This is a genomic window from Methylobacterium brachiatum, assembly GCF_900113845.1.
GTDB classification, from domain to species: Bacteria; Pseudomonadota; Alphaproteobacteria; order Rhizobiales; family Beijerinckiaceae; genus Methylobacterium; species Methylobacterium brachiatum.
Window position 1 is genome coordinate 386,925 of the sequence record NZ_FOQW01000003.1, and the last position, 53,691, is coordinate 440,615.

Here is a 53,691-nt window from a genome sequence, read left to right on the forward strand (position 1 = left end):
TACGTATTTCTCATGTACATCACGCCATCTTTGGTAATGTATGCCTCGCGGCCAGTTCGATATCCGAACCGCGTTGTAAAGTAGGCGCGGTCTTTCTCCCCAGATGCCACTTCATCAACGCGCTGGGCGTTGATTTCCAACGTTCGATTAACGAGGTCGTTAGCTGACTCTCGGGAGTCGAACGAGCCGTCGCGTTACAGTCCGCCATGAGCCAACAGGTTTCCCCATTGGCTCTTCCGCACGCGTTCCATCATCTCTTCGTCGGTCTTTCCGACGTGTGACTCAATTGTATGTCCCCCGAGTTTTTCCTCTTCTTCTAAAACTACGTTATATTGATATTTATCTTTGTTGCTGACATTATATATGTGCGCTGTGTTGTCGTTCTCAGACCGAACTGAACCGTCGTCACTCGTCCACTGTCCCCCGTCCGGATGTCCGGCGGGGACCCGCGGTTGGCCGGGATTGTAGGCGCGAAAGACGAGGCTGAGTCGAAGCAGCTTTACCTCAACACTGAGAGCTGCCAGCTGCCACCGGAACCGGGTGACGACGATCTCTTTCGTGACCATGAATCACCCCGCCTGCGACCGGGTCATTCATAGGCTAATAATCTTATTTGTCAAGCTTGTTCTTGTTTTGTTCGACAATTGACTTTGGAGTAGGCCACGGGCGATTCCACCTCACCTCTCACAGTCGAGGGCCGGGCGTCACGCCCGGCCCCCTCTCACATCACAGCGAGTAGTACTGCACGAACTCGATCGGGTGCGGGGTCATCTCGTAACGCAGCACCTCGGTCATCTTCAGCTCGATGAACGAGTCGATCTGGTCGTCCGTGAACACGCCGCCTTCCTTGAGGAAGGTCCGGTCCTTGTCGAGGCTGGTGAGCGCCTCGCGGAGCGAACCGCACACGGTCGGGATCTTCTTCAGCTCCCGGGGCGGCAGCTCGTAGAGGTCCTTGTCCATGGCCGGGCCCGGATCGATCTTGTTGCGGATGCCGTCGAGGCCGGCCATCAGCAGGGCCGAGAAGGCCAGGTAGGGGTTGGCCATCGGGTCGGGGAAGCGGACCTCGACGCGCTTGGCGTTCGGGCTCTTGGTCCACGGGATCCGGCAGGAGGCCGAGCGGTTGCGCGCCGAGTAGGCGAGCAGCACCGGCGCCTCGTAGCCCGGCACCAGCCGCTTGTAGGAATTGGTCGAGGGGTTGGTGAAGGCGTTGAGCGCCTTGGCGTGGCGGATGATGCCGCCGATGTACCAGAGGCATTCCTGGCTGAGGCCGGCATACTTGTCGCCGGCGAAGACCGGCTTGCCGTCCTTCCAGATCGACTGGTGGACGTGCATGCCCGAGCCGTTATCGCCGTAGACGGGCTTGGGCATGAAGGTCGCCGACTTGCCGTAGCTCTGGGCGACGTTGTGGATGCAGTACTTGTAGATCTGCATGTGGTCGGCGAGCTTGGTCAGCACGTCGAACTTCATGCCGAGCTCGTGCTGGGCCGAGGCCACCTCGTGGTGGTGCTTCTCGACCTTCACGCCCATGGACTGCATCGCGGCCAGCATCTCGCCGCGCATGTCCTGGGCCGAATCCTGCGGCGGGACCGGGAAGTAGCCGCCCTTGGTCTGGACCCGGTGGCCGAGATTGCCGCCCTCGTAATCGGTGAAGCCGTTGGTCGGCAGCTCGTTCGAGTCGAGCTCGAAGCCGGTCCGGTACGGGTCGGCCGCGAACTTCACGTCGTCGAACACGAAGAACTCGGCCTCGGGGCCGACATAGATCGTGTCGCCGATCCCGGTCTGCTGCAGATAGGCCTCGGCGCGCTTGGCGGTGCCGCGGGGATCGCGCGAATAGGGCTCGCCGGTGGCGGGCTCGAGCACGTCGCAGACGATCGACAGGGTCGAGGCCGAGAAGAACGGGTCCAGGCAGGCGGTGGACGGATCCGGCATCAGCAGCATGTCGGACTCGTTGATCGCCTTCCAGCCGGCGATCGAGGAGCCGTCGAACATCGTGCCTTCGGCGAAGATCTCGTCGTCGATGAGCGACACGTCGAACGTCACGTGCTGCCACTTGCCGCGGGGGTCTGTGAACCGGAAGTCCACGTAGCGTACGTCGTTGTCCCGGATGGTCTTCAGAACCTCGGCCGCAGTCGTCATCGTGGGCATCCTCCAGGAAAGGCGTCGGGGATTCTCGCGCGGGGCGTCCACCTTGGGTCGGGCCGCACCGGCCGCGCCGCTTGATATCCGTCGCGGGGCCGCCTTGCCACCCGGGCAGACGGGGAATCGCTCACGGAGCGAGAGGTTTGGCCCATGCGGGCCGCGCGCTCTCGATAGCGTGAACGCCGTTCGGAGGGAATTGGCCCCATCCGGGGTCCGGCGAGGCGGTTTCTGGCATGCTCCATGCAAAGGCGGCAGCGGCCGTCGAGGCGGCGGCAAGCCGTTCGCGTCGCCCGGGATTTGACCAGGTCGCGCATCGACAACGGACGAGAGAACCGGAATGACGAAATATAAGCTCGAGTATATATGGCTCGACGGGTACACGCCGGTCCCGAATCTGCGCGGCAAGACGCAGATCAAGGAATTCGACAGCTTCCCGACCCTCGACCAGCTCCCGATGTGGGGCTTCGACGGCTCGTCCACGAAGCAGGCCGAGGGCGGCAGCTCCGACTGCATGCTCAAGCCCGTTCGCCACTTCCCCGACCCGGCCCGCAAGAACGGCGTCCTGGTCCTGTGCGAAGTGATGATGCCGGACGGCAAGACCCCGCACGAGTCCAACAAGCGCGCCACCATCCTGGATGACGCCGGTGCCTGGTTCGGCTTCGAGCAGGAGTACTTCCTGTACAAGGACGGCCGCCCGCTCGGCTTTCCGGCCAGCGGCTTCCCGGCCCCGCAGGGCCCGTACTACACCGGCGTCGGCTATTCGAATGTCGGCGACGTCGCCCGCAAGATCGTCGAGGAGCATCTCGACCTCTGCCTCGACGCCGGCATCAACCACGAGGGCATCAACGCCGAGGTCGCCAAGGGCCAGTGGGAATTCCAGATCTTCGGCAAGGGCTCCAAGAAGGCCGCCGACGAGATGTGGATGGCCCGCTACCTCCTGCAGCGCCTGTGCGAGAAATACGGCATCGACGTCGAGTACCATTGCAAGCCGCTCGGCGACACCGACTGGAACGGCTCGGGCATGCACTGCAACTTCTCGACCGCGTTCATGCGCGAGCACGGCGGCAAGGCCTATTTCGAGAAGCTCATGGAGGCGTTCAAGAACGCCCGCGAGGACCACATCGCCGTCTACGGCCCGGACAACCACATGCGGCTGACCGGCAAGCACGAGACCGCCTCGATCCACGAATTCTCGTATGGCGTGGCCGACCGCGGCGCCTCGATCCGCGTGCCCCACTCCTTCGTGAACAACAACTACAAGGGCTATCTGGAGGATCGCCGCCCGAACTCGCAAGGCGACCCCTACCAGATCGCCTCGCAGGTGCTGAAGACGATCTCTTCGGTGCCGACCGAGGCCGCTGTCGCCGCCTGAGGCGGAACGGGAGCCTCGGGCTTCCGATGAAACGTTCCGGAGCCGGGCCCGCGCGCCCGGCTTCGCCGTCTTCAGGTCCGGCGCGGGCGCTCGTCGTCGCGGATCGCGGCCTCGTGGTACCAGGCGCCGCCGAAGCTCGGCATCGGCGCGGGCTTGGCCTTCTCCGCCGCCCGCGGTGCCGGTCGGGCGCGCCGGAACGCCGACAATTCATAGATCTTGGCGGTGTCACGCCCGTCGGTTCCGGCCATCACATGGTCCTCCTGAATGGATTCGAGGCGGCCGATCGGCCGTCCGTTCCAGAGGATGTGGGGTTGCCGGCGCAACACTCCATGCCCTGGCACGTCGATGCCGGACATTCGTGCAGCGTGAATTCTTAGGCAGGACGGTGGCGGAGCAAGAAAACGCCGGCGCGCGACGTTGGAATGCTGGTCGCTTCCGGGATCAGGGCACAAGATCCGCCGGCGCGAAGCCGCGCGGATCAGCCGTCAGATCGCGTCGGTGCCGGTCTCGCCGGTGCGGATGCGGATCGCTTCTTCGATCGTCGAGACGAAGATCTTGCCGTCGCCGATGCGGCCGGTCTGGGCCGACTTGCGGATCGCCTCGACGGCGCCCTCGACGAGCGCGTCCGACAGGACGATCTCGAGCTTCACCTTGGGCAGGAAGTCGACCACGTATTCGGCGCCGCGATAGAGCTCGGTATGGCCCTTCTGACGGCCAAAGCCCTTCGCCTCAATGACGGTGATGCCCTGGAGGCCGACCTCCTGGAGCGCCTCCTTCACCTCGTCGAGCTTGAAAGGCTTGATGATCGCTTCGATCTTCTTCATGCCGCTCGGGCCTGCGCTGCGCTGCCGGATATTTCTAACATCGTCGTGAAGCCTCCGCCACGCCGTTTTCGCGACGGGCGCCACGTTAGTGCCCATTCGGCGCGCAGGCTACGCACATCCTTCGGGCTTTCGATGAATTTGTGGCGCGTTTTTAATCACCGGTGTTCGGTGCACGGGCAGACGTGGAGATGAGCATGCGGGTGCTGACGGTCGCGGCGATGCGGCAGGTCGATGCGGCGGCGATCGCGGGGGGGGTACCGGGCATCCGGCTGTTGGAGGCGGCCGGGGCCGCGGTCGCCGAGCGCGCCGCCGCGCGGCTGCCGGCGGGCGGGCGGGTCGTGGTCCTGTGCGGACCCGGCAACAATGGCGGCGACGGGTTCGTGGCCGCGCGGCTGCTGGCCGAGCGCGGCTATGCGATCGACCTGTTCCTGCTCGGCGAGCGCGCGGCGCTGACGGGCGACGCCGCCCTCGCGGCCGAGGCCTGGACCGGTCCGGTGCACCCGGCCGCCGCCGACGCGCTGCCCCCATGTGACCTCGTGATCGATGCCCTGTTCGGCGCCGGACTGTCGCGCGATCTCGACGGCGCGGCCCGCGCCCTGGTGGAGGCCGTGAATGCCGGCGGCCGCCCGGTGCTCGCCGTCGATGTGCCGAGCGGCGTCGACGGCGATACCGGTGCCGTGCGCGGCGTCGCGATCCGGGCCGTGGAGACCGTGACCTTCGTGGCGTTCAAGCCGGGGCACCTGCTCCAGCCCGGCCGGGGCCTGTGCGGCCACCGCCATCTGGCCGATATCGGGACGGGCGCGGCGGCCTTGGAGGTCGGTCTCGGTGCCGCGACGCCACCGATCTACCGGAATGGGCCGGACCTGTGGGCGAAAACCTTTCCCCGGCTCACCGGGGAGAGCCACAAATATACACGGGGCCACGCCCTGGTCCTGTCCGGTCCGGCCACCAAGACCGGCGCGGCCCGGCTCGCCGCCCGGGGCGCCCTGCGGGTCGGGGCCGGCCTGGTCACCCTGGCCTCGCCCCAGGCGGCCCTGGCCGAGAACGCCGCCCAGCTCACCGCGATCATGCTGCGGCCCTGCGAGACGGCGGACGACCTCGACGATCTGCTCACCGACGAGCGGCTCAACGTCGTGCTGGCCGGCCCGGGCCTGGGCACCGGCGAGCCGACCCGTGAGCGCGTCGCGGTGGCTGCCGCCGCCGGCCGCAGCCTCGTGCTCGACGCCGACGCGCTGACGAGCTTTTCCGGACAGGCGCCGCTGCTCGCCGCCCATCTGGCGGATGGCGACGCGCAGGCGGTGCTCACGCCGCATGAGGGCGAGTTCGCACGGCTGTTCAAAGGGACGGAAGCCACCGCCGAGGGGGCCGACAAGGTCGCCCGCACCCGCGCCGCCGCCGCGCTCATCGGCGCCGTCGTGGTTCTGAAGGGATCCGACACCGTGATCGCGAGCCCCGACGGGCGCGCCGCGATCAACGATCACGGCAGCCCCTATCTCGGCACCGCAGGCTCGGGCGACGTTCTGGGCGGGCTGATCGCCGGGCTGCTGGCCCAGGGCATGCCGGCCTTCGAGGCTGCGGCGGCCGGCGTCTGGCTCCATGGCGATGCCGGGCTCCGCCATGGGCCGGGCCTGATCGCCGAGGACATCCCGGAGCTGATGCCCGCCGCGCTCGGGAGCCTCGTCGAAGCCGGGCTCAGGTAACCTCGAACATCGTCCACAGGCCGGTGTCGAACCGCTCCAGCACCGTGGCGCTGATCAGCCAGCGCCCCGGATTGTCGGCCAGGAAGCCGATGCGGGCGGTGCGGCCTTCCAGAAGCTGGAACGTGTCGAGCCAGTAGGGCTCCCAGCCGTCGTCCAGGGGATGGAGCAGGCGGAAGCAGTGGCCGTGCAGGTGCAGGGCCTGCGGGAAGGCGGTCTCGTTGCGCAGGGCCAGCACCACCACCTGCCCGCGCTTCACCGTGAAGATCGGCTGCAGGCCCGTACTCGCGCTGGTGCCGTTCACCGACCAGATTTTTTGGGGATCGCCCGTGTAGACCGGCTCCGGAGCCGGCTTGTCCTTCGGCGCGTCCTTGGCGGCCTCCTTGGCCGCCTTGGGCACGAAGGCGCCGCCGGTGATCATCACGTCGCGCCGCAACGCGTTCTGAAGCTTGATCTCGGCGGGCAGGCGCTTGTTCTCGCCGATCGGCCCGATGGGCGGCCGCTTCTCGGTGATCTTGGCGCCCTTGGTGGTGACGGTGGCCAGGGTCAGGCCCTGGCCGACCAGCGCGATGATCGAGCAGGTGGCGCCTTCCTGTTCGGGCAGGTCGACCATCAGGTCGTAGCGTGTGCCCGGGGGGAACGGCAGGGTCGCGCGCAGGGGCTCGAACGTGTCGGTGGGCTGCCCGTCCACGGCCGCGACATAGACCTTCACGCCCTCGAACCGGAGCCGCGTGCCGCGGGCGTTGCAGGCATTGCCGAGGCGCAGGCGCACCCGCGCGCCCGGGCGCGCCGCGAACGTGTCCGGCACCGGCTTGCCGTTGACCGTCACGAGATTGCCGAGGCGCCCGTTCGTGGCGGCGAAGAGCGGCTGGCCGAACGGCATCAGGCCGGCATCGTCTTCCAGCCGCCAATCCTGCATCACCAGCCCGACATCGGCGTCGACCAGCGGCGGGTTCGCCTCCTCGACGATCAGCATGCCGGCGAGCCCCCGACCGGACGGCTCGCTCGACCCGCCCACGACGAGGGGGCGGATCAGGTAGGTCCCGGCATCCGGGGGCGTGAACTGGTACAGGAAGTCGGCGCCCGGCTGGATCGGCGCCTGGGTCACGCCGCCCACCCCGTCCATCGCGTTGACGTTGCGGACCCCGTGCCAGTGCAGCGACAGCGGCTTGTCGGTGCGGTTCTCGATCTTGAGTCGGACCTGCTGGCCGAGCTTGATCCGCACCAGCGGCGGCACGGTTTTCCCGTCGAAGCACCAGATTGGCGTCTCGGCCGCGGGCTCGGGCCGCAGCCGGGCCTTGCCGGGGGCGGCCGGCAGGCTCGGGGGCGCAGCCTCGGCCGGTGCCGAACCCGGCGTCGTGGGTTTCTCGGGCGCGGTCGCCTGCGCCTGCACCGCCTCCGGCAGCAGCCCGAACGCGGCCGCCGTGGCGAGCAGGGTCCGGCGCGACGGCGTTCCGCCGCGCGGATCGGTCGGCGGCACGGGGCGGGATGAGGTCATGGGGTCTCGACGGCGGCTCGCAGCGGGCCTGGGTAGATAGCCGCGTGCCCGGGCGCGCGCCACCGCTGGCACGGGAGGTTAAGTTTTTTGCTGCGAGCCGTGCGGCCCATGCTATAGGGCGCGCTTCCGGCGGCCGGCGACGCGCCGGGTGTCGGCACGCGCGGGCGTGGCGGAACTGGTAGACGCGCTGGATTTAGGTTCCAGTGTCGCAAGACGTGGGGGTTCGAGCCCCTCCGCCCGCACCAGGACGCTTCGAGATGGCGCGGCCCCGCTCGGGGCCGTCTCATCCCCGTATCCGACACCGTCGTTTCCCGGACCGCGCGACCAAGCCGCACGACGCCGGCCCGGCCGGCGACCACAAGGTTTTTTGAAGAGCGACGACGACGATGCAGGTGACCGAGATCAACGCCCAGGGTCTGAAGCGCGAGTTTCAGGTACTGCTGGCCGCACAGGAACTCGAGGAGCGCCTGACGACCGAGCTCTCCGGCATGAAGGACAAGGTCCAGCTGAAGGGCTTCCGCCCCGGTAAGGTCCCGGTCGCGCATCTGCGCAAGGTCTATGGCCGCTCGGTCATGGCCGAGGTGGTGCAGAACGCGGTCAACGAGGCCAACCGCAAGATCGTGGCCGATAACGGCCTCAAGCTGGCGCTGGAGCCGCAGGTCGAGTTCCCGACCGACCAGGCCGAGGTCGAGAAGGCGCTCGACGCCAAGGCCGACCTGGCCTTTAAGGTCGCCCTCGAGGTGATGCCGAATTTCGAGCTGGCCGACCTCTCCGACGTCAGCCTCAAGAAGCTCGTGGCCAAGCCCGACGAGTCCGAGGTCGACGAGGCCCTGCAGCGCATGGCCGGCCAGAGCCGTCCGTTCACCGAGCGGGAGGAAGGCGCCGAGGCCCAGAACGGCGACCGCGTCACCATCGATTTCGTCGGCCGCATCGACGGCGAGGAATTCCAGGGCGGCAAGGGTGAGGGGATCGACCTGGAGCTCGGCTCCGGCTCGTTCATCCCGGGCTTCGAAGAGCAGCTGGTCGGCGCCAAGGTCGGCGACAAGCGCGTCGTGAAGGCGACCTTCCCGGAGGCCTACGGCGCCGAGCATCTCGCCGGCAAGGATGCCGAGTTCGACGTGACCGTCACCAAGATCCAGGCCCCGGGCGAGGCCAAGATCGACGACGAGTTCGCCAAGTCGCTCGGCATGGAATCCCTCGAGAAGCTGCGTGAGGCGATTGCCAAGGCGATCGGCGGCGATTTCGAGGCGGCGTCGCGCCGCAAGCTCAAGAAGGAGCTCCTGGACGCGCTGGACGGCAAATACGCCTTCGAGCTGCCGCCGACCCTCGTCGCGCAGGAATTCGCCAGCGTCTGGGCGCAGGTGGAGCAGGACCTCAAGGCCCGCGGCAAAACGTTCGAGGACGAGGACACCACCGAGGAGAAGGCCCAGGCCGACTACCGGAAGATCGCGGAGCGTCGCGTCCGTCTCGGTCTCGTGCTTGCGCAGGTCGGCGAGAGCGCCGATATCAAGGTTTCCGACGAGGAGGTGAACCAGGCCCTCATCGCCCGGGTCCGGCAGTTCCCGGGCCAGGAGCAGCAGGTGTGGGACTTCTACCGTAAGAACCCGCAGGCGCTCGCCGAGCTTCGGGCGCCGCTGTTCGAGGAGAAGGTGGTTGACCACGTCCTCGGTCAGGTCAAACTCGTTGAGGAGCCGGTCTCGAAAGAGACGCTTTTCGCCGATGAGGATGACGACGACACGACCGGCGAGAAGCCGGCAGATAAGGCCGAGGCCAAGACCGAGGCAAAGGCCGACTGAGCCCCGCACTGTCCCAGGACGGCGGGCATAGGGTTAGGCGATGGTTAAGCATCGCCGGTGTTCGCTGACATGCCCGGGCTGCCCTGATTCGCGGCAGCCCCGGGCCTCACTCTGGGCAGGACGAGATGAGAGATCCGATCGACGTCTATAACAACGCACTCGTGCCGATGGTCGTCGAGCAGTCGAGCCGCGGCGAGCGCGCCTTCGACATCTACTCCCGCCTCCTGCGCGAACGCATCATCTTCCTCACCGGTCCCGTTGAGGATTACGGTGCGTCGCTGATCGTGGCGCAGCTGCTGTTCCTCGAGGCCGAGAATCCGAAGAAGGAAATTTCCTTCTATATCAATTCCCCCGGCGGCGTCGTGACCTCGGGCCTGTCGATCTACGACACGATGCAGTTCATCCGCTGCCCGGTGACCACGCTCTGCGTCGGCCAGGCCGCCTCGATGGGCTCCCTGCTGCTCACCGCCGGTGAGCCCGGCCACCGGTTCGCCCTGCCGAACGCCCGGATCATGGTCCACCAGCCGTCCGGCGGCTTCCAGGGCCAGGCCACCGACATCCTCATCCATGCCCGCGAGATCGAGGCGCTGAAGCGGCGCCTGAACGAGATCTACGTGAAGCATACCGGCCGTGATTATGCGGCCATTGAGAATGCGCTGGAGCGCGACAATTTCATGACTGCGGATGCGGCCAAGGAGTTCGGCCTCATCGACGAGGTCATCCAGAAGCGTCCCGAGCCCGCAGCCGCCTGACGGTTGCGTCGCCTGACCGCCGCGGCGTGGCCTTGATCCCGCCGCGGCAGCGTGTTTGCATCCGATGACAGGGCCCATCGGTCAAAGGCGCGCAGCATACTGTTTCTTTAAACGGGCCCCCTTACGTTGAAGCGATGCGCGTGCGCCCTTAGCCGGCTGCGTACGCGACGAATCGGAGACCGATATGAGCAAGACTGGCGGCAACGACTCCAAGAGCACGCTGTATTGCTCGTTCTGCGGCAAGAGCCAGCACGAGGTCCGCAAGCTGATCGCCGGCCCGACCGTGTTCATCTGCGACGAGTGCGTCGAGCTGTGCATGGACATCATCCGCGAGGAGTCGAAATCCTCGCTGGTGAAGAGCCGTGACGGGGTCCCGACCCCGAAGGAGATCCGGCGCGTCCTCGACGATTACGTCATCGGCCAGGACTTCGCCAAGAAGGTCCTCTCGGTCGCGGTGCACAATCACTACAAGCGGCTCGCGCACGCGACGAAGCACAACGACGTCGAGTTGGCCAAGTCCAACATCATGCTGATCGGGCCGACCGGCTCGGGCAAGACGCTGCTCGCGCAGACGCTGGCCCGCATCCTAGACGTGCCGTTCACCATGGCCGACGCCACGACCCTGACCGAGGCGGGCTATGTCGGCGAGGATGTGGAAAACATCATCCTCAAGCTGCTCCAGGCCTCGGACTACAACGTCGAGCGGGCGCAGCGCGGCATCGTCTACATCGACGAGATCGACAAGATCTCGCGCAAGTCCGACAACCCGTCGATCACCCGCGACGTGTCAGGCGAGGGCGTGCAGCAGGCGCTCCTGAAGATCATGGAGGGCACGGTCGCCTCCGTGCCGCCGCAGGGCGGCCGCAAGCACCCGCAGCAGGAATTCCTGCAGGTCGACACCACCAACATCCTGTTCATCTGTGGCGGCGCCTTCGCGGGCCTGGAGCGGATCATCTCCCAGCGCGGCAAGGGAACCTCGATCGGCTTCGGCGCGAGCGTGCAGGCCCCGGACGACCGCCGCACCGGCGAGATCTTCCGCTCGGTGGAGCCCGAGGATCTGTTGAAGTTCGGCCTCATCCCCGAGTTCGTCGGCCGTCTGCCGGTCCTGGCGACCCTCGAGGACCTCGACGAGGCCGCGCTCAAGAAGATCCTCCAGGAGCCGAAGAACGCCCTGGTCAAGCAGTACCAGCGGCTGTTCGAGATGGAGAATGTCGACCTGACGTTCCAGGACGATGCGCTCTCGCTCGTCGCCCGCAAGGCGATCGAGCGCAAGACCGGCGCCCGCGGCCTGCGCTCTATCTTGGAGACGATCCTGCTCGACACGATGTACGATCTGCCGGGTCTCGAATCCGTGGAGCAGGTTGTGATCGGTCCCGAGGTGGTCGAGGGCAAGTCGCGCCCGCTCTACATCCACGGCGACCGCAACAAGGAAGCGCCCGCCAGCGTGAGCGCGTAAGCGCTTGGTAGGGTTGCGTTAAGCGCCCGGCTCCGGCCGGGCGCGCTGCGGGGAACATCTTGAAAACGCTGCCCCCCGCAGCCACCTCAGGCTCATCGCGGTGGCCGCTCGCTCCTTCGAGGAACGGTCCGCGTCGCCAGCCGCAAAGTTCACGACCATCCCGACCCTCGCGGCCCGGTCGGCCCCTGGCAGTCGGTTCGCCCCATCTCCGGGGGAACCGAAGCCGGGCGTCCCTGAGAGGAAGTCTCCCATGACACAGTCGAAATCGCGCCAGCCGGTCGTCCCGGGTTCGACGGGCTCCTATGCCGTTCTGCCCCTGCGCGACATCGTCGTCTTCCCGCACATGATCGTGCCCCTGTTCGTCGGCCGCGAGAAGTCGATCCGCGCCCTCGAAGAGGCCGTGCGCACCGATCGCCACATCCTGCTCGCCACCCAGATCAATGCGGGTGACGACGATCCGGCGACCGACGCCATCTACAAGATCGGGACGCTGGCCTCCGTGCTGCAGCTGCTGAAGCTGCCCGACGGCACCGTGAAGGTTCTGGTCGAGGGTATCGGCCGCGCCAAGGTGACGGGCTTCACCCGCTCCGACGAGTATTACGAGGCCACCGCCGAGGCCCTGCACGACGAACTCGGCGACCGCGTCGAGGCCGAGGCGCTCGCGCGCTCGGTGCTCTCGGAGTTCGAGAACTACGTCAAGCTGAACAAGAAGATCTCCCCGGAGGTCGTCTCGGCCGTGACCCAGATCGATGAGCCCTCGAAGCTCGCCGACACGATCGGCTCGCACCTCCTCGTCAAGATCTCCGACAAGCAGGGCATCCTCGAGACCCCCACGGTGGCGCAGCGCCTCGAGCGCGTGCTGTCGCTGATGGAGAGCGAGATCTCCGTGCTCCAGGTGGAGAAGCGCATCCGGACCCGCGTCAAGCGGCAGATGGAGAAGACCCAGCGCGAGTACTACCTCAACGAGCAGATGAAGGCGATCCAGAAGGAGCTGGGCGATTCCGAGGACGGCCGCGACGAGCTGGCCGAGCTCGAGGAGAAGATCGAGAAGACCAAGTTCACCAAGGAAGCCCGCGACAAGGCCACCGCCGAGCTGAAGAAGCTCCGGCAGATGTCGCCGATGTCCGCCGAGGCGACGGTGGTGCGCAACTATCTGGACTGGATGCTCGGCATCCCGTGGGGCAAGCGCTCGAAGATCAAGAAGGATCTGCTCGGCGCCCAGGTCCTGCTGGACAACGACCATTTCGGCCTGGACAAGGTCAAGGAGCGGATCGTCGAGTACCTCGCCGTGCAGCAGCGGGCGAACAAGCTCACCGGCCCGATCCTGTGCCTCGTCGGTCCCCCCGGCGTCGGCAAGACCTCGCTCGGCAAGTCCATTGCCAAGGCGACGGGTCGCGAGTTCGTGCGCATGTCCCTCGGCGGCGTGCGTGACGAGGCCGAGATCCGCGGTCACCGCCGGACCTATATCGGCTCGATGCCCGGCAAGATCGTGCAGTCGATGCGCAAGGCCAAGACCTCGAACCCGCTCATCCTGCTCGACGAGATCGACAAGATGGGCATGGATTTCCGTGGCGATCCGTCGGCGGCGCTCCTTGAGGTGCTCGACCCTGAGCAGAACAGCACCTTCAACGACCACTACCTGGAGGTGGATTACGACCTCTCGAACGTGATGTTCGTGACCACGGCCAACACCCTCAACATCCCCGGCCCGCTGATGGACCGGATGGAGGTGATCCGCATCGCCGGGTACACCGAGGAGGAGAAGGTCGAGATCGCGCGCAAGCACCTGATCCCGAATGCCCTGAAGAAGCACGGGCTTGGGACGCACGAGTGGTCGATCGACGACGATGGCTTGATGATGCTGGTCCGCCGCTACACGCGGGAAGCCGGCGTCCGCAACCTGGAGCGCGAGCTGTCCAACCTGATCCGCAAGGCGGTGAAGGAGATCCTGATCACCAAGACCAAGTCGGTCGCGGTGAACGTGGAGACCCTTCCGGTCTTCCTCGGCCCGCCGAAGTTCCGCTACGGCGAGATCGACGCGGACGATCAGGTCGGCGTGGTCACGGGTCTGGCCTGGACCGAGGTCGGCGGCGAGTTGCTGACGATCGAGGGTGTCATGATGCCCGGCAAGGGCAAGATGACCGTCACGGGCAACCTGAAGGACGTGATGAAGGAGTCGATCTCGGCGGCCGCATCCTACGTGCGCTCGCGGGCGATCGATTTCGGGATCGAGCCGCCGCTGTTCGAGCGTCGCGACATCCACGTCCACGTGCCTGAAGGGGCGACCCCGAAGGACGGCCCGTCCGCCGGCATCGCCATGGCGACCGCCATCGTCTCGACGCTGACCGGCATCGCGGTCCGCCGCGATATCGCGATGACCGGTGAGGTCACGCTCCGCGGTCGGGTCCTGCCGATCGGCGGCCTGAAGGAGAAGCTGCTGGCCGCGCTTCGCGGCGGCATCAAGATCGTGCTGATCCCCGAGGAGAACGCCAAGGACATCGCCGAGGTGCCTGACAGCGTGAAGAACGGGCTGGAGATCATCCCGGTTTCCCGGATGGATCAGGTGCTGGAGAAGGCCCTGGTGCGTGCGCCGGTCGCCATCGAGTGGGAGGAGCCGCTGCCCGTAGCCAAGCCCGCCCGGACGGAAGAGGACGGCGCGGCGTTCATCGCCCACTGACCCGCTCCGTGATCCGATGAGACAAGCCCCCGGAGCCCGCTCCGGGGGCTTTTTCGTGGGACGAGCCCGCCATGCGCATCCTGCTGATCAACCCCAACACCAGCCAAGCCGTGACCGACCTCGTCGCCGGTCATGTCCGCCGCCAGATCGGCGAGCGGGCGGCGTTGCGGGCGGTGACCGGCCGCTTCGGGGCCCGCTACATCGCGAGCCGCGCGGCTGCGGCCATCGCGGCCCACGCCGCTCTCGACGCCCTGGCCGAACACGGGGACGGGTGCGATGCGGTCTACCTGGCCTGCTTTGGGGATCCGGGCCTATTCGCCCTGCGGGAGCTATCCCCGGTCCCGGTGATCGGGATGGCCGAACCGGCCTGTCACGAGGCCGCCGCCACTGGGCGATTCGGGATCGTCACCGGCGGGGCGGCCTGGGGCCCCATGCTGAGCGAGTTCGTCGGCACGATCGGCCTGGCCGACAGGCTCGCAGCGATCACCACGATCGCCCCGAGCGGCGGCGAGATCGCCGCGGATCCGGATCGCGCCTTGGGCGCCCTGGCCCAGGCCTGCCGGGATAGCCACGCGGTGGGCGCAGAAACGGTGATCCTCGGCGGGGCCGGCCTGGCGGGCCTCGCCCCGCGCATCGCCGGGCAGGTCCCCTGTCCGCTGATCTGCTCGGTCGAGGCCGGCACAAGGGCCGTCCTGGCCGCCACGGGGGCGCCACCCATGCCGCGACCGCGCCCGGTTCCGGTCGAAAGCACCGGCCTTACGCCTGCACTGGCCCGCCGCCTCGCCGCCCCCGGAGGAGCCCCCTTGCATCGCACCGACCCCATGCCGTAACGGTCAGCCGCCGGGCGGTTAGCTCAGTTGGTAGAGCGTCTCCTTTACACGGAGAGGGTCGGGGGTTCGAGTCCCTCACCGCCCACCAGGGCGATACAGCTCGGTTCCGGGATCCTCGAAAGGGCGGCCCGATCTGCAGATCATCCGCTCTTTGCGGCACTGCCTTAGGCTTGATCCGGACTAAGGAGACCGGCGCGGCTCCGTCCCCGGCTTACGCCGAGCGGACACGCGCCAGCCGGCCGGGGCCCGGTCTCCCGCACGATTCACCAACCGCGGTCGATCCGCTTCGCGCCGGCACTATATCCGGGGCAAGAGTGATCACCGGAGATGTCGTGTGCCTGTGCGCCTGCTGAACAACGGCAATAACAAGATCCAGATCGCGCAGGATTTTTTGGACACTTCGGACGGGACGATCACCATCAACGGCGATGGCAGTCACGTCCTGATCGGGGATGGGGCCAACGCGTTCGAGCGGATGTCGCTCACCTGCGGCCCCAGCTCCACCGTGCATATCGGGCACGGCGTGCGTCTGGCCTCGGTGCAGATCTATGTGTGCCCGCATTCGAAGCTGCTGATCGGCCATCACAGCGCCTTCGCCAACGAGGGCCAGATCTTCGTGCACGAGACGAAGCCGATCACGATCGGGCACAATTGCCTGATCTCGGAGGGCGTCAATTTCTGGGTGAGCGACGCCCATTCGATCATCGACCTCGAATCCGGCCGCCGGATCAACCCGTCGCGACCGATCCATGTCGGCCACCGGGTCTGGCTCGGTCGCAATGTCAGCGTGTTCAAGGGCGCGCATATCGGCGACGGCTCGATCATCGGGGCCCAGTCGATCGTCAGCGGCGTGATCCCGGCCAATGCGTTGGCGTATGGGTCGCCGGCCCGGGTCGTTCGGGAGAATGTCAGCTGGGACATCAACCTGATGCCCGAGGATGCCTCCGATCCCGGCCTGCCGCGTGAGAGGGCCGTCCCAGCCGACCGCCCGTCCCAGGCCGACGTCACCCGGCTCGCGCTGGCGGAGGCGCATTACCGGACGGAGGCGGTCCAGACCGTGCTGGCGGCGGTGCTCGCGAGCCAGAGCTGGCGCGGCCTCGACCGCAAGAAGTTCCGGCGGCTGATCGCCGAGGCGGGCAGCGCGATCCCGAACGAGGGGCCGGCCGCCGTGCAGCACGCCGTCCTGCTCGCCGAGGCGCGCAAGGTCCTCTGGCTTGGGTGAGGGGCCGTCCGCACCGTCGGTCCATTACGTCGGCTTCCGGGACGACCGCTACTGGAACGCCTACCGGATCTTCGGCGGCCCGCGGGTGATCCACCGCCGCTGGGATTTCTACGCGACCCGCGATGTCGGGCCGGGCGACGTCGTGATCTTCGCCGAGGGCGACGAGACCCAACCGTTGGCCGACCGCAACGCCACCGATATCGACGAGCGCTGGCTGCTTGGCCCGCGCTCGGACACCTAATTCCTGAGCGACAGAGCCGCCCTTACGACGACCTCGGGATGCGAATGCGGGAACATGTGTCCGGCGCCCGGCACCATCTCGAGACTCGCGCCCGGGATCAACCGGGCGGCGACGACGCCGTGCAGGTAGGAATTCACCACGATGTCGGCGCCGCCGCACAGGATGCGGGTGGGCACCCGGAGGCTCGGATAGCGCAGCGCGCTGCGGGTCAGGGCCGGCCAGAGCCAGCCGGCGTCCTCGCCCTCGGCGGTGATCTGGGCGGCCCGGCCCGCGAGTTCGAACGGAAAGTTCTGGCGGAATGGCTGCGGCATCGCCTGGGGCAGGAACATCGCGTTCCAGAGCAGCGGCAGCAGGGCCGGATCGCTCGAGGCGTGCAGGATCCGGGTCAGAAGATCGCCGCCGAGCGGCAAAGCCCGCGGCCCGAACAGCAGGTGCTCGAGGCGGAGTTCCGGGAAGCAGACCGGTGCCAGGGAAACGATCCCGGCGATCTCGTCCGGGTAGAGCATCCCGTAGGCCAGGGCGATCGCCGCCCCGAAGGAGTGGCCGAGGATGACCGGCCGTTCCAGGCCGAGCTCCCGGACCGCTGCCCGGATCTGCGTGGCCTGATCCCAGATATCGGCTCCGCGCCCCCGCGGCCGCAGGCTGAACCCGTGGCCCGGGCGGTCGACGGCGACGACCCGGAAATGCTCGGCCAGAGCCGGCACCGGCCCGAGCCACTGATCCTCCAGGCACATCAGCGTGCCGTGGATCGCCACGAGGTCGGGGCCGGAACCCGTCTCCGCATAGGCGATTGTCCGCTCGTCCGGCAGCTGGACGAACCGGCGCGGGACGATGCGGGGATCGGCCTGCTCCCCGGAGGTCGGCCGGGCCGGCCCCGGGAGGGAATGCGCAGCGACCGGCAATTACAGACGCTTCCTGCGGCCGGGAGCGGTCCCGAGCAGCGCCAGGGCCGCCACGGTCCCGACGCCCACCAGCCCGGCCGCCGTGGCGAGCGGATGAAGGCTCGCGCGCGTGTAGGCGCTGGTGCGCATCACGTAGACCGGCGGGTCGCCGCGGGTGGCGCCGGCGGAGACTGGCGCATGCAGGGCTCCGGTCGGGTCGCGGGGCGGGATGCCGCGCTTCTGCATCGCGATGATCGCCGGACCCATGTAATCGTAGGCGCCCGGGGCGAATTCCTTGCCGGCCACGAAGGCCTTGCCGGCGCCGCCGACGAAGATGTCGCGCTGCGGGTGCACGGCCGCGTGCAGGATCGCGTTGGCGACCTCCTCGGGTGGGTAGATCGGCGGCGGCAGGCTCGGCTCGCGATCCATGTAGTTGCGGGCCCGCTGGGGCAGGGGCGTGTCGATCGAGGCCGGCTTGACCAGCGTCACCGAGATCGGCGCATCCTCGACCATCAGCTCCATGCGCAGGGCGTCGGTGAAGCCTTTCACCGCGTGCTTCGAGGCCGCGTACATGCCCTGGAACGGGAAGGCGAGGTCGGAGGCGATGCTGCCGACATTGATCAGCGCGCCGCCCTGCTTGTGCAGGTGCTCGACGGCGACCAGCGACCCGTAGATCGTGCCCCAGAGATTGGTCTGGATCAGGCGGTGATGGTCTTCGTCGCTGATCTCGCGCAGGCGCCCGTAGATCGAGGCCCCCGCGACGTTGACCCAGGTGTCGAAGCCGCCGAACGTCGCGATCGCCTGGTCGGCGACCGCCTGGACGTCGGCGCGGTTGCCGACATCGGCCACGACGTGGAGCGCCTTGCCGCCGACGCCCTCGATCTCGGCCTGGATCCGCGCCAGGGCTTCGCCGCTGCGGGCGGCCAGCACGACCCGGGCCCCGCGCTCGGCCGCCATCCGGGCGGTCGCGAGGCCGATGCCGGACGACGCGCCGGTGATCACCACGACCTGCTCGCTGAGCGGCTTGTGCTTCATCGGTCTTCCCCACATCCGCGATCCCCGCGACCGGCCACGGGGGCCGGCGCGTTCACGCTCAGGGGGTTAGTCGCCCGGCGGGCCGCAAGGTTCCGCCTCGGCCGGGGGCGATCGCGTCGCAGGCGCCGTCCGGGCGCCTCAACGTCCGTAGATATCCTCGACGCGGATGATGTCGTCCTCGCCGGTATCGATCCGCCGGTGCCACTCCCCGCGGCTCCGGTGCCAACCGATCCTGCGGGGATCGCGCGCGCCGGGCTGGGGTAGTCCTCGGCGCGGGCATCGTTATCTCTCAGCGGACCATGACATCCTCAGCGACAGCCCGCCCGACCCCCGATGACGCCGCGCAGGGCCAGCGCCGGATCCCGTCGGTGGAGCGTCTCGTCGGCGGGGCCTCGGAGGAGGTCCTCGCCGCCTATGGGCGCACCGCCTTCACCGCGGCGGTGCGGGCCGTCCTCGCCGAGATCCGGGCGGAGGGCGGTACGGTGCCGGATGCGGCGGCGATCCGTGAGGCGGCGGCCCGGAACCTCGCTTCCGAGCGGCGCCCGTCCCTGCGGCCGGTGTTCAACCTCACCGGCACCGTGCTGCACACCAATCTCGGCCGTGCGCTCCTGCCGCGCTCGGCCGCCGAGGCGGTGGCCGCCGTGATGGTCCAGGCCAGCAACCTCGAATTCGATCTCGCCACCGGCGCACGGGGCGAGCGCGACGACCATGTCGAAGGGCTGATCTGCCGCCTGACCGGGGCCGAGGCGGCGGTCGTCGTCAATAACAACGCCGCTGCGGTCCTGCTGGTGCTGAACGCCCTCGCCATGCGCAGGGAGGTGGTGGTCTCGCGCGGCGAGTTGGTGGAGATCGGCGGCTCGTTCCGGGTCCCCGACGTGATGGCCCGCGCCGGCTGCCGGCTGCGCGAGGTCGGCACCACCAACCGCACGCATCTGCGCGACTTCGCCGAGGCGCTCGGGCCGCGCACCGGCCTCGTCATGAAGGTGCATCCGAGCAACTACGCGATCACCGGCTTCACCGCCGAGGCGGATCCGATCGCGCTCCACGTCCTCTGCCGGGAGCACGGCGTGCCCCTGGCGGAGGATCTGGGCAGCGGCAGCCTGGTCGACCTTTCCGCCTACGGCCTGCCGCCCGAGCCCACCGTGCGGGCGGCCCTGGCGCGGGCGGACGTGGTGACCTTCAGCGGCGACAAGCTGCTCGGCGCCGTCCAGTGCGGGATCGTGGCCGGACGCAGGGACCTGATCGCCCGGGTGCGCAAGAACCCGCTCAAGCGGGCCCTGCGGGTGGACAAGATGACCTACGCGGCCCTGGAGGCGGTGCTGCGCCTCTATCTCCATCCCGAGCGGCTGACGGAGGAATTGCCGACCCTGCGCCTGCTGACCCGCCCGCGCGCGGCGATCGACGCGCAGGCCCGGGCCATCGCCCCCGCGGTCGCGGACCTTGTGTCCGGCTGGGCCACGGTGTCGGTCGGGGATTGCATCAGCCAGATCGGCTCCGGCGCCCTGCCGGTGGAGACCCTGCCGAGCGCCGCCTTGGTCCTGGCGCCGGAGGGCGAGGGCGGGCGCCGCGGCGCCGGGGGCCGCTGCAAGCGGCTGGCCGAGCGCCTGCGCGGATTGCCGGTACCGGTGATCGGCCGCATCAGCGGCGACACGCTGGTGCTCGACTTGCGTACGCTGGAGGACGAAGCCGGGTTTCTGGACAGCCTATCGAACTTGTCATCCCCAGGTGTCGCAACGCCGGACCGACGGGGTTGTTGAGAAAGGGCTGGTCAAGCAGGAGCTTGCGCGTGTGGCGAGCATGTTATGCTAGGATGACCAACCCGCGGTCGCGGTGCGAGACAGGCGGCACTCGGACCGCGATGGGCGAGACACATGTCGTATTCAGTGGACACGATCGAGACGGAGCAGGCGATGGATCCGCTGCTCCTCGATAACCAGCTTTGCTACGCGCTCTACGCGGCCGCGCACCGGATGACGAAGTCTTACCGGCCGCTGCTGGAGCGGCTCGGCCTGACCTATCCGCAATATCTCGTCCTGCTGGTGCTGTGGGAGCAGGACGGCGTGACCGTCTCGGAGATCGGCCGGCGGCTGCGGCTCGATTCCGGCACGCTCACGCCGGTGCTCAAGCGCCTGGAAAGCGCGGGCTTCCTGGTCCGGACCCGGCGCCAATCCGACGAGCGCGAGGTCGAGATCGCGCTCACCCCGCAGGGCGCGGCCTTGCGGGCGGAGGCGGTCACGGTGCGCGAGAGCGTGATGTGCCAGCTGGAGCTCAGCGAGCCGGAGATCCGGGCCCTGCGCAAGGATCTCGGGACCCTGATCGAGCGGCTGAGCGCGAACGGCAACGACTGACGGACCTCACCGCCGCAGGCGGTTGCCCAGGACGAAGCCGTAGAGCCCCATCAGGATGATCCCGACCGCGCCTTCCAGGCCGACCAGCAGGTTGGTGACCCGCCCGGTCGGCTTGAGGCCGATCTCAGGCGGGTTGGCGGTCATCATGTTGAGGGCGCTGTAGCTCATCAGGTCGATCGGGTTGTAGGTCGGCCCCGCCTCGGGCCCCTCCACCACGAACAGGCCGCCGGTGAGCCCGTAGAGGCCGGCGAAGACGAGGATCAGCAGCGCGAAGGCCCGGGCGATGCGCGACAGGCTCTCGCCGTAATCGCACAGCCATTCGACGAAGCGGTCGGCGGTCCAGCGGTAGCCGTGGCGCAGGATCCCGGCCCAGTCCCGCTCGGCCCAGGCGGCGCGCGCCTGGTGCCCGGCATGGAAGCGGCCCATCCGGCGGCCGCGCTTGTACGCCCAGCTCGCCGCATCGTGGCTGCCGATGCTCTTCCAGTTCTGCTCCAGGGCGAGGTAGCTCGCCTGCGCCAGCTCATAGGCGCCGGTCACCTCCTCGCCCACGGCGCCGCCGAGCTGCTCGACGCTCATCCGGGTGCCGTTGAGCCAGGCGCCGGCGAAGCGGGCATGCCGCAGCCGACAAGTGGCGAGGTTGAGCCGCACGAGATCGGTATCCGACAGGTCGGCACCGGACAGGTCGGCGCCGTCGAGCTTCGCCCCGGTGAACTTGGCGCCGCGCAGGCGCGAGCCGGCCAGCGAGGCCTTGGTCAGGCTGGCGCCCTCGAAATCGGCATGGGTCAGGTTGGCGTCGGCGAGCTTGGCCTCGTCGAGCCGCGCATCCCGGAATACGGTGTCGTCCGCGTCGGCGCCGGAGAAATCCGCGCCCCAGAGGTCGGCCTCCGCGAAGCTCGCCCCGTCCAGGAGTGCGCCCGACAGATCCGCAAAGCGCATCGCCGCCTGGCCGAAGCGGGCATCCTCCAGCATGGCGGAGGCGAACTTGACCTGCCCGGCCACGATGCCGGTGAAATCCGCCCCCGACATGTCCGCCTCGGACAGGTCGGCCTCCTCGAGGATCGCCCCGACGAAGCGGGTCGAGCGCCCGACCGCCCCGGTGAGGCTCGCCCGGCGCAGGTTGGCCCCGGATAGGTCGGCCTCCTCCATGCGGGCGCGCGACAGGTCGGCCTCGGCGAGCGGCAGGCCGCCCGATTCCGCGTCGGCCGGCGCGGTCCCGCCGGCGGCGAGCGCGGTGCCGCTCGCATCGACATGCGCGAGGTCGAGACCCGGCTCGCGGACGGGCGTGCCGGCCGCGATCAGGTCCAGGAGCCCGCGCAGGCGCGGCTCTACGTCTCGGGGCGTGACCTGATCCATCCGGGCTCTTTGCCGGAGAGAACGGCGCCGCGCCAGATCCCCCGGCTCAGGTCGCGGCCGTCACCCGCACGGTGATCGCCTTGGCGGCGGGGGTCTTGGACTGCTCGTCATGGTGCCAGAGCGGCAGCAGGACGTTCAGCTCCGGGTAGTAGCCGCCGCAATTTCCCGGCGGGATGTCGTAGGCGATCACCCGCAGGCCGCCGACGCGCCGCGCGATCTGATCGCCGGCCACCGCCTCGACATCGACGGAGCCGCCATCCTTGAGCCCGAGCCGGGCGATGTCGGCCCGGTTCATGAACAGGATGTCCCGGGTGCCCTTCACGCCCCGGAAGCGGTCATCGTAGCCGTAGACCGTGGTGTTGAACTGGTCGTTCGAGCGCAGCGTGATCAGGTCGAGCACGTCCGGGCCGCGCGCCGGCAGGTCGGGATCGGCCTCGAGCCCTTCCGGCACCGCGAAATTCGCCTTGCCGGTGTCGGTCTCCCATTTGCGGTCGCGGGCGCCGAGCGGCTTGGTGATCCCGCCGGGGCGGAACATCTGGCCGTTCAGGTCGTGGAACACCTTCGGGTAGGTCGCCTCAATCGCGTCGCGCACCCGGGCGTAATCGGCCACCCAGGCATCCCAGTCGATCCGCGGGTTCGGGGGCACCGACGCCTTCGCGATCTCGGCCACGATCCAGGGCTCGGAGCGGACATCGGGGCCGACCGGATCGGACACGCCCCGGGAGCCGTGGAAGCGCGCGGTGGAATCCTCCATCGAGACCGCCTGCGGACCGCTGGCCTGCTGGTCGATCTCGATCCGGCCGAGGCAGGGCAGGATGTAGGCGACCGTCCCATTGACCAGGTGCGAGCGGTTGAGCTTGGTCGAGATCTGCACGGTCAGGCGCTGCCGCCGCCAGGCCGGCTCCATGCGCCCGGTATCGGGAACCGCGCGCAGGAAGTTGCCGCCGAGGCTGACGAAGGCCCGGACGCTGCCGTCGAGGATACCCTCGCAGGTCTCGACCGTGTTGAGCCCCTTCTCCCGCGGCGGCTCGAAATCGTAGAGCTCCTTCAGCTTGTCGAGGGGCACCAGCTCCGGCTTCTCGGAGATGCCCACCGTGCGCTGGCCCTGCACATTGGAATGGCCGCGCACCGGGCAGATCCCGGCGCCGGGCTTGCCGATATTGCCGCGCAGCAGCAGGAGGTTGACCAGCATCCGCACCGTCTCGGTGCCCTTGCGGTGCTGGGTCAGCCCCATCCCGTAGATGCCGATCACCGCCTTGGCCCGGGCATAGGTGCCGGCCGCGGCTTCGAGGGCCGGTCGGGTGAGGCCGGAGCGCCGCTCGATCCCCGTCCAATCCTGGCTGTCGCAGAACGCCACGAAATCCTCGAATCCGTGCGTGTGCTCGGCGATGAAGGCGTGGTCGAGGATGGCGGGCCGACCGGACGCCGTCGCCTCCCGGTCCATGGCGATCAGGATCTTGCACAGGCCGGTGATCGCCGCGAGGTCGCCGCCGGCCTTCACCTGATGGTACTGGGTCGAGATCTTGGTGGCCGAGCGCGTCAGCATCTCCACCGGCGATTGCGGGTTGGTGAAGCGCTCGAGCCCGCGCTCGCGCAGCGGGTTGAAGGTGATGATCTGCGCCCCCCGGCGCCGCGCCTCCTGGAGCGGGTGGAGCATCCGGGGCGCGTTCGAGCCGACATTCTGGCCGAAGAAGAAGATCAGGTCGGTGGACTCGAAATCCTCCAGCAGGACCGTGCCGACCGGCGCGCCGATCGATTGCGGCAGCGCCACCGAGGTCGGCTCGTGGCACATGTTCGACGAATCCGGCAGGTTGTTGTTGCCGTAGAGGCGCGCCAGCAGCGCCCACATGTAGCTGGTCTCGAGGGACGCCCGGCCGGAGGCGTAGAACACCACCGATTTCGGATCCTCGGCGCGCAGCGCCTGCAATTCCCGCCCGATCTCCGCGAAGGCCTCACCCCAAGAGACCGGCCGGTACCGGTCGGTCTCGAGATCGTAGCGCATCGGATGCGTCAGGCGGCCCTGCTCCTCCAGCGCGTAGTCGCTCCAGCCGAGCAGCTCGGTGACGGTGTGGGCGGCGAAGAAGTCCGGGGTCGCCCGCCGGCGGGTCTGTTCCCAGGCGGTCGCCTTGGCGCCGTTCTCGCAATACTCGAAGGCCAGGGGCTTGGCCGGCTTCGCCCAGGCGCAGGACACGCACATGAACCCGTCCGGCTTGTTCTGCTTGAGCAGCATCGCCGAGCCGGTGACCGGAACGCCCTCGCGGGTCAGGATCTCGACCAGGGACCGGGCCGAGCCCCAGCCGCCGGCCGGGCTGTCATAGGGTTCGATCCGCACGTCGCCGGTGTTCTGCTCGCTCATGCCGTCCTCCTCCCGGGACGCGCGCGTCCGGACGGGGGTGAACGCACGAAGGGGCGGGTCGGATCACGGGCGCGTCACCGCGGCGCCGATCCGCTTCCGCCCGGGGCGGCGCGGCGCTAAGCTGGGCCGGCGGACGAATCGTCTGAGGAGAAGATTATGGCCAGTGTCGACGTCGAGATGGTAAAGTGTGCCTGTCAGGACTGCGTGTGCGTGGTCCAATTGACCAAGGCTGTATCCCGGGACGGCAAGGCCTATTGCTGTGACGATTGCGCCGACGGTCACAAAGATCACGCCGGCTGCGAGCATGCCGGCTGCGCCTGCCACGGCTGAGTGGTTTCGGACTGGAAAGAACCGCGCGACGGTGTGCCCGCCGCGCGGTGCCCCGGAGGCGACCCGTCAGGAGACGGCCGCGAGCTTGTCGGCCATGGATTGCTCCTTGTCCCGCCGGGTCGAGAAGATCAGCGTGAAGAAGGTCCGCTCGACGCCCAGCTCGGCCAGCCGCGCCTCGCAGCGCTCGGCCAGGGCGCAGACCTCCGACAAGTCGGCCTCGATGTTGGTCCCGTTGGGATGCATCGTGGCGGTCAGGCCGCTCGCCTCGATGATCGCCTTGATCTCGCGCACATAGGGCGAGACCGACGGCCCGACGCCCATCGGCACGATGCACAGGTCGGCGGATACCTTCATGGTGATGCTTCCCGAGGGGCCCGAACGCGGCGCATGGCCGCCGACGAAAGGGCGGAGGGCTGAAACCGGATGGGTGGGCGCCTGACCGGGCGGGCCGTGCGGCGATGCCGGGGCTCCGTCATCCCGTCATGGGGCGGGCGTGGAGCGGGTGAAGGGAATCGAACCCTCGTATTCAGCTTGGAAGGCTGGTTCCTCGACTGATTTCGGACCGTCAAAGCTGCCTGCATTCGTTTACCACCTCACTGAAGATACAGGGGAAATTGACCGGCCTGCGTAGGCTGCCCTGTTGCACAGGCTTTCCCCGTGCGGCTGGTATCGCCCTGGTATCACGCAAACGGGGGGCCGGCGAGACATGGCGAAGGCGGCTGCGAAGCCCAAAGCGAAGCCGGCAGCGTATACGCGCAAGCGGGTAGTCCTGGCTCTCGAACACGTCGAGCGCGGCGAGGAGCTCATTGAGAAGGGGCGCGTTCCCGGTCGCGGGATCGAGTACGCGGACACGCGGACGGCGGGCCTCATCCTCCGGGTCACCCCGACGGCGTCCACGTACATGCTCAAGACGGAACATGCGACGGTCAGGCTCGGCGAAGCCTCCCGCATCACTGTCGACCAGGCCCGCGACCAGGCCGCCCTGGCGCGGATCAGCCTGAAGCGCGGTCGGGACCCCCGGCGCCAGGTCGCAGCGTTCGAGGCGTCCCTTGGGGATTCGGGGGACCAATCCTCGGCCGCCGAGGTCGCCGCGGCGGTGGACGACACGCCGGCGCAGACCGAGGCTGACCGGCGCTCCCACGGGCCTTGGTTATGGCGCGACCTCGTGGCGGAGTTCCTCGAAGCCAAGCTCCCGAAGCTGAAGCCGGGCTACAGGGCTCAGTACGAGAGCTACCTGCGGCACGCCGGTTTCCGGAGCATCCAGGACCGGCTCGTCGCCGACATCCGTATCGCCGACCTGGAGCGCGTCCGGAACGCCGTCGTCAAGTCGAACACCGCATCGGCCGCCCACCGCGTCGTCCAGCAGGGCAAGGAGGCGATGTCGTGGGCCTGGCGTTACAACGCCGGCATCTCCGGCCTCGACGCCTTCGAGTACGAGTGGTGGCTGAGGTGGAGCATCGAGTACACCTCGGGCACGCGGGAACACGTCCCCCTCGTTGACGAGCTCGCCCGAACTCTGGCGCTCGCCGAGCGGCACCGTTCGCTCGGGCAGACGGAGCACGCGACCGGGACAGGGACGCTGGCCATGCTATGGCTGACCGTCCTGACAGGGCAGCGGACCTACCAGACCTCGATCCTGAGTCACGACCGCCTCTACCCGCTCGACGGCATGCCGGGGTGGCTCTCGGCAAACTGGAGCGGGGTCGAGATGAAGGGCGGCAAGAGCGGCAGCCGCCCCCACGCCCTGCCGCTGCCCCCGCAGGCGTTGGCGGTGCTGAAGCGCCTCTGGGCCGAGCTCGACGAACCGTCGCCGTGGGCGTGCCCGTCGTCCCGCGGCAACGGTCACGCCCACCAGTCCGCGGTCAACAAATTGCTCTGGCGCCTGGAAGGACTCGACCAGTACGGCGACCCGAAGCCCGGCAGGGCGAACTTGCTGGCGCTGCACGGAATCGAACCGTGGACGCCGCACGATGCCCGGAGGACCCTTGGCTCATTCCTAGGCGACCGCCGGCTCGGCGGCGCGGCATCAGCCATCCTCTCCCACAAGGAGGGGAAGGGAGAGAGCGAGAAGGAGCGGGTCGCCGCCGTCACGCGGCTTCACTACGACCGCGGTCAGCGCATGGCCCTCAAGGCCGAGGGGATGGAGTTGTGGACCGCCGCCATCCTGGAGGCGTACGAACGGGAGAAAGCCGCGCTAGCCCTGCTCCCCTTGCCGGCACCGCCGCCCAGGACGAAACGCAAGCCGGCAGCCCCGCAGCGGAAGGAGGCGGCCTAGCCGGCCTGGCGCTGCGGCCGGCGCTCCCGCCGGTCTCGGCCGAGAACCCTGGCGAGATCTCGCGGCCTCTCGGCCCGGACGAATCCCCGCCCGCCGCGCCGCTGCCCGGAGACCTCCATCATCTCCTCCGCGAGGGCGCGCATGATGGCATCGCGCTCCTCCGGTCCCGCATCCGCGACGTCCTGAAAGCTAAGCATCGACCACTCCGTCCTTGAGAACGAAGTAGGAACATTTACGACCGGTTCAACGGGGGCGGCTCTGCGTTCAAGTTATGCCGTTTTCGGTGCGCTTATGCGCAGAACATAACGGCACTGGGCCGTCCCGCCGCCCCTTATGTTCAACCCCGGCGCGCCGCCCAGGGATAACCCCGCGACCGACGTTGACCGCCTGAGTCCGAGCCCCGATCATCGCCCCCTCGCCAGCCCCGAGGCCGCCGTGAAACGAATACGCGCCCCCCGCTCACCGACGAGACCCATCCCCGGGGCGTGACCGCGCGCGGCAGCCCCTGCTCAGGAGGCTGCCCCCATGACGACCTGGTTCATCGCGGATTCCCATTTCGGCCACGCCGGCGTCATCGCCATGTCGGGCCGGCCCTTCGCCACCATCGAGGAGCACGATGAGGCCCTCGTCGCCGCCTGGAATGCGGTGGTCAGCCCGCGCGACGAGGTCTGGCACCTTGGCGACTTCGCCCTGGGGGCGAGCCCGGAGCGGTGCGCCGCGCTGTTCCGCCGGCTCCGGGGACGCAAGTGCCTCGTCCGAGGCAACCACGACTGGAAGCGCGTGCTCGACCTACCCTGGCACGAGCAGCACGACCTCGTCAGCCGCAAGATCGAGGGCCAGCGCGTCATCCTCTCGCACTACCCGATGAGGGCGTGGCCGGGCGTATGGCGCGGGTCGATCCATCTGTTCGGGCACACGCACGGCTCGCTGCCGGACACCTCGCAATCTTGCGACGTCGGTGTGGACCGCTGGGCGTACGCCCCGGTCGCCCTGGAGCAGATCCGGGAGCGCCTCGCCGCGACGCCCGACATTCCAGAGGAGCGGCGGCTCGGTAAGGCTGGGGAGGACGACGATGCCGAGGGGTGAGACCGAGATCCCGGACGACTGCGTGACATGCATCCGGTGCGGCTGGGTGTCCTTCGCCGTCACGAAGGCCAACGCCGAGGCGCACGTCGAGCAGCACAATCGCTGGCGGCTGGAGGAGCCAAGTCGCCTGCGTCACTGGCCGACCCCGGCGGTGCTCGACAGCTACCGCTGCAGTGGATGCGGGCAATGGGGGCCGTACCGGCGGACCGTCGCCGGGGACTGCCCGACGGGGGCGACGCTCAACCCGGTCGTCTGCGAGCACGCTGAATGAGAGAGGGCCCCGGTGGTTACGCCGGGGCCCTTCTTCTTACGCACGATGAGCGGTTGTCCAGGCACTGCCAAGGCGAGCCTTGGTCGCCTTCACGTTGGCGGGGGTGACATCGACAAAGTGGTCCCATGCTCGCCCCCCTGCCTCGCTGTCGTCGGCAAGTAGCAAGCCGTAGAGTTCCCTTGTCAGCTCGGCATGTGCCTCGCTTTCCCGGAACATGGCTGCAACCCGGACCGCGGCGAACGGGTTGGCGGGCCCCTTCATGACGGTGCGACCGTAGCCGCCCGGGGACCGCCGGTCCGGCCAGAGACCGACGACGATCCCCGGCTCGCGGAACATTCGGAGGGTCGTGATTGCCTGCTCCACCGCGTCCTGGCCACACCGCGCGAGGGCAGTGTCCATCTTCTCCGCGGACCACACGAGACTTTGCTGCAGGCGCCGTTGTCTTTCGAAGTGTGTCACTGGCTTTTTCATCTCCATCCTCAACATCGAGCCGCCCATGCCGCCGTCGAGGACGACCCTGCCCACCGAGATCATCTTGCTGGAGTCGAGAGATGGTCCAAGGTTAACAGAGTAGTTAATCGTCCACAGCCGAGTTCAATCACCCCCGGCTGGGGTGGCGCTCCCGTTCGGCCCTGGCCTTCCACTCCGCCTCGGCGGCCACGAGTTTGTCGTGGAGGTCGCGGGCCTCGACGGCGCGGGGGTGGTCCATGTCTAGGAACGGGCGCACCCGCGCGGCCGCCCCGGCGCACCCCGCTGCCCGGCAGCCCGCTACATGCACGCGCTCATCGAGGGCGGTCGGCTCGGGGCCGTAGCCGCGGCGGGTGAGCGTCCGGGGGCGGGCGAGGGTCTCGCTCGCGCCGACGATGGCCTCCTCCATGGCGCGGACCCGCGCCGCGGTCCGGGCGGCCTTCATTAGCACAGGGTCGGTCTCCTCAACGGCCCTGGCGAGCGCCTCGGCCTGTTCGGCGAGGACCTCGGCGACGGGCGCGTCCGCCGGCGGCGCGGGCGGGGATTCCGGGAGCGCCGGGGGAGCCGCGTGGAGAGCGCGGCACGCCCCGCGGGCGACCGGCGGCAGGCGGGGCGTGAACGGGGCGGCGGTCGTCATACGCGGCTCCTCTTGGCGGCTTCGATGGCCGAGCGGTTCGCGGCGGCGGCGACCGTTCGGATGAGGTGATGGGACGCCCAAGGGCGCAGCGTACCCTTGACCATGCCCTTGGTTGGGAAGGCCTTCCGGCGCCATGCGTCCCGGGCAGCGGCGAGCGACGGATGGTGGCTCACGACGCTCCATGTGCGCCGGTCCACGATGACGTGCGTGTCGGGCGGGCGCGGCTGCCGAGGTCTAGTCCCAGGCATGGCTGACCTCGCAACCAATTCGGGGGGCGCGGACGGATCCGGGATTGAGCCTGCTCCGAGGCGCGCGGCACCAGGCGCGGATCTCCGCGTCGAACTCGGGTGTCAGCGGCACCTGCCAGGTGTAGCGGCCGACCACGATGCCGGCCCGTTTCGCGAGGCGGGCGACCGTCGACCGCGAGCAGGCCAGCAGCCGGGCTACGTGGTCGACGTCTACCTCCGTGCCGACGTCCGGGAGATCAGGCTCGAACGGGACGGCCAGCAGCGTCTCGACCGCCTGGGCGACGCGCGCCACTCTCCTGGCCTGGAGTTGGTCCGCGAACCGTTCGGCCCGCCGACGTAGGCGCCGCTCCCGCTTCTCGTTCCGCACCGGCAGCGTCGCCCGATAGGCCACGCGCTCGATGTGGGCGGCGTAGAGCGGCTCGGCCGCCGCTCCGACGACGAGCACGCGCAGAGACCAAGCCTCGCCGTCGCCCTCGTCGTACACGTAGCCCCTGGCGGCCGCGCCGGCATCGAGCAGCGGAGCGACGGCGGCGGCCGCGTAGCGTGGCAGGTGCCCGATCTGATGCGCATTCCGCCACCAGACCCCGACTGCGTTGGCGTCGTGCGGGTTCTCCGGGTCTCGCACGAGGTGGAGGCGGTCGCCGAGCCGGGGCATGATGCGCTCCCCCGTCAGGTCGTCGCGGCGGCCGTACGCGTAGAACTGGAGCCCGGCGCACTCGCTGACGAGCCAGGCCTCCCCGCGGTTGAGTGCCGGGATCTCGACGCCGAGGTCGGTGTCTTCGTAGCCGCGCAGGTCGGGGACGGCGTCGTCACTCATGGGCGTCCTCCGGCGGTGTCCCGCTCCCTGCCCGCGCGCATCATGTCGCGGATGAGCTTGGGGATGCTCTCGTCATCGAGGACATCGGGCACCGGCGGCCTGTCGGCATCCTGCAGCGCGGCGTTCAACCGGCTGACGGCGTCTCGCGCAGCCCGGAGCAGTTCGCCCTCGACAGTCGCGACGGCGCGCTGGAGGGACCGAGAATAGGGACCCTCGCCGTAGCCCGGGTGCGCCCGGACGGCGGCGAGGGCCGCGTTCAGGCGGGCGCGGGTGGCGCGGGCGTCGAGCTCGTAGAGCCCGTCGACGAATCGGGAGGTCATGCGGCCCTCCCGGAGCGCATGACGACGGACGCGTCCCGGTCGGCACGGATGAACGCCACCGCCACGTCCGGGGACAGGTCGGCCATGCGAGCGAGCTCGACGGCCCGGACGAGATCCTCGACGTCCAGCCGGTCGATGCCCTGCAGCGTCCGCGGCCGCCCCGGGACGGGCGATGGCGCCGCGGCGGCGACCGCGGGGACCGGCAGCGCCACGACGTTGGCCGCCGGCTCCTCCGGAACGGTTGCGGCCGCGACATCGGGCTTCCCACGCTTCCAGCGCACGCCGGCTTCCACGAGCCCGAGACGGAGCAGATGCAACCGCAGGCCCGTCGGCGTGACGCCGTACTCCGAGGCGAGGTCGGCGACGTGGCCGACACGCTTCCAGTCAGCCCGGATGGTTTCGTCCCCGGGGACACGACGAGCGCCGCCGCAGCGCGACGTGACGGATTCCGTGACCGGTGCGGCCGCTGCCATGTCCTGCTCCTGTTCCTGCTCCTGGGGGGTGGGGGTGGCGCTGATGCCGGCCGTCGCCAGCGCCTGCCGGGCGCGCTTCGTCTGACGAGCTAGCCGCATCTTCTCGACCCCACTGACGCGGGGGTAGTCCGTGATGCCGCGCTCGCGCAGGAACTTGAGCACCGCGGTGTAGGGCACCCCGTGCTTTTCCGCGGCCCGGCTGACGGCGCCGAGGGCGAACACGTCGGCGATGGCGGCTTCTTCCTGCTCGGGCGTTGTGGTGCGGCGCCGGGTGCGGACGATGATCCCCGACTTGGCGTTCCGCTCGGCACGCCCGGCCTCTACGATTTTGCTGATGGCGTTGGCCGTCAGGAAGGGCCACCTGCCCAGGCAGGCGTCCATGCCGTAGCCTTCGAGGATCGCCAGCGCCTTCGCAGGCGAGGGGCGCTCGTAGGCCAGCAGGTCAACGCTGGAGTTCTCGCTCGGGCCCCGGCTCATGCCTCGGCCCCATGGCGGGCTTCCGCCTCAAAGAGGGTGACGCCGTCGGCGTCATAGAGCGCGACCGTCTCCGGCTGGCGCGGCACGTAGCGGACCTCGCGCTGCAGGCCGAGGCCCTCCAGGATTCGCGCGGCGGGTCCGCGGCGGCCGCGCACGACGTCGTTCACGTAGGGTACGCTCAGGCCGTGAGCGGCCGCCCACGCCGTCTGGCCGCCCGCCTCTACGCAGGCCGCGCGGAGGCGGGCAACGACTTCCTCTTCTGTCAGCGATGCAGCCATTCCCAGTCTCCGTTGCGGTCAACGGAGTAGAGGTTATGGACGTTCCGCTAAAAAGCAAGATGCCATATTCCTTCGACATTCGAAGGATCGTAATTCGTAATTTGCAAATTGCACATTACGAATTAGGTCAGCGAAAAAATCTTCGGGGACTCTTTTAATGTGCTTGGTCGAGTGCTTCAATCTGGCAATCAGCGAATTGCCAGGAGGTCCGACACCATGTTCACGCTGCTCTTCTTCCTTGTCTCGGTCGGCTTCGTCGCCGCTGCGGCCGCCTCGGCGGCGCACCGCCCGCTCCCTCTCGACGTGGCGCTCCCCGTCGGCGCCCTCGGCCTCGCCTGGCGCAGCGCCGGGCAGCGGCAGACCCGCAACGGCCCGCGCACCCTCTGGCGCGCCGAGGGCGACACGACGCGCTACAGCCGGGCCTATGCCGCCGACCGCGATGGCCTGCGCGAGGTCGGGTTCTCATGGGACGGCTCGACCCCGGTCTGCTGGGAAGCCATCCCGGCGCCCGTGCCCTACACGGTCGATGAGGCCTGCGCCGCCGCAGAGGCCCGCGCCGATTCGGCGGACCGCGCCCGCCAGCGCGAGAAGCTAGCCGCCGCCGAGGCCGAGTGGGCCGCGACCGGCGCCGCCCGGGCAGAGGCAATCGACGCGCTGCGGGCCTGCCTCAAGACGCGGGCGTGGGCCTGGAACAAGCGGAAGAGGGAGCTCGCCACCGGCCTGCTCGGCGACCGCCCTTCGGATCGGGACGCCCGGCTGGCGAAGGAGCTCGTCGGGGAGGTCGAGTTCCTCGTCGGGTCCATCACCCGCAGGTTGGGCGAGGAGCGCGTCACGGAATGGTGCGAGCGCGCCGCCATCGCCGAGGTCCGCGCCGCCGTCCACGAGGCTTGCCGCGTCCTCAGCGACATGGATTCCGACTGGGCGACCGTGCGGAACGACAGAGGTTGGTCCGCCGCTCACTCGCACGCCGGCCACGTCCTAGCGAGCCTTGCGGAGCTCGGGCAGCCCGAGGCGAGCCACGCCCTCCGAGCAGTTTGGGCCCACCGGAAACAGGTCCCGCCCGCCCTCCGGGAGCGCGTGTTCGGCTCCGCCGAGGCCTAGTCCCCCCGCTTCTCGTTTTCGTTCCCCCGCCGACAATCGTCTCCGTAGACCTGAACAGGAATCCCCATCCCCATGCGCAAGCTCAGCAAACTCGCCGCCCTCGTCATGGCCGTCATGGCCGCCCTGGCCCAGAAGGTCTGGGACGGAACGAAGTGGGTCGCGAAGGCCTTCTCCGGCATCCCGACGCCCGCCGGCCTGGAGGTCGAGGACGCGATGGACGCCGTGGCCGCCCGAGCCGCCGCGCCCGTGACACCGTCACGCGAATCCCGTGACACCGTCACGCCCGCCCCGGCGCCGGCCCCCAAGCCCGAGACCGCCCCGAAGGCCGCCGCGACGGCGCAGGTGGTCGAGCTCGACCCCGTCCTCGCGAAGGGGAAGATCGCGTACGCCTACGCGTGCTCCCTGACGACGCTGGATGGGGAGCCCAGCACCGCGGGCCTGAACGAAGCCGAGGCCGCGTGGCTGGCGTCGCTGAACACGAGCGAGATGATGCACATCTGGCGCGGCGGGCCGCTGCAGGCGGGCGCCCACATGGCAGGCATCAAGACCATCCCCGGCCTGCCGCTGTGCCCGACCCTGTCAGAGTACAGGCACATCCTGGGAAGCGCCGCTCAGGTGACGCCCCGGCAGCGCGAGGAGATCGCTGAGTACAACGCTACCCTAGACCGCGCCTTCGCCGACATGATCGAGGACCCCGCCTTTGAACTGAAGTGCGGCATCTGACATCCACAGGAACAGCGAAAGGCCCGCCCCGGGACGCCGGGGCGGGCCTTTCTATTTGTCTGCTCACATGCCGTCAGGGTCTTGTGCCTTGCGGCGTGCACACTTTGTCGTGCTCTCACGTGCGCACGTCGTGCTGACGCTATGCCGACCGGGCGGCCCGCAGGACGAGGCCCTCAGCCTTGAGGGCGCGCCGGTGCATCTGGGCGGTCTCGGCCTTGGCGGTAGCGGTCTCGGTGCGCGCGACGGCGAGCGCCTGCTGGAGCCGAGCGACCTCGGCACGGAGGGCGGCCGCCTCGTCGACCGAGGCCTGGAGCGCCTGACGCTGGCGGGTGACAGCCTGCATCGCGCGGCCGGCCGCCGAGGCGTTCCGGAGGCCCTGCTCGAAGTCGGCGTCGGCCTGACGGACGCGGGCATCCGCGAGGCTCGTAGCGAGGACGCCGACGAGGCCCATGCCCACACGGTCGAGGTCGCTGGCAATTCCGTGGGCGTTGGTCATGGGGCTCTCCGTCGTCCGGGTATGCCCTCACGATCGGGGGTCCGAGACTCACTGTCGAGTAGGAGTCAACTGTTGTCCCTGGCCGTGACACCGCCGCAGGCCGGGGTTTTGTACTGAGGTTAGCGCCCCGTTACTTCCTGGCTGTGTAACGCCGAATCTGGAAAGCCCCCATCCGCCTCAGACGAGGCGCAGCCGCTGCGCGACCGCCTGATGCGCCGCGGCCCGGGAGACCTGTCCGTCCTGAACCTTGGCCGCCCGCACGTGCGCGATGGCCCGCCGCATCACGTCCTCGACGTCCACAGTCATGCCCGCGACGCTGCCCCGGCGGACGCAGTGCCCGACGAAATCAGCCGCGTGCAGGGCCTCCGCCATGGCGGTTGCGACCGCCGCGTCGACCACGCGCGGGTCCGGGAGACCGGCCGCTCGACGGGCAGCCCGTTCCGCCCGCTTCCGCTCCGCCGGTGTCAGCGGGATGTGCTTGGCGAAGTTGTCGTCGGGCTTCGGGAAGGCTTCGATGCGGTCGAACATGGCGGGCTCCTCAGGGGGAGATTCCGCCCGGCCGCGGCAACCGACAAGGACGGTGTCTAGCGGTTTCGTGACACCGTCCAAGGGGGTTGGCCGTTGCGGACGCCATCCGCAGGCTGCCGCTCATGTTGAAGATCAGCCTCGAAATCGACGTCGCCGGATTCGAGCGCGAGGTCGACACGCACATGCTGAAGGTGTTCCGGCCCGCCGTCGTGGACGCCCTGAACGCGGCCGGCGAGGCCGCGGTGGACGCCGTCCGGAAGGGCATGCTGACCGCGTTCGACCGGCCCAAGCCATTCACCTTGGATGGCGTCGGTTTCTTCAAGGCGAGCGTCCGTAGCGACGGCGGCGACCCCTCGATCCTCAACTACATCAAGGACCAGACGGCCAGCTACATCGACGTCCACGGCTGGGGTTGCGGGGCTGGGGCCGCAGCCTCCTCGGCGTCCTCGCCGTCCAAATCGTATCTTCGCTCCGAGGGTGGTGCTTGTGATTGACCGACTACGAGGGCTCCCATTGATGCGGTCGCGCGCTCAGCCTTCCTAATCGCGGCGGTCGCCCTCATCCGCATCATGGCTTTGACCACCAACGGGCATGGGCGGCGCACGCCTCTCCTCGGGGCCGAAACCGCATCCCTCGGGACCGCCCTGTATGCCAACCTGACGATTCTGTTCTACGTGCCGTCCGTCAGCGCGTTCGGCATCGACGCTGCCTTCTCCATGGTGCTGGCCATATCGGACAGCGTTAATCCGAGAACCAGCCGTTCCGCTTTGCGCCCATTCCAGTCACGTGATGGTCCTCGTGTGCGTCTCCGAAACAGACATCGATCGAGCCGGCGGCCACGACATCCTCATGTTGTGACACATCAGCGGGCTTTGGAAGGCACGCCTAAGCGCAAGATCGCAGCATCCAGTTCTTTAGGTGGGGTACAGCGACGACGGAATGTGCGACCAAACGGTGCGGTATGACGGTGCGCACCGCCCAACAACATGCACAAGCCTACATGGACCGGTTGCTGACGCACGCCTTGAAGGGCGAGCTCAACCCGGCCTGCCTCGCCAACCACCGTTTCTCCCTCGAGGACGGACCGCGCGGCTACGACATGTTCGATCACAAGACGGACGGCTGCGTGCGCGCGGTGTTCGCGCCTTAGGCGCACGTGCCGTCCACGGATGGAGGGAAATGCATGGAGCAGCGCCCGTTTGGTCCCGTGCCGCGCGATGTTGCGGTGATCGGCCAGGGAACCTGGTATATCGACGACGCGCACCGGCCCACCGCGGTCGCCGCCCTGCGCCGCGGCCTCGACCTCGGCATGACGCACATCGATACCGCCGAGATGTACGGCGACGCCGAGACCGTGGTCGGCGAGGCGATCACCGGTCGGCGCGACGACGTGTTCCTCGTCTCCAAGGTCCTCCCCAGCAACGCCTCGCTTGCCGGGACAGTGGCAGCCTGCGAGCGCTCGCTGGCGCGCCTGCGCACCGACAGGCTGGATTGTTACCTATTGCATTGGCTTGGCTCGCATCCCCTTGAGGATACTTTCGCCGGCTTCGAGCGGCTCCGCGAACAGGGCAAGATCCTGTCCTGGGGGGTAAGCAACTTCGATGTGTCCAACCTCGAAGCCGCCTGGAAGGCCGGGGGCGAGGGGCGCATCGCCTGCAACCAGGTTCTCTACCACTTGGAGGAGTGTGCAATCGAGCACGCCGTCCAGCCCTGGTGCGAGGATCACGGCATCGCCGTCGTCGCCTACAGCCCGTTCGGCCATGGCAGCTTCCCTGGCCCACGAACACCGGGCGGCCGCGTCCTGGATGAGATCGCGGCGAACCACGGCGCCACCGCCCGTCATGTCGCGCTCCGGTTCCTCACGCGGAGGCCGTCCACCTTCACGATCCCCAAGGCGTCCAGTCCCGAGCATACCGCCGACAACGCCAGCGCTGGCCCGCTGCGGCTGACGGAAGACGAGTTCATGCGGATCGACGCAGCGTTTCCGCGGGGTCCCCGACCGCGCCACCTCCCTATGTTGTAGGCCCGTGATGCCCACTTGATCAGGGCAGATGACCGTCCCGCTGTCTCGAAGCCCCGCCCGGCAGCGGACGATCCCGCCGCTAGGCGGGGATTCGCGGATCGTCCGAACGACCCAAGCTGCCTGCCCAGAGGTGAAGGCGCCTTGAGCATGCGTCGTGGCGACCGTTCGGCGGTGGGGCTCCCTCGGGCCGCAAAGGAACTCGTTCGTATCCCGGGAGATGACTTTCCGCCCAGCGCTTAGTCTCGCGGCGCACCGGCCGCTCGGTTCGGTGATGCCGGCGCGTCTCCGAGTCTATCGGGCGCTGAGCGCCGTCCGCCACCGCGAATTCGGCGTCGCGGCCGGGATACCTCCGGCATCGACCGCATCCCGTCGTGAGGAACGGCGCGACGGTGCCTCCGTTAGGTTCCGACACCCAGAAGGACGATGACATGAGCTTGCAGGGCAAGAAGATCGCGATCCTGATCGCACCGCGCGGCACCGAGGATCCGGAGTTCGCCAAGCCGCATGAGGCGGTGAAGCAGGCCGGGGCGACCGTGACGGTCATCGGTCTGGAGGCCGGCGAAGCCGAGACAGTCAACAACGACCTCGATCCCGCCAACCGCTACAAGGTGGACAGGACCATCGAGGGGGCGTCGGCCGCGGACTACGACGGCCTCGTAGTGCCCGGCGGCTGCGTCGGCGCCGACAAGCTCCGGGCGAGCAAGGATGTCGTGGCGTTCGTCCGGGACTTCTTCGCCGCGGGCAAGCCGGTCGGGGTCATCTGCCACGGGCCGTGGACCCTGATCGAGGCCGACGTCGTGAAGGGCCGGACGCTGACCTCCTACCCCACCGTTCGGCGGGACATCGAGAACGCCGGCGGCACCTGGGTCGACGAGGAGGTCGTCTGCGACAAGGGGCTTGTCACCAGCCGGACGCCCAAGGACCTGCCGGCCTTCTGCGCCAAGATCGTTGAGGAGTTCGCAGAGGGCCGCCATCCCGACCAAGCCCGGAGCGCCTGAGGCGTCGGGAAGCCGAAAATTGGCTCTTGAGACCCGGGGCGGCCCATGGGCCGCCCCGGGTCATGTCTTGAGGACGTCCCGCGGCCGGGACGCCTTCGCGGAAGCCTCCGTCAACCCTCGATGGCGCCTATCTGCTTCAGGATGCCGAGCTCGTCGGACGAGCCCCACCGCTCGACCATCTTGCCGTCGACGAAGCGGCCGATCTGCATGCCGCGGACCTTGATGGCCTTCCCGGTCGGCTTGTGGCCGTTGAAGTCACCCTGGTGCGTGCCGGTGAGCGTATAGGCGAAGGCGACGCTGTCCCCGTCGGCGACGAGCTTCTTCACCTCGACCTGCATGTCGGGGAACGCCGTGCGGAGTTCGGTGAAGAAGGCCTTGTATCCCTCGGGACCCATGTGCTGGCCTGGAGCCGGGTCGTGATCATGGCAGTCCGGGGCGACGACCTCGGGGAAGGCGTCGAACTGGCCACCGTTGACGAGTTCTCCGAACTTCTCGGTCGCCTGGATGCTGCTCTCGCGGGACATGGTGCTCCTTGGGTTCGGATCGGTAGGATCGGGGCGTCTCAGTCGAAGGCTAGGAAACCCGCGCCATGCCCGGTCGTTGCACGCCGCCCTCGTGAGGCCGCGCTGGGACCCGGTGCCGGAGCGACGCGGCGCGCCGGCCCGCATGTCGGCACGGGTTGTAGGCGACCGAGGACGCATCCTCGGCGCCACGTCGCATACTCACCGACTTGGCGCCCTCGGAGGCTCGGAGCGCGGTTTCGAGCAACTTGCCCCTGGTGGTGGTGACCCACGCCCGATGCCGGCCGGGGTACACACCGGCCGCTCGGTTCGATCCTGCCGGCAAGGCCGAGGTTGGCCGAGCGCTCTCCCGCGCGCAGCAAGACACTCACACGATACAGGCCGTCGCCTCGGTCACAATCGGCGACGTGCCGATCTCCGTGATCGGTTCAGCGCCGTACCGGTACCGGCCCGTCCATGCCCGGCCAGTCGGAGTAACCGGTCGCACCGCCGCCGTACCAGTATTGCTTGGGTGCCTCGGCCAGCGGTGCCCCGCTCGCCAGCCGCCCGACGAGGTCCGGGTTGGCAAGGTAGGGCCGGCCGAAGCTGAACAGATCGGCGCGGCCCTCGGCCAGTTCCTTCTCGGCGAGATCCAGGGTGTTCTGGTTGTTGCCGATATAGGCGCCCCCGAACCGGCGCCGCAGGTCGAGGAAATCGACGCCGTCCGGCACATCACGGGTCTGCTGCGTGACGCCCTCGATCGTGTGAATGTAGAGCAAGCCGAACTCGTTGAGCGCATCGACATAGGCGCCGAAGGTGGCATGCGTCTCGGAATCGAGCGGTGTCTCGCCGGGCTGCGTCGTGGCGGGCGACAACCGGATGCCGACGCGGCTTCCGCCGTCCCAGGCCTCGGTCACCGCACGGACCACCTCAAGCGGGAACCGCAAACGATTCTCGATCGAGCCACCGTAGCGATCGGTTCGCTTGTTGGTCGAATCTCGCACGAACTGCTCCAGCAGGTAGTTGTTGGCCGAGTGGACCTCGACCCCGTCGAAGCCGGCGCGCTTGGCGTTCACGGCCGCGCGCCGGTAATCCTCGACGATGCCGGGGATCTCGTCGGTCTCCAACGCCCGTGGGGTGACGTGGGGCTTCATCCCCTCCATCGTGAAGGCAGTTCCCTCCGGCTTCACCGCCGAAGCGGAGACCGGGAGGCCGCCCCCTGGCTGCAGGTCGGGATGGGATATCCGGCCGGTGTGCCACAGCTGGAGGAAGATGCAGCCGTCGTTGGCGTGGACCGTCGAGACGATGCGCTTCCAAGCCTCGATCTGCTCGTCCGACCAGATGCCCGGCGTGTAGGCATAGCCCACGGCCTGCTGCGAGATATTAGTAGCCTCTGAGATAATGAGGCCGGCGCTGGCACGCTGGCCGTAATAATCGGCGGCGAAGTCCGGCGGTACGCCCGCGGTCGAAGACCGGCTGCGGGTCAGCGGCGCCATCACGATGCGGTTCTTGAGGTGCAGATCGCCGATTGTTACGGGTTGGAGGATCGGGCTCGTCGTCATGGTACCTCGGATTGTGTGTGCGGGGTAATGGTGAGCGGAGCGCGGGTCAGCCCTTCAGGAAGGTGATCAGATCCGCGTTCAACCGTTCGGCATGGGTGAACGGCACGGCATGCGGCGCGCCGTCATAGACGACGAACTCGGCGCCGGGGATCGCGGCGGCTGTGGCTTTGCCCGACACGTCGATCGGCACGGTCCGGTCGGCATCGCCGTGGATCACGAGGGTCGGCACGCGAAATGCGGCCATGTCGGCGCGGAAGTCGGTCTCGGCGAAGGCCGTCACGCAGGCGGTCGTCGCCTTCGGCGACCCGCGCATCGCGAGGGTGCCGGTCCATTCGATCAGGTCGGACGAGACCGGCGATGAGAGTATCCCAACCCCGAAGAACGTCTTTGCGAAAGTCGCCATGAAGTTCGGGCGGTCCTTCTTCAGCCCGGCGATCATGCCGTCGAACACCGCTGGGTCGACGCCGTCTGGGTTGTCTGCCGTCTTGAGCATATAGGGCGTCACCGACGAGACGAGCGCGGCCCGAGTGACCCGGGCGCCGCCATGCCGGCTCATGTACCGGGCGATCTCGCCGCCGCCCATTGAGAACCCAACCAGCGCCACGTCCTGCACATCGAGGGCGTCGAGCACGGATTTCAGGTCGTCGGCGAGGGTGTCGTAATCGTAGCCGTCCCAGGTCTGGTCAGAGCGGCCGAATCCGCGGCGGTCGTAGGCGATGGTGCGAAAACCAGCCTCTGTGAGCGTCCGCTGCTGGAACTCCCACATGTCGGTATCGAGCGGCCAGCCGTGGATGAGCACGACCGGCCGACCGCGTCCCCAGTCCTTGAAAAAAAGCTGCGCGCCGTCGTGGGCCGCGATGAAGGGCATGATGGTCTCTCCGGTCGGACGATCGTCTCTCACACGACCGGTTCCGGGCCGCCTTGGTTCCCCGGGGTGAAACCTGCGCGGATGGCGCACACCGCATTCAGTGCGCTGCGGAAAGCGCCGGTGGACCGCCGAGGAAACGCGCCGGATCATCTAGCGGCAACGGCTCGTCCGCACCTGACGTGTTCGTTCAGCCCGCAGCGCCAGACGAACCGGTGTCTCCGACCCACCAAGCCAGCGATCACGATCGCTAAACGACAGCCTTGAGCGAGCGTTTATCCGCTTTCAAGCGCCGGATCTGAAGCGGTGAGCGGCTGGGTTGGGTCAAAAGCAGACCCTCGCCTGGTAGTTTGAGCTTCGACCCTGTTGTGCCCACCGCTCCACGTCTGCGAGGATTCAAGGGACAACAAGGCACGCGGGCTCTGGGGGGAGCGCGACCCCGACCGCCTCGCGTGGTCCTGTCGCCTGATTGAAACGGTCGTGCCCGGCGATACGCGACGGGCCGAGCTGCAGGCCATGCTGGAATAGCGCTCATACGGGCCTTCGGCGTGTAGAAGGTCATCGCTCGCGACCTCTCCGAGGTCGAGGATCGTTGCAGGCGTGCGATGGGCGAGGCGCGGACCGGATCATCGAGCGTGCGAACCTAGGCCGAGGACGGCAGCTTTCCTTTGGGTAAGACTGGTTCAGGAAGCGGTCGCCTCCCACGCGTCCCGCCAACCCCCAGCTTACGGGAAACGGGAGCGAGCCAACCATGCAAAGAAAAGTCCTCGTCGCCGGCGCCCAGGGCGTCATCGGCCGCGCCGCAGCCGCTCGCCTCGCTGCTCGACCCGATACCCAAGTGCTGGGGCTGTCGCGACGGACCGAGCCGTCCATCCCGAACGTCGAGGCGGTCTCGGTCGACCTGCTCGACCCCGGACAGGTCCGGGACCGCCTCGGCGGCATCCGCGACGTCACCCACATCGTGTTCGGCGCCTACATCGAAAAGCAGACCGCCGCCGAGAAGAGCACGGTCAACGTCGCAATCCTGCGCAACCTGCTCGACGTCGTCGAGGAGACCTCACCGGGCCTGCGCCACGTCACGTTCTACCAGGGCGGCAAGGCCTACGGCGCCGATCTCGGCCCGTTCAAGACGCCCGCCCGCGAAGACGACCCGCGCCTGATGCCGCCGAACTTCTACTACGACCAGGAGGATCTCCTGCGTGAGCGCCAGAAGGGTAAGGATTGGTCGTTCACGGCCCTTCGGCCAGAGGCGGTCTGCGGCTTCGCGGTCGGCAACCCGATGAACCTGCTGACGGTGATCGCCGTCTATGCGGCCATCTCGAAGGAACTCGGCATCCCGCTTCGCTTCCCGGGGACCGAGGCCGCCTACCGGGCGCTCTACCAGGTCAGCTCCGCCGACATCCTGGCCGAGGCCGCCGACTGGGCCGGTACGACGCCGGCTGCGCGAAACGAGATCTTCAACATCACCAACGGCGACTACTTTCGCTGGCAGCACATGTGGCCGCGGATCGCGCGCATGTTCAACATGGACTGGGCCGATCCGATCCCGATGCCGCTCGCGACCTACATGGCCGACAAGGGGCCGCACTGGGATAGAATGGCCGAACGCCACGGGCTACAGCTGATCCCCTATGACAAGGTGGCTTCGTGGCCCTTCGGCGATTTCATCTTCGCCAGCGGCTTCGACAACATCAGCAGCACAATCAAGGCCCGCCAGGCTGGATTCCATGCCTGCATCGACACCGAAGACATGTTCCGTAACCAGTTCCGACACCTGAGCGACCTGAAGGTCATCCCGCCCGTCGCCTGAAATCCGGCATCGCCCGTTGGGAGGGAAGCCGAACATGTCTCGCTTCGAGAAGAGGCGCGTCATCACTGGTGCCGGAAGCGGCATCGGCGCCGCCACCGCGAAACGGTTTGCGTCGGAGGGCGCTTCCATTGTCCTGAACGGCCGGGACCGGGGCAAGCTCGACCGGCGTCCCAGCTCCGAGCCGGGACGCTTCGCGTGCCGGCTTAGTCGCTGAACCCAGCGAGGACGACCTTGCCCCTCGCCTTCCCGCTCTCGATGAGCGCGTGGGCGCGTGCCAGGTTGGCGGCGTTGATCGGACCGAAGGTCTCGCTCAACGTCGTGCGCAGCCGTCCCGCATCGATGAGGCGGGCGATCTCGGTCAGGATCGCGTGCTGCCGTTCCATGTCGGCGGTCTGAAACAGCGAGCGGGTGAACATCAGCTCCCAGTGCAGCGACAGGCTCTTGGGCTTGAGCGGCATCACGTCCAGGGTCTCGGGATCGTCGATCGGGCCGAGGCGACCCTGTGGCGCGAGGAGCTCGATGATCTGCGGGAGATGCGCACCGGTCTGCGTCGTCGCGAACACGAACCCGGGCGCCCCAGGAAGACCGAGCGCCGCCACCTCGGTGGCGAGGGGCTTCGCATGGTCGATCACGTGGTGGGCGCCGAGGTCCCGGCACCATTGCGCCGTCTCGGGGCGCGAGGCCGTAGCGATCACGATGAGATCCGTGAGCTGCCGGGCGAGCTGGATCGCGATCGAGCCGACGCCGCCGGCGCCGCCGACGATCAGGATCGCGGGGGCGGCACCCGGAACGGGCGTGGCGACGTCGAGCCGGTCGAACAACATCTCCCAAGCGGTCAGCGCGGTAAGCGGTAGCGCCGCGGCGGCGGCGAAATCGAGGCTGGCTGGCTTGGCACCGACGAGGCGCTCGTCCACGCACTGGAACGCGGCGTTGCTACCTGGCCGGTCGAGCGCACCGGCATAGAACACCGCGTCGCCGGGCTTGAACAGGCGCGCCTCCGGTCCGACCGAGACCACGGTTCCGGCCGCATCCCAGCCGAGAACCTTCGGCTCGCAACCCTGCTTGTAGGCGCCTTGGCGCACCTTGGTGTCGATTGGGTTCACGGAAATGGCCTGCACGCGTACGAGCAGGTCGCGCCCAACCGGCACGGGATCGGGAAAGGTGGTGTCGAGGAGGGCGTCCGGCGCATCGATCCGGGCGCCTTCGGTGTAGGTAACGCCACGCATGGGTGTCTCCCAGGATGTCGCGACGGACGGCGCCGCGCCGCCGTCCCAGACCGTCTCATAGCGTGCTGCTTCCTTCGGCGCAGCGGCGTGACGCGCACATCACGCCCGTGCTGGTGAGACAGTGGTGGAATATCGACCCGAACGAATTTCGAGATCGGCAATTCAGCGACCGCAAATCGAGACGTCGATATGCACCCTCTCCTCATCTGCAGCAGAGCTGAGCTGACATGAAGACAGGGCCTCCTGGACGCCCCCCGCGCGTCTGCGCCGAAGCCGTTGGGAGCGCAGGCCGTGCATCGCGCGCAAGCACTCCGAGCGGCCGATGAATTGCCGCTTAGCGGTTGCTCTGAAAGCGGTTTGGAAAACCGGGTTAGGTCGGAAGCAGACCCTCACGGCGGGTACTAAGCGTCAGATTTTGACCATTAGGCGATGTTCACCCGCACCCGATGCCAGCAGGCGCATAGATAGCCCTTATGGTTCCAGGTCTCGTCCGGCAGTGCCGGCTGCGTCTGGCCCGCTTCGTCCCAGGCGCGCACGGCGAGCTCATGCTCGCCCGGAGGCAGGTCGAGGCTCGTGCTCCAGAACGTCCAGGCGAAAGGAGCCGCCACGTCGCGTTCGAGCTCGGCCTGCACCCAGGACCGGCCGCCGTTCCCCGAGACGTCGACGCGTACGACGGTTCGGTCGCCGCTTACCGCGTAGCCTCGGATCCTGTTGCTCCCCGGCTTGAGAATGGCCCCGCGTGCCGGCTCGCAGATCGCCGCGTTCAATGGCATCGTATCGATGGTGTGCCCATTGGCGGGGTCGGCGGTCTCGGCGGTCACGTCCGCCGGATACAGCTTGTAATCGCCGGCCTGGATCGGGTTGTCCGAGGGGTGGTCCTGGACAGTCAGTCTCCGGAGCCACTTCGGGCTGCGCACGCCGGCGAAGCCCGGCACCACCGCGCGGACCGGGAAGCCGTGCTCCGGGAGCAAGGCTTCGCCGTTCATGGCGTAGGCCAGCACGGTCTCGGGCGCCATGGCCTTGGCGAGTGGGATGGAGGCGCCGTAGGGGTTTCCGTCCACCGTGTCGTGGCTCTCGAAGGCGACATGGAGGCCCACGCGCTCGGCGACCCCCGCCTCGCGCAGGACGTCGCCGAGACGAACCCCGGTCCATTCGGCGGTGCCGATGGCTCCTGCATCCCACGGGTCGCCCGAGACCGGGGCGACCGCCCGCATGTCGGCGCGGCGATTGCCAGCGCACTGCATCGTGGCCGTCACCATGGCTACCGGAAAGCGGGTCCGCAGATCGGATAGCGACACCTCAAGCGCGGGGCCGGTTCCGCCATCGACGGTGAGGCGCCAGGTCGCCTCGTCGAGGTCCGGTAGGTCGCCGTGCGTGCGGACGTAGAAGTCCTCCGCCGGTGTCCGGTAGGAGGCCCGCAATCGGTCGAGGGGCGGTTCGGCGTTGTAGGGCTGGTCGCCGTGTACGATCAGACGTGCCTTGCGCTCGGTCAGGCTCGACATTGGCGCTCCTGCGCGGGTTGGGTTACGGCAGTGAACGCGCTGGGGCCCGTAAGGGTCATTCAGCGGCACAGAGAACCGCCCTGGACGCGATCCTTGCATGTGCGGGATCGTCAATAAGGCGGACTTGCAGGAATACTGCGAGCGCGACCCCGGCGGGGAAACCAAGCAGTTCGGCGGCAAGCTGACGACGGCCCAGTGCGTCGCGGACTATCTGCGCAGCGAGGGGCGGGCCACCATGGCCGCGCAGGCGAACTGCAAGGCAGGTACGGTGAGCTACCGGTACGGCGACCGCCAAGCCACGATGGCCCGCTTCCCGCTTGGCCCGGACGGCGACACCTTTTGTGCATCGGGTAACCCGCCGATGATCGAGCAGTTCAAGATGCTGTGCCCCGCCGCAGCCAAAAGGCTGAAGGTGGAATAGGGCGCGACCATCCGGGGAAGCGCGAAAGGCGCCCGGGCAAGACAAGACCTCCATCGACGATCTCGGCCGCGCCGGCCCCCTCTTGGCGACCTGCAACTCGGCTGCGGAGGACGACGGTTACAATTCGAAAAGCCCGCGTGCCCTGCGGTCACATCCGGGATCGATGTCGGACCGATGATCGCAAATGAGCCCACCGGTTCGGGCCGGCCGCGCCTAGTGCCGGGCGAGGCATCGAGCGGGGAGGTTCGGATGAAGGCATTGCGAGTGACAGGGGCATGGCTCGCGGTAGCCGTCGCTTCCATCGTCCCGCCTTTCGCACAAGCCCAGGCCGGCCAGGGGACCGTGGCGTGCCGCGACGAGATCGGGTCCGCTGCCGCCAAGCGTCTCGTCGCGCAGTGTTTCGATGCCTCGCCGGCCACGCACCCGCCGTGCAACGTCGTGAACCCGTGCGCGATGATCCGCGAGGAGATCGCGCGCAGTTGCAAGCTGTTCGAGGCGTCGAGTCCGCTCCCAGCGGACCTGTGCGCCGCGGGCCGCACGCCGTGACCGGCGCGTCGAAGGTCGTCCATGTGACCTGGGGCGCGGCCAGGGCGGACTCCGTCAGGCAGGCCTTACGGCTGCAGGGCCGCGCGGAACGGGTGATCGCGCTGACCCACGTCCTCGACGTCGGGCCCATCGAACCGTTCGACCCCGAGGCGCGCCGGATTTGGTTCGCCGAGAACACGCGGCCGGACGACGACCCGGAAGGGGAGCCCACCGATCCGGAGGCACCTTGGGCGGAGGCGACGAACCCCGGCGTCCATCCGGTCTACTGGGCCTGCCTGACCGACGCGGCGGAGCACGCTTGCTTCCTTCGGTTCGTTTCCCGCATGGCCGGGCGCCCCTTCGACATCGTCGAGGTGATAGGCTCGGACTTCCCCCGATTAAGTGCCGCCTCAACGGTATGGTCGTTGGGTCAATTGCGTCCCGAGGAGATGGTCGCGGCCGATCTCGTGAGCGGGAGAAGGCCCTTCACCGAAGCCGAGAACGAAGCGGTCACGGCCCGCTGGGCGAAACTGCGGCGGGAAAACGCGCCGCTGCGTATCGTTCGGGACGGGACCTTGGTCTCGGCGCCCCTGACCCATTTCGACGACGTCCTGACTGGGTTCGCCACCGGGGAATGGGAGTTGCTGATCAAACTGGTCGCCCGCGTGATCGGTCATCTCGACGACGGCTCAGACCAGCCGGGACAGGGATGCAGCTACGAGCTCCTATTCGCGCGCATCCTCGCGCTGGGGCAATCCGGAGCGCTGGAGGTTACCGGTTCGGGACCGGGTATGCGGGACTTCAAGGTTCGGAGGTTTGCGGACGGTCACGGGATGGTGCCCGCGCCCGGAGGTCCGATGACCTAGGATGGCCCCCGTCGGTCGTGCCCGGCACTCCCCGTCGATGATTGGCGGCCTCGGTGGGAGGCTTTGGGCCTGAAGCCAGGCCGCGGGGCCGCGGTGACCTTGGAAGCCGTGTCGGCCGACCTCACCTTGGACGGATGACCAGCGAATTCGACGTGATCGTCGTGGGGGGAGGCGCCGCCGGCATCGGTGCCGCGCGCAGGCTCGCGGACAGCAGCGCCTCGTGCCTGCTTTTGGAAGCCTCCCAGCGGCTAGGAGGGCGTGCCTATACCCAGGACCTCGGAGGCTATCCTCTCGACCTCGGCTGCGAGTGGCTCCATTCAGGCGACCGCAACGCATGGGTCGGCATCGCCGAGGCATCCGGCTTCCCGGTCAACCGGGGCGATCCGCCCTGGACGAAGGCGCACCCTTCCCTGGATGTCGACAAGGACGACCAGGAGGCGGCGTGGAGGGCCTATGGCGATTGGGAGGAGCGACTCCGTACGGTCGCCTCGGGCAGCGACCGTGCCAGCGATGCCCTGGAACAGGGCGGTGCCTGGAACGGCTACGTGCGGGCCATCGCGGGCTTCATGAGCGGCGCCGCGCCCGAGGACATCTCCGCGACCGACTACCTGGCCTACGACGACGCATCGACCGGTAAGAACTGGCACTTGCCGCTCGGCTACGGCACCTTGGTCGCCGCCAGCTTGCCGTCCTCGGCGACGGTCCGGCTGGCCACGCCGGCCGAACGCATCGACCTGACCGGGGACGGCGTCGAGGTGACCACCCGCGCGGGTACCATCCGCGCCAAGGCCGCCGTTCTCACTGTCTCGACCGCGGTCCTGGCCGGCGACGCGATCCGCCTTCCCCGCGGCATCGACCCTTGGCGAGAAGCGGCCGCGGCCCTTCCCCTCGGACGCAACGAGAAGATTTTTCTAGAGATCGAGCGCGAGAACGCGTTCGGGCCGGACTCGCATGCCTACGGCAACTTGGAGGACCCGAGGTCGGCGGCCTATTCCATACGACCCAATGGCTGGCCGGTGATCGAGGCCTTCCTCGGTGGCGAGGGCGCGCGCATCCTGGATGAGGAGGGCCCGGCCGACGGCTTCGCCTTCGTGACGGCGCAGTTGGCCGCCCTGTTCGGCAGCGACGTGGCGTCGGCGATCCGGCCGCTCGCGGCGACCTCGTGGAGCCGGATCGCGTCCATAGGCGGCGCGTATAGCTGCGCGCTTCCTAGTCGCTCGCAGGCGCGTTCGCGCTTGGCGCAGCCTTTCGAGAACCGGCTGTTCTTCGCTGGCGAGGCGACACATCCCTTCGACTTCACGACCGCCCACGGTGCCCACGACAGCGGGCAACGCGCCGCCGACGAGGCCTTGGCTGCTCTTCGGGACAGCCATGTCCTGGATAGGCGGGATCCCCCGTTCGCAGCCTGACCGGCCAGATGGTGACCTCGTTTCTCCGGGACGGCGCAGTCGCCGCCGAAGAGGGGTGATGCTCCCGCCCAGGCATCATGGTTGCTTGCTGGAGATTTTGGTCGCCGATGTTGCGGCCATCTCCCGTCGGACGGGCACCCCACCGTGCCATGGCGCACATAGCCTTGGAACGGCGCACGCCCCGAGCTGTTGAGGTGTCATTCCCATGCGACATGAGGTTTCGAATGCGTAAGATCGCACTCGCTTCCACGGCTCTGCTCGGCCTCGGGCTCTTGGCATCGGCACCCGCAGAGGCCCGCGGCTGGGGCTACGGCGGTGGCTACGGTTACGGCCATGGCGGATACGGTTATGGCGGCGGATATCGCGGCGTGGGCTTCCGCGGCGGCTACGGACGCGGTTACGGCTATCGCGGTTATGGCTATCGCCGCGGCATCGGCCCCGGTGCAGCCATCGGCCTCGGGATCGCCGGCCTCGCCGCAGGTGCCATCGTCGCGAACTCATACGGTGGCTACGGTAACGGCTATGGCCGCCCGGTCGGATATTACGGCGGCTACGGCTATGCTCCGGCTTATGGATACGCTCCGGCTTATGGCTACGGATACCCGGCTTACGGCTACGGATACTGAAACATCACTTCTAATGGCGGGTCGCAGGCTTCGCCATAACGTCTAACGACAGAGGCGCCCGACGGACTGTCGGGCGCCTCTTTGCGTATGGGAGCATCCCGCGAGTGTCGACCAGAGCCCGATGCGTTCATCAGGTGCGCCGCCTTCAGGTCGACGAGACCATTTCCCCTGGTGTCGGTTCGGCCCCGGCGGCACCGGGTTCTGGCACGGACGGGGACGCCGGCACGGTGGCGCTGGAGGCGGCGACGAGTGAGTCAATTACGCCGAGCAGCGGGAGCCGCTCCGGGCAGTCCGCCCCGAAGGAGAGGAAAGTCGAGAGTTCGACGCGGGACGGCCTCCCGCCCGAGGGACCGTTCGGCTCATGGAGGACGATCACGTCCGACGGGTTCTTGCCGACGCACAGGAACCCGTTGTCGCCGTTCGATGCGGCGTAGATCAGTTTGCGTGCGATGGTCATAACCTCGACGGCCTCCTCGTTCACAAGGTCAACTAGGGCTGAGGATCAGACATGTCCGACAAGAAGGACCGTACCGACGAGGCACCCAAACCGACCGAGGACCTTGGGCTGCCGACGCCGCCGAGCCCGGGACGCGTCCCGCCTCCCTACTTGCCGCCCCCTCCAAAGGACGACGCCCCGCCCGCGGAACCGCCGACAGACGGCTGGCCGTGAGGTCGGCGTGCGCTTGAGGGGTGTGGCCTTCCCCACGTGATCCCGCTTCCCTCGGAACGGCCGTCTCAGGCCATCAGGCAATGGGTGTTGTCGGCGACCAGTTCCCTGTAGCGGGCGATGATATCGCCCTGGCTTCCCCACGCCATCAGTGTGGTGGCGGCCTCCATCGCGGCGACCACCTTCTCGCCGACCATCGAGACCATCTCGGCCTAGCCTTCGGCGCCGCCCCAGGCGATCCGCATCAGCCGCAACTCGATCACCTTCCGCGCCTCCACTGCAAGCAGGAAGGCGGCATAGAGGGAGTTCAGCATGGGGGCTCCGGTCTGACGATACTCGTGGGCAACGCTTGGCCGTTGTCCCTGTCCCTGCGGACGATGACGCAGGACGCCTACCATTCGAGGGCAGCAACACCCGAGCCCGGCGACGTGGCGGTGTCCTCGGAGATACCCGACCGCTTTGTCGGGACGCGGCCGGCAAGCCGCCAAGCCCCAACCCCTACGTCTTCCTTGACCTGCCCTTGTCGCGCATCTTCGGGGGTCAGACCGTACGGGCTTGGTAGATGCGCTGCTCCCGACCAGAAATGCGAACGCGTAAAATGCCTGCGGGACGCTGGGCCCTGCCGATCCCGCGACGCGCCTCCCGACAGCGCATCGGCTTTCACGCCTATGCGGAAAGCCTGAGGATCACCACGGACGATCCGACGATGTGGGCCAGGGTGACCAGGACCGACCCGGTATGAAGCACGCCGAAGCGCCTGCGATTGCCTACGTCGCTCGCCGTGTTGATGGCCGGCATGAGAACCTGCCGCGCCAGGAGGGCCGTGAAGGCGATGAGCCCTAGGATGAGGGCGGAAGTCCCATCGAGATTGGCCGTCAGCGCCGCGCCGGCGAGGGCGCACCCTATGACGAAGGCGTAGAAGTGCGGGAAGGCGCGCCGCAGGAGCGGGCCTGCGGCTTCGGCAGGCAGGGCGCTGAAGAGGAACGAGGCGAAGCCGAACGAGTACAGGAGCATTCCCCCGAACAGGAGGGCTGTCAGGAGGACGGCCGCTTGGGAGAGCATCGTTCCAGACCTCTTATTCAAGGATCGCCCTTGCGGACGGGATTGGTTTCGCTCGGCTCGACCAGGTCGCGTGTCGGTGGTGGCGCACGAGGGCGTTTCGGGGACGACCCTATGCGTCATCGGTCGTTGGCGACACTCGTTGGCCCCGCGTCATTCGCGCCCCGGCCCGCCTGGGAGCGCCCCGCCGACAGCAGGCGCCCTGGAACGTTGCGTCGCGCGACTCCGAGGGAAACGCGTAACGGGTCACGCCATGCGCTACGCGTTATGGCTTGGCGTTGAGAACCAGCGGCTGGATAGTTGGCCAGCGTCGTATTCGTACGTCTGCCATGCCTGGGCCTCCCGCGGACATCGGGCGGTCGCTTGCGCTATAGGGTATTGTATGCGTCGCTTCCCGCCTGAACGGATCGTCTGCCTGACCGAGGAGACGGTCGAGACCCTGTACCTGCTGGGAGAGCAGGACCGGATCGTCGGCGTGTCCGGCTACGCCGTCCGCCCGCCCCAGGTCCGTCGCGAGAAGCCCCGAGTGTCGGCCTTCACTAGCGCCGACATCCCCAAGATCCTGGCACTCGCGCCGGACTTGGTCCTGGCCTTCTCGGACATGCAGGCTGGCATCGTCGCCGACCTCGCCCGGGTCGGGGTCGCGGTCCACCTCTTCAATCAGCGGGACGTGGCCGGCATTCTCGCCATGATCCGGACGGTGGGCGCCCTCGTGGACGCAAGGGACCGCGCGGAGGCGCTGGCCCGCGGCTACGAGAAACGGCTGTCGACGGTCGCCGAACGGGCACAGGGGCGCCCACGGCCCCGGGTGTATTTCGAGGAGTGGGACGAGCCGCTGATCTCAGGCATCGGGTGGGTATCCGAGCTCGTGCGCATCGCGGGCGGTGATGACGTCTTCCCCGAACTCGCCCGGCAGCCGGCCGCCAAGGACCGCATCGTCACGCCGGAGGCGGTGTTGGCCGCCCGGCCGGAAGTCATCCTGGCATCGTGGTGCGGGAAGAAGGTGGTGGCATCCCGCATCGCGTCGCGGCCCGGCTGGTCGTCCATGCCGGCGGTCGCGGAGGGACGGATCGTCGAGATAAAATCGCCGCTCATCCTCCAGCCTGGGCCAGCTGCACTCACCGATGGGCTCGACGCCATTCTGCGTGCCTTTGCCGCCCCGATAAATCGTCCGGCTGCGCCGATCTCAGTTCACAGTCATGCGTAAGGAATGGGCCATGACATGCTGATGTCATGGCCACCGCGTTCAGGGCCACTCGCCTTCCACGCGGATTTCGCCATCCAAGCGAACATTGGAATCCGCAGGATGGATGGTCCCATACGAGGCACACTGAGACGAGGCCCTGGGCCGCAACAAAGGTCTGCTTCCTCGTTTCTAATGCTGGAAGCCGTCATTCCGCTTCCGGCCAAGTCCCGCCTCGCGGGAATGCGTTTTTGAATGACCGGGTTGGGTGGTTTTGAGCCGTTCCGCTTTCGAGCGTTAGATCAAGGGAAGCGGACTTCTCTGTTCCACTCGTTTCCGACCCCTTGCGCCATCACCTCCATGGCGCGGTCGCAGCGTTTGGCTCAAGCGGCGAAGCTACGGATTGCCGAGATCACCTTGCCCTCGCGGAAGGGCTTGTCGCAGAACACGCCCCGCGCCGGGATTGCGTCGAGGTCCGGCGCCAGGGCGCCCGTCAGGACCAGCTCGATGGGAGGCCACCGGTCCCGGATCATCGCCACCAGCTTCAGCCCGGTGGTCGAGCCGCGCACGTCGAGATCGGCGAACACCACCCGGATATCCGTGCGCTCCTCCAGAGTGCGGACCGCCGCCTGGGCGGTGCGCACCACGACCGCGTCGCACCCCGCCTCCTCGACGAAGTCCCGCATGATCCCTGCCAGGATCGGCTCGTCCTGGAGCACGAGCACGACCGGCCGCACCCCGTCGCCGTCCGCCTCGGTCGTCGTCATGAGCGCTGCACCTCGACCATCGGTGCACGCATCACCGCGATCACCCCGTCCCTGTCGTATGTAACGTCGGCCTCGCCCGTTCCGACGAGGCCCGTGCGGATTAGGCGCGACCCGAAGCCCCGTCGGGTCGGCGCCGTCACGGGTGGGCCGCCGTGCTCGCGCCACCGCAGCACCAATCCCGGCTCCCCCGTCGTGCCGTCGACCCACCACCGCAACTCGACCTGGCCTTCCTCGCCGGACAGGCTGCCGTACTTGGCCGCGTTGGTCGCCAGCTCGTGAAGAAGCAGCGACGCCGACAGAGCGGCACTGGGGCCGAGCGCCACGTCAGGGCCATCGAGCGTGAAGCGGCGGGCCTCGGCCGCGTTGCCGAGCACCTCCCGGCACACGGTCCGAAGGTCCGCCGCCGTCCAGTCCTTGCGCAGCAACAGGTCGTGGGCCGACGCCAGAGCCTGGATGCGCTTCTGGAACGCCTCCACCGGCTCGCGCTCCGGGACGGACCGCAGCGTCTGGTGCGCGATGCTCACGACCATCGCCATCGTGTTCTTGAGGCGGTGGGAGAGTTCGTGGTTCAGCAGGTCCTGCCGCTCCTCGGCACGCCGCCGCTCGACGGCCTGGCGGGTCAGCTCGGCGATCTGGCGGACGAACGCGACCTCCGGTTCGCCCCAGGCCCGGGGGCG

General features: G+C 68.4%; 57 protein-coding genes, 2 tRNA genes and 2 pseudogenes (2 of these 61 running past the window's edge). 31 read left to right on the forward strand and 30 right to left on the reverse strand.

From position 1 onward, the window contains the following. The 3 genes and pseudogenes from BMZ47_RS04020 to glnA form a co-directional block, all read right to left on the reverse strand. Positions 1-176: pseudogene (locus BMZ47_RS04020) on the reverse strand (RNase A-like domain-containing protein); its annotated part reaches 88 nt to the left of the window's first position; the annotation flags it as partial. 18 nt (positions 177-194) lie between these two features. Then, the gene (locus tag BMZ47_RS28865) at positions 195-566 is read right to left on the reverse strand and encodes a hypothetical protein (RefSeq protein WP_244536727.1); all 372 of its coding nucleotides are present in this window, start codon (positions 564-566) and stop codon (positions 195-197) included. A gap of 160 nt (positions 567-726) precedes the next feature. After that, positions 727-2,136 carry a type I glutamate--ammonia ligase gene (glnA, locus tag BMZ47_RS04025; protein WP_007567139.1) on the reverse strand — a complete coding sequence of 470 codons (1,410 nt, stop codon included), beginning with the start codon at positions 2,134-2,136 and terminating at the stop codon, positions 727-729. A 340-nt stretch (positions 2,137-2,476) separates the two neighbouring features. On the opposite strand from glnA, the gene BMZ47_RS04030 reads away from it, so the two are divergent. Then, entirely contained in the window at positions 2,477-3,511 is a 1,035-nt protein-coding gene (locus BMZ47_RS04030; RefSeq protein WP_007567141.1) for a glutamine synthetase beta-grasp domain-containing protein, read from the forward strand. 71 nt (positions 3,512-3,582) lie between these two features. Here BMZ47_RS04030 and BMZ47_RS04035 read toward each other — a convergent pair whose 3' ends face one another. Next, the gene (locus BMZ47_RS04035; protein ID WP_007567143.1) at positions 3,583-3,759 is read right to left on the reverse strand and encodes a DUF2735 domain-containing protein; all 177 of its coding nucleotides are present in this window, start codon (positions 3,757-3,759) and stop codon (positions 3,583-3,585) included. A gap of 237 nt (positions 3,760-3,996) precedes the next feature. Continuing rightward, positions 3,997-4,335 carry a P-II family nitrogen regulator gene (locus BMZ47_RS04040; RefSeq protein WP_003600526.1) on the reverse strand — a complete coding sequence of 113 codons (339 nt, stop codon included), beginning with the start codon at positions 4,333-4,335 and terminating at the stop codon, positions 3,997-3,999. A gap of 194 nt (positions 4,336-4,529) precedes the next feature. On the opposite strand from BMZ47_RS04040, the gene BMZ47_RS04045 reads away from it, so the two are divergent. Continuing rightward, a complete protein-coding gene (locus BMZ47_RS04045; RefSeq protein WP_208601009.1) occupies positions 4,530-6,035 on the forward strand; it encodes an NAD(P)H-hydrate dehydratase in 1,506 nt (501 codons plus the stop codon). Here the strand turns inward: BMZ47_RS04045 and BMZ47_RS04050 are convergent. Next, the gene (locus tag BMZ47_RS04050; protein ID WP_091858877.1) at positions 6,028-7,530 is read right to left on the reverse strand and encodes a multicopper oxidase family protein; all 1,503 of its coding nucleotides are present in this window, start codon (positions 7,528-7,530) and stop codon (positions 6,028-6,030) included. The genes BMZ47_RS04045 and BMZ47_RS04050 overlap by 8 nt on opposite strands. Positions 7,531-7,690: 160 nt before the next feature. Between BMZ47_RS04050 and BMZ47_RS04055 the strand changes: the two genes are divergently transcribed. From BMZ47_RS04055 to BMZ47_RS04095, 9 genes are all read left to right on the forward strand, one after another. Next, positions 7,691-7,775, forward strand: a tRNA-Leu gene (locus tag BMZ47_RS04055). A gap of 141 nt (positions 7,776-7,916) precedes the next feature. Then, positions 7,917-9,326 carry a trigger factor gene (tig, locus tag BMZ47_RS04060; protein ID WP_091858880.1) on the forward strand — a complete coding sequence of 470 codons (1,410 nt, stop codon included), beginning with the start codon at positions 7,917-7,919 and terminating at the stop codon, positions 9,324-9,326. Between the two features lie 125 nt (positions 9,327-9,451). Beyond that, a complete protein-coding gene (locus BMZ47_RS04065; RefSeq protein WP_007567155.1) occupies positions 9,452-10,078 on the forward strand; it encodes an ATP-dependent Clp protease proteolytic subunit in 627 nt (208 codons plus the stop codon). A gap of 184 nt (positions 10,079-10,262) precedes the next feature. After that, the gene (gene clpX, locus BMZ47_RS04070; RefSeq protein WP_007567156.1) at positions 10,263-11,534 is read left to right on the forward strand and encodes an ATP-dependent Clp protease ATP-binding subunit ClpX; all 1,272 of its coding nucleotides are present in this window, start codon (positions 10,263-10,265) and stop codon (positions 11,532-11,534) included. 250 nt (positions 11,535-11,784) lie between these two features. Beyond that, on the forward strand, positions 11,785-14,211 hold the full coding sequence (gene lon / locus BMZ47_RS04075; RefSeq protein ID WP_007567159.1) for an endopeptidase La: 2,427 nt from the start codon (positions 11,785-11,787) through the stop codon (positions 14,209-14,211). A gap of 71 nt (positions 14,212-14,282) precedes the next feature. Then, positions 14,283-15,041 (forward strand): aspartate/glutamate racemase family protein, encoded by a 759-nt coding sequence (locus BMZ47_RS04080; RefSeq protein WP_091858883.1) that lies wholly within the window; start codon positions 14,283-14,285, stop codon positions 15,039-15,041. A gap of 12 nt (positions 15,042-15,053) precedes the next feature. After that, a tRNA-Val gene (locus tag BMZ47_RS04085) sits at positions 15,054-15,129 on the forward strand. Between the two features lie 246 nt (positions 15,130-15,375). Next, entirely contained in the window at positions 15,376-16,263 is an 888-nt protein-coding gene (locus tag BMZ47_RS04090; RefSeq protein WP_139220925.1) for an acyltransferase, read from the forward strand. Further along, complete coding sequence (locus BMZ47_RS04095; protein ID WP_091858887.1) at positions 16,256-16,504, forward strand: hypothetical protein; 249 nt, start codon at positions 16,256-16,258, stop codon at positions 16,502-16,504. The genes BMZ47_RS04090 and BMZ47_RS04095 overlap by 8 nt, the downstream gene beginning before the upstream one ends. Here BMZ47_RS04095 and BMZ47_RS04100 read toward each other — a convergent pair. Further along, positions 16,501-17,406: an alpha/beta fold hydrolase gene (locus BMZ47_RS04100; RefSeq protein ID WP_091858889.1), complete on the reverse strand. Its 906-nt coding sequence runs from the start codon at positions 17,404-17,406 to the stop codon at positions 16,501-16,503. The two genes, BMZ47_RS04095 and BMZ47_RS04100, sit on opposite strands and share 4 nt — an antisense overlap. Beyond that, on the reverse strand, positions 17,407-18,420 hold the full coding sequence (locus BMZ47_RS04105; RefSeq protein ID WP_091858892.1) for an SDR family oxidoreductase: 1,014 nt from the start codon (positions 18,418-18,420) through the stop codon (positions 17,407-17,409). Positions 18,421-18,719: 299 nt separating this feature from the next. Here BMZ47_RS04105 and selA point away from each other — a divergent pair, with 299 nt between their 5' ends. Together selA and BMZ47_RS04115 are read left to right on the forward strand one after the other, a co-directional pair. Beyond that, a complete protein-coding gene (selA, locus tag BMZ47_RS04110; protein ID WP_091858895.1) occupies positions 18,720-20,177 on the forward strand; it encodes an L-seryl-tRNA(Sec) selenium transferase in 1,458 nt (485 codons plus the stop codon). 114 nt (positions 20,178-20,291) lie between these two features. Beyond that, complete coding sequence (locus BMZ47_RS04115) at positions 20,292-20,768, forward strand: MarR family winged helix-turn-helix transcriptional regulator (RefSeq protein WP_007561845.1); 477 nt, start codon at positions 20,292-20,294, stop codon at positions 20,766-20,768. Positions 20,769-20,774: 6 nt separating this feature from the next. Here BMZ47_RS04115 and BMZ47_RS04120 read toward each other — a convergent pair whose 3' ends face one another. Both BMZ47_RS04120 and BMZ47_RS04125 read right to left on the reverse strand, forming a co-directional pair. Next, positions 20,775-22,121 carry a pentapeptide repeat-containing protein gene (locus BMZ47_RS04120; protein WP_091858896.1) on the reverse strand — a complete coding sequence of 449 codons (1,347 nt, stop codon included), beginning with the start codon at positions 22,119-22,121 and terminating at the stop codon, positions 20,775-20,777. A gap of 46 nt (positions 22,122-22,167) precedes the next feature. Further along, entirely contained in the window at positions 22,168-24,477 is a 2,310-nt protein-coding gene (locus BMZ47_RS04125; RefSeq protein WP_091858898.1) for an FdhF/YdeP family oxidoreductase, read from the reverse strand. 156 nt (positions 24,478-24,633) lie between these two features. Here BMZ47_RS04125 and BMZ47_RS04130 point away from each other — a divergent pair, with 156 nt between their 5' ends. Beyond that, positions 24,634-24,807: a metallothionein gene (locus BMZ47_RS04130; protein WP_007561852.1), complete on the forward strand. Its 174-nt coding sequence runs from the start codon at positions 24,634-24,636 to the stop codon at positions 24,805-24,807. Between the two features lie 66 nt (positions 24,808-24,873). Here the strand turns inward: BMZ47_RS04130 and BMZ47_RS04135 are convergent, their stop codons facing one another. Then, positions 24,874-25,161 (reverse strand): MTH1187 family thiamine-binding protein, encoded by a 288-nt coding sequence (locus BMZ47_RS04135; RefSeq protein WP_007561858.1) that lies wholly within the window; start codon positions 25,159-25,161, stop codon positions 24,874-24,876. A gap of 352 nt (positions 25,162-25,513) precedes the next feature. On the opposite strand from BMZ47_RS04135, the gene BMZ47_RS04140 reads away from it, so the two are divergent. After that, positions 25,514-27,082: an integrase arm-type DNA-binding domain-containing protein gene (locus BMZ47_RS04140; protein WP_029358243.1), complete on the forward strand. Its 1,569-nt coding sequence runs from the start codon at positions 25,514-25,516 to the stop codon at positions 27,080-27,082. Here the strand turns inward: BMZ47_RS04140 and BMZ47_RS04145 are convergent. Further along, complete coding sequence (locus tag BMZ47_RS04145) at positions 27,079-27,279, reverse strand: hypothetical protein (RefSeq protein ID WP_029358240.1); 201 nt, start codon at positions 27,277-27,279, stop codon at positions 27,079-27,081. The genes BMZ47_RS04140 and BMZ47_RS04145 overlap by 4 nt on opposite strands. 328 nt (positions 27,280-27,607) lie before the next feature. Here BMZ47_RS04145 and BMZ47_RS04150 point away from each other — a divergent pair, with 328 nt between their 5' ends. Beyond that, positions 27,608-28,168 carry a metallophosphoesterase gene (locus tag BMZ47_RS04150; protein ID WP_029358239.1) on the forward strand — a complete coding sequence of 187 codons (561 nt, stop codon included), beginning with the start codon at positions 27,608-27,610 and terminating at the stop codon, positions 28,166-28,168. Next, the gene (locus BMZ47_RS04155) at positions 28,155-28,439 is read left to right on the forward strand and encodes a hypothetical protein (RefSeq protein WP_029358237.1); all 285 of its coding nucleotides are present in this window, start codon (positions 28,155-28,157) and stop codon (positions 28,437-28,439) included. Before BMZ47_RS04150 ends, BMZ47_RS04155 begins: the two co-directional genes overlap by 14 nt. A 36-nt stretch (positions 28,440-28,475) precedes the next feature. Here BMZ47_RS04155 and BMZ47_RS04160 read toward each other — a convergent pair whose 3' ends face one another. The 6 genes from BMZ47_RS04160 to BMZ47_RS28775 form a co-directional block, all read right to left on the reverse strand. After that, positions 28,476-28,973 carry a hypothetical protein gene (locus BMZ47_RS04160; protein ID WP_029358235.1) on the reverse strand — a complete coding sequence of 166 codons (498 nt, stop codon included), beginning with the start codon at positions 28,971-28,973 and terminating at the stop codon, positions 28,476-28,478. A gap of 64 nt (positions 28,974-29,037) precedes the next feature. Further along, a complete protein-coding gene (locus BMZ47_RS04165; RefSeq protein ID WP_029358233.1) occupies positions 29,038-29,544 on the reverse strand; it encodes a hypothetical protein in 507 nt (168 codons plus the stop codon). A gap of 234 nt (positions 29,545-29,778) precedes the next feature. Then, positions 29,779-30,609 carry an HIRAN domain-containing protein gene (locus tag BMZ47_RS28770; RefSeq protein ID WP_029358231.1) on the reverse strand — a complete coding sequence of 277 codons (831 nt, stop codon included), beginning with the start codon at positions 30,607-30,609 and terminating at the stop codon, positions 29,779-29,781. Further along, positions 30,606-30,929 carry a hypothetical protein gene (locus BMZ47_RS04175; protein WP_029358229.1) on the reverse strand — a complete coding sequence of 108 codons (324 nt, stop codon included), beginning with the start codon at positions 30,927-30,929 and terminating at the stop codon, positions 30,606-30,608. Before BMZ47_RS04175 ends, BMZ47_RS28770 begins: the two co-directional genes overlap by 4 nt. Next, positions 30,926-31,879 carry a hypothetical protein gene (locus BMZ47_RS04180; RefSeq protein ID WP_029358228.1) on the reverse strand — a complete coding sequence of 318 codons (954 nt, stop codon included), beginning with the start codon at positions 31,877-31,879 and terminating at the stop codon, positions 30,926-30,928. Before BMZ47_RS04180 ends, BMZ47_RS04175 begins: the two co-directional genes overlap by 4 nt. Further along, complete coding sequence (locus tag BMZ47_RS28775; protein ID WP_029358227.1) at positions 31,876-32,157, reverse strand: helix-turn-helix domain-containing protein; 282 nt, start codon at positions 32,155-32,157, stop codon at positions 31,876-31,878. The genes BMZ47_RS04180 and BMZ47_RS28775 overlap by 4 nt, the downstream gene beginning before the upstream one ends. 216 nt (positions 32,158-32,373) lie before the next feature. Here BMZ47_RS28775 and BMZ47_RS04190 point away from each other — a divergent pair, with 216 nt between their 5' ends. Both BMZ47_RS04190 and BMZ47_RS04195 read left to right on the forward strand, forming a co-directional pair. Continuing rightward, a complete protein-coding gene (locus BMZ47_RS04190) occupies positions 32,374-33,258 on the forward strand; it encodes a hypothetical protein (protein ID WP_029358225.1) in 885 nt (294 codons plus the stop codon). A gap of 72 nt (positions 33,259-33,330) precedes the next feature. After that, positions 33,331-33,981, forward strand: coding sequence for a hypothetical protein (locus tag BMZ47_RS04195; protein WP_029358223.1), 651 nt, complete (start codon positions 33,331-33,333; stop codon positions 33,979-33,981). Between the two features lie 139 nt (positions 33,982-34,120). On the opposite strand, the gene BMZ47_RS04200 is transcribed toward BMZ47_RS04195, so the two are convergent. Together BMZ47_RS04200 and BMZ47_RS04205 are read right to left on the reverse strand one after the other, a co-directional pair. Then, positions 34,121-34,477: a hypothetical protein gene (locus BMZ47_RS04200; RefSeq protein ID WP_029358221.1), complete on the reverse strand. Its 357-nt coding sequence runs from the start codon at positions 34,475-34,477 to the stop codon at positions 34,121-34,123. A 177-nt stretch (positions 34,478-34,654) separates the two neighbouring features. Then, positions 34,655-35,005, reverse strand: coding sequence for a hypothetical protein (locus BMZ47_RS04205; RefSeq protein WP_029358219.1), 351 nt, complete (start codon positions 35,003-35,005; stop codon positions 34,655-34,657). 122 nt (positions 35,006-35,127) lie between these two features. On the opposite strand from BMZ47_RS04205, the gene BMZ47_RS04210 reads away from it, so the two are divergent. The 4 genes from BMZ47_RS04210 (at position 35,128) to BMZ47_RS04225 (ending at position 38,026) form a co-directional block, all read left to right on the forward strand. Then, entirely contained in the window at positions 35,128-35,499 is a 372-nt protein-coding gene (locus tag BMZ47_RS04210; RefSeq protein WP_139220926.1) for a hypothetical protein, read from the forward strand. A 467-nt stretch (positions 35,500-35,966) separates the two neighbouring features. Beyond that, complete coding sequence (locus tag BMZ47_RS04215) at positions 35,967-36,155, forward strand: molecular chaperone GroES (RefSeq protein WP_081437797.1); 189 nt, start codon at positions 35,967-35,969, stop codon at positions 36,153-36,155. A gap of 33 nt (positions 36,156-36,188) precedes the next feature. Further along, entirely contained in the window at positions 36,189-37,028 is an 840-nt protein-coding gene (locus tag BMZ47_RS04220; RefSeq protein ID WP_029358216.1) for an aldo/keto reductase, read from the forward strand. A 428-nt stretch (positions 37,029-37,456) separates the two neighbouring features. After that, the gene (locus BMZ47_RS04225) at positions 37,457-38,026 is read left to right on the forward strand and encodes a type 1 glutamine amidotransferase domain-containing protein (RefSeq protein ID WP_012322180.1); all 570 of its coding nucleotides are present in this window, start codon (positions 37,457-37,459) and stop codon (positions 38,024-38,026) included. A 110-nt stretch (positions 38,027-38,136) separates the two neighbouring features. Here BMZ47_RS04225 and BMZ47_RS04230 read toward each other — a convergent pair whose 3' ends face one another. From BMZ47_RS04230 to BMZ47_RS04240, 3 genes are all read right to left on the reverse strand, one after another. Continuing rightward, entirely contained in the window at positions 38,137-38,550 is a 414-nt protein-coding gene (locus BMZ47_RS04230) for an ester cyclase (RefSeq protein WP_012322179.1), read from the reverse strand. Between the two features lie 425 nt (positions 38,551-38,975). Further along, complete coding sequence (locus tag BMZ47_RS04235; RefSeq protein WP_012322178.1) at positions 38,976-40,088, reverse strand: alkene reductase; 1,113 nt, start codon at positions 40,086-40,088, stop codon at positions 38,976-38,978. Between the two features lie 46 nt (positions 40,089-40,134). Further along, positions 40,135-40,956: an alpha/beta fold hydrolase gene (locus BMZ47_RS04240; protein ID WP_012322177.1), complete on the reverse strand. Its 822-nt coding sequence runs from the start codon at positions 40,954-40,956 to the stop codon at positions 40,135-40,137. A gap of 748 nt (positions 40,957-41,704) precedes the next feature. Between BMZ47_RS04240 and BMZ47_RS04245 the strand changes: the two genes are divergently transcribed. Both BMZ47_RS04245 and BMZ47_RS04250 read left to right on the forward strand, forming a co-directional pair. Next, positions 41,705-42,763, forward strand: coding sequence for an SDR family oxidoreductase (locus BMZ47_RS04245; protein WP_029358212.1), 1,059 nt, complete (start codon positions 41,705-41,707; stop codon positions 42,761-42,763). A gap of 34 nt (positions 42,764-42,797) precedes the next feature. Then, positions 42,798-42,977 carry an SDR family NAD(P)-dependent oxidoreductase gene (locus tag BMZ47_RS04250; protein WP_081437796.1) on the forward strand — a complete coding sequence of 60 codons (180 nt, stop codon included), beginning with the start codon at positions 42,798-42,800 and terminating at the stop codon, positions 42,975-42,977. Here BMZ47_RS04250 and BMZ47_RS04255 read toward each other — a convergent pair. Together BMZ47_RS04255 and BMZ47_RS04260 are read right to left on the reverse strand one after the other, a co-directional pair. Next, positions 42,967-43,989, reverse strand: coding sequence for a zinc-binding alcohol dehydrogenase family protein (locus BMZ47_RS04255; RefSeq protein ID WP_091858902.1), 1,023 nt, complete (start codon positions 43,987-43,989; stop codon positions 42,967-42,969). The genes BMZ47_RS04250 and BMZ47_RS04255 overlap by 11 nt on opposite strands. A 422-nt stretch (positions 43,990-44,411) precedes the next feature. Beyond that, positions 44,412-45,491, reverse strand: a complete 1,080-nt coding sequence (locus BMZ47_RS04260) for a molybdopterin-dependent oxidoreductase (protein ID WP_029358208.1) — start codon at positions 45,489-45,491, stop codon at positions 44,412-44,414. Positions 45,492-45,588: 97 nt separating this feature from the next. On the opposite strand from BMZ47_RS04260, the gene BMZ47_RS04265 reads away from it, so the two are divergent. The 5 genes from BMZ47_RS04265 to BMZ47_RS04285 all read left to right on the forward strand — a co-directional run bounded on the left by BMZ47_RS04265 (position 45,589) and on the right by BMZ47_RS04285 (position 49,338). Next, entirely contained in the window at positions 45,589-45,912 is a 324-nt protein-coding gene (locus tag BMZ47_RS04265; RefSeq protein WP_012322173.1) for a hypothetical protein, read from the forward strand. Between the two features lie 249 nt (positions 45,913-46,161). After that, on the forward strand, positions 46,162-46,458 hold the full coding sequence (locus tag BMZ47_RS04270; protein ID WP_029358206.1) for a hypothetical protein: 297 nt from the start codon (positions 46,162-46,164) through the stop codon (positions 46,456-46,458). After that, positions 46,455-47,303 (forward strand): DUF3658 domain-containing protein, encoded by an 849-nt coding sequence (locus tag BMZ47_RS04275; protein WP_029358204.1) that lies wholly within the window; start codon positions 46,455-46,457, stop codon positions 47,301-47,303. Before BMZ47_RS04270 ends, BMZ47_RS04275 begins: the two co-directional genes overlap by 4 nt. Positions 47,304-47,437: 134 nt before the next feature. After that, positions 47,438-48,712: a flavin monoamine oxidase family protein gene (locus BMZ47_RS04280; RefSeq protein WP_029358203.1), complete on the forward strand. Its 1,275-nt coding sequence runs from the start codon at positions 47,438-47,440 to the stop codon at positions 48,710-48,712. A 224-nt stretch (positions 48,713-48,936) separates the two neighbouring features. Beyond that, positions 48,937-49,338, forward strand: coding sequence for a hypothetical protein (locus tag BMZ47_RS04285; RefSeq protein ID WP_029358202.1), 402 nt, complete (start codon positions 48,937-48,939; stop codon positions 49,336-49,338). A 145-nt stretch (positions 49,339-49,483) separates the two neighbouring features. Here the strand turns inward: BMZ47_RS04285 and BMZ47_RS04290 are convergent, their stop codons facing one another. From BMZ47_RS04290 to BMZ47_RS04300, 3 genes and pseudogenes are all read right to left on the reverse strand, one after another. Continuing rightward, a complete protein-coding gene (locus tag BMZ47_RS04290) occupies positions 49,484-49,795 on the reverse strand; it encodes a hypothetical protein (protein WP_029358200.1) in 312 nt (103 codons plus the stop codon). A gap of 278 nt (positions 49,796-50,073) precedes the next feature. After that, positions 50,074-50,319 (reverse strand): annotated as a pseudogene (locus BMZ47_RS04295) (hypothetical protein). 352 nt (positions 50,320-50,671) lie between these two features. Continuing rightward, positions 50,672-51,067, reverse strand: coding sequence for a DUF4149 domain-containing protein (locus tag BMZ47_RS04300; RefSeq protein WP_012322167.1), 396 nt, complete (start codon positions 51,065-51,067; stop codon positions 50,672-50,674). 379 nt (positions 51,068-51,446) lie between these two features. Between BMZ47_RS04300 and BMZ47_RS04305 the strand changes: the two genes are divergently transcribed. After that, a complete protein-coding gene (locus BMZ47_RS04305) occupies positions 51,447-52,271 on the forward strand; it encodes a cobalamin-binding protein (RefSeq protein ID WP_012322166.1) in 825 nt (274 codons plus the stop codon). A 359-nt stretch (positions 52,272-52,630) separates the two neighbouring features. On the opposite strand, the gene BMZ47_RS04310 is transcribed toward BMZ47_RS04305, so the two are convergent. Together BMZ47_RS04310 and BMZ47_RS04315 are read right to left on the reverse strand one after the other, a co-directional pair. Continuing rightward, positions 52,631-53,014, reverse strand: coding sequence for a response regulator (locus tag BMZ47_RS04310; RefSeq protein WP_091858905.1), 384 nt, complete (start codon positions 53,012-53,014; stop codon positions 52,631-52,633). Next, positions 53,011-53,691 carry the end of a PAS domain S-box protein gene (locus BMZ47_RS04315; protein WP_091858908.1) on the reverse strand. It continues 2,106 nt past the right edge of the window, so the window shows 681 of its 2,787 coding nt (coding positions 2,107-2,787); the start codon falls outside the window, past its right edge; its stop codon occupies positions 53,011-53,013. Before BMZ47_RS04315 ends, BMZ47_RS04310 begins: the two co-directional genes overlap by 4 nt.

Bases quoted from the DNA above. Each gene is read 5' to 3' on its own strand.
- BMZ47_RS04255 (WP_091858902.1), bottom strand. From the start codon at position 43,989: ATGCGTGGCGTTACCTACACCGAAGGCGCCCGGATCGATGCGCCGGAC.
- BMZ47_RS04040 (WP_003600526.1), bottom strand. From the start codon at position 4,335: ATGAAGAAGATCGAAGCGATCATCAAGCCTTTCAAGCTCGACGAGGTG.
- BMZ47_RS04225 (WP_012322180.1), top strand. From the start codon at position 37,457: ATGAGCTTGCAGGGCAAGAAGATCGCGATCCTGATCGCACCGCGCGGC.
- BMZ47_RS04160 (WP_029358235.1), bottom strand. From the start codon at position 28,973: ATGATCTCGGTGGGCAGGGTCGTCCTCGACGGCGGCATGGGCGGCTCG.
- BMZ47_RS04285 (WP_029358202.1), top strand. From the start codon at position 48,937: ATGCGTAAGATCGCACTCGCTTCCACGGCTCTGCTCGGCCTCGGGCTC.
- BMZ47_RS04140 (WP_029358243.1), top strand. From the start codon at position 25,514: ATGGCGAAGGCGGCTGCGAAGCCCAAAGCGAAGCCGGCAGCGTATACG.
- BMZ47_RS04135 (WP_007561858.1), bottom strand. From the start codon at position 25,161: ATGAAGGTATCCGCCGACCTGTGCATCGTGCCGATGGGCGTCGGGCCG.
- BMZ47_RS04205 (WP_029358219.1), bottom strand. From the start codon at position 35,005: ATGTTCGACCGCATCGAAGCCTTCCCGAAGCCCGACGACAACTTCGCC.
- BMZ47_RS04280 (WP_029358203.1), top strand. From the start codon at position 47,438: ATGACCAGCGAATTCGACGTGATCGTCGTGGGGGGAGGCGCCGCCGGC.
- BMZ47_RS04105 (WP_091858892.1), bottom strand. From the start codon at position 18,420: ATGAAGCACAAGCCGCTCAGCGAGCAGGTCGTGGTGATCACCGGCGCG.
- BMZ47_RS04035 (WP_007567143.1), bottom strand. From the start codon at position 3,759: ATGGCCGGAACCGACGGGCGTGACACCGCCAAGATCTATGAATTGTCG.
- BMZ47_RS04210 (WP_139220926.1), top strand. From the start codon at position 35,128: ATGTTGAAGATCAGCCTCGAAATCGACGTCGCCGGATTCGAGCGCGAG.
- BMZ47_RS04125 (WP_091858898.1), bottom strand. From the start codon at position 24,477: ATGAGCGAGCAGAACACCGGCGACGTGCGGATCGAACCCTATGACAGC.
- BMZ47_RS04120 (WP_091858896.1), bottom strand. From the start codon at position 22,121: ATGGATCAGGTCACGCCCCGAGACGTAGAGCCGCGCCTGCGCGGGCTC.
- BMZ47_RS04030 (WP_007567141.1), top strand. From the start codon at position 2,477: ATGACGAAATATAAGCTCGAGTATATATGGCTCGACGGGTACACGCCG.
- selA (WP_091858895.1), top strand. From the start codon at position 18,720: ATGACATCCTCAGCGACAGCCCGCCCGACCCCCGATGACGCCGCGCAG.
- BMZ47_RS04220 (WP_029358216.1), top strand. From the start codon at position 36,189: ATGGAGCAGCGCCCGTTTGGTCCCGTGCCGCGCGATGTTGCGGTGATC.
- glnA (WP_007567139.1), bottom strand. From the start codon at position 2,136: ATGACGACTGCGGCCGAGGTTCTGAAGACCATCCGGGACAACGACGTA.
- BMZ47_RS04230 (WP_012322179.1), bottom strand. From the start codon at position 38,550: ATGTCCCGCGAGAGCAGCATCCAGGCGACCGAGAAGTTCGGAGAACTC.
- BMZ47_RS04195 (WP_029358223.1), top strand. From the start codon at position 33,331: ATGCGCAAGCTCAGCAAACTCGCCGCCCTCGTCATGGCCGTCATGGCC.
- BMZ47_RS04050 (WP_091858877.1), bottom strand. From the start codon at position 7,530: ATGACCTCATCCCGCCCCGTGCCGCCGACCGATCCGCGCGGCGGAACG.
- clpX (WP_007567156.1), top strand. From the start codon at position 10,263: ATGAGCAAGACTGGCGGCAACGACTCCAAGAGCACGCTGTATTGCTCG.
- BMZ47_RS04180 (WP_029358228.1), bottom strand. From the start codon at position 31,879: ATGAGCCGGGGCCCGAGCGAGAACTCCAGCGTTGACCTGCTGGCCTAC.
- BMZ47_RS04270 (WP_029358206.1), top strand. From the start codon at position 46,162: ATGAAGGCATTGCGAGTGACAGGGGCATGGCTCGCGGTAGCCGTCGCT.
- BMZ47_RS04305 (WP_012322166.1), top strand. From the start codon at position 51,447: ATGCGTCGCTTCCCGCCTGAACGGATCGTCTGCCTGACCGAGGAGACG.
- BMZ47_RS04300 (WP_012322167.1), bottom strand. From the start codon at position 51,067: ATGCTCTCCCAAGCGGCCGTCCTCCTGACAGCCCTCCTGTTCGGGGGA.
- BMZ47_RS04260 (WP_029358208.1), bottom strand. From the start codon at position 45,491: ATGTCGAGCCTGACCGAGCGCAAGGCACGTCTGATCGTACACGGCGAC.
- BMZ47_RS04235 (WP_012322178.1), bottom strand. From the start codon at position 40,088: ATGACGACGAGCCCGATCCTCCAACCCGTAACAATCGGCGATCTGCAC.
- BMZ47_RS04130 (WP_007561852.1), top strand. From the start codon at position 24,634: ATGGCCAGTGTCGACGTCGAGATGGTAAAGTGTGCCTGTCAGGACTGC.
- BMZ47_RS04175 (WP_029358229.1), bottom strand. From the start codon at position 30,929: ATGACCTCCCGATTCGTCGACGGGCTCTACGAGCTCGACGCCCGCGCC.
- BMZ47_RS04245 (WP_029358212.1), top strand. From the start codon at position 41,705: ATGCAAAGAAAAGTCCTCGTCGCCGGCGCCCAGGGCGTCATCGGCCGC.
- BMZ47_RS04145 (WP_029358240.1), bottom strand. From the start codon at position 27,279: ATGCTTAGCTTTCAGGACGTCGCGGATGCGGGACCGGAGGAGCGCGAT.
- BMZ47_RS04265 (WP_012322173.1), top strand. From the start codon at position 45,589: ATGTGCGGGATCGTCAATAAGGCGGACTTGCAGGAATACTGCGAGCGC.
- BMZ47_RS04045 (WP_208601009.1), top strand. From the start codon at position 4,530: ATGCGGGTGCTGACGGTCGCGGCGATGCGGCAGGTCGATGCGGCGGCG.
- BMZ47_RS04190 (WP_029358225.1), top strand. From the start codon at position 32,374: ATGTTCACGCTGCTCTTCTTCCTTGTCTCGGTCGGCTTCGTCGCCGCT.
- lon (WP_007567159.1), top strand. From the start codon at position 11,785: ATGACACAGTCGAAATCGCGCCAGCCGGTCGTCCCGGGTTCGACGGGC.
- BMZ47_RS04240 (WP_012322177.1), bottom strand. From the start codon at position 40,956: ATGCCCTTCATCGCGGCCCACGACGGCGCGCAGCTTTTTTTCAAGGAC.
- BMZ47_RS04215 (WP_081437797.1), top strand. From the start codon at position 35,967: ATGACGGTGCGCACCGCCCAACAACATGCACAAGCCTACATGGACCGG.
- BMZ47_RS28775 (WP_029358227.1), bottom strand. From the start codon at position 32,157: ATGGCTGCATCGCTGACAGAAGAGGAAGTCGTTGCCCGCCTCCGCGCG.
- BMZ47_RS28770 (WP_029358231.1), bottom strand. From the start codon at position 30,609: ATGAGTGACGACGCCGTCCCCGACCTGCGCGGCTACGAAGACACCGAC.
- BMZ47_RS04200 (WP_029358221.1), bottom strand. From the start codon at position 34,477: ATGACCAACGCCCACGGAATTGCCAGCGACCTCGACCGTGTGGGCATG.
- BMZ47_RS04155 (WP_029358237.1), top strand. From the start codon at position 28,155: ATGCCGAGGGGTGAGACCGAGATCCCGGACGACTGCGTGACATGCATC.
- BMZ47_RS04080 (WP_091858883.1), top strand. From the start codon at position 14,283: ATGCGCATCCTGCTGATCAACCCCAACACCAGCCAAGCCGTGACCGAC.
- BMZ47_RS04115 (WP_007561845.1), top strand. From the start codon at position 20,292: ATGTCGTATTCAGTGGACACGATCGAGACGGAGCAGGCGATGGATCCG.
- BMZ47_RS04065 (WP_007567155.1), top strand. From the start codon at position 9,452: ATGAGAGATCCGATCGACGTCTATAACAACGCACTCGTGCCGATGGTC.
- BMZ47_RS04150 (WP_029358239.1), top strand. From the start codon at position 27,608: ATGACGACCTGGTTCATCGCGGATTCCCATTTCGGCCACGCCGGCGTC.
- BMZ47_RS04310 (WP_091858905.1), bottom strand. From the start codon at position 53,014: ATGACGACGACCGAGGCGGACGGCGACGGGGTGCGGCCGGTCGTGCTC.
- BMZ47_RS28865 (WP_244536727.1), bottom strand. From the start codon at position 566: ATGGTCACGAAAGAGATCGTCGTCACCCGGTTCCGGTGGCAGCTGGCA.
- BMZ47_RS04290 (WP_029358200.1), bottom strand. From the start codon at position 49,795: ATGACCATCGCACGCAAACTGATCTACGCCGCATCGAACGGCGACAAC.
- BMZ47_RS04250 (WP_081437796.1), top strand. From the start codon at position 42,798: ATGTCTCGCTTCGAGAAGAGGCGCGTCATCACTGGTGCCGGAAGCGGC.
- tig (WP_091858880.1), top strand. From the start codon at position 7,917: ATGCAGGTGACCGAGATCAACGCCCAGGGTCTGAAGCGCGAGTTTCAG.
- BMZ47_RS04165 (WP_029358233.1), bottom strand. From the start codon at position 29,544: ATGACGACCGCCGCCCCGTTCACGCCCCGCCTGCCGCCGGTCGCCCGC.